This window comes from Vibrio sp. 11-4(1), from assembly GCF_013048625.1.
Classification (GTDB): domain Bacteria; phylum Pseudomonadota; class Gammaproteobacteria; order Enterobacterales; family Vibrionaceae; genus Vibrio; species Vibrio diabolicus.
Genome location: NZ_VHSY01000010.1, coordinates 1 through 57,671 on the forward strand (window position 1 = coordinate 1; position 57,671 = coordinate 57,671).

General features: G+C 45.5%; 50 protein-coding genes and 3 pseudogenes (1 of these 53 running past the window's edge). 36 read left to right on the plus strand and 17 right to left on the minus strand.

Going from position 1 to position 57,671, the window contains the following annotated elements:
- Positions 1-101, plus strand: a pseudogene (locus FKN16_RS19130) (IS110 family transposase); the annotation flags it as partial.
- A 68-nt stretch (positions 102-169) separates the two neighbouring features.
- Here FKN16_RS19130 and FKN16_RS19135 read toward each other — a convergent pair.
- The 4 genes and pseudogenes from FKN16_RS19135 to FKN16_RS19155 all read right to left on the minus strand — a co-directional run.
- Positions 170-439, minus strand: coding sequence for a YkgJ family cysteine cluster protein (locus FKN16_RS19135; protein ID WP_074190171.1), 270 nt, complete (start codon positions 437-439; stop codon positions 170-172).
- 216 nt (positions 440-655) lie between these two features.
- The gene (locus FKN16_RS19140; protein ID WP_131815235.1) at positions 656-1,741 is read right to left on the minus strand and encodes a hypothetical protein; all 1,086 of its coding nucleotides are present in this window, start codon (positions 1,739-1,741) and stop codon (positions 656-658) included.
- Positions 1,742-2,849: 1,108 nt separating this feature from the next.
- Positions 2,850-3,611, minus strand: coding sequence for a nucleotide-binding protein (locus FKN16_RS19150; RefSeq protein ID WP_053047197.1), 762 nt, complete (start codon positions 3,609-3,611; stop codon positions 2,850-2,852).
- 28 nt (positions 3,612-3,639) lie between these two features.
- Positions 3,640-3,748 (minus strand): annotated as a pseudogene (locus FKN16_RS19155) (DUF3265 domain-containing protein); the annotation flags it as partial.
- Between the two features lie 1,395 nt (positions 3,749-5,143).
- Here FKN16_RS19155 and FKN16_RS19160 point away from each other — a divergent pair.
- From FKN16_RS19160 to FKN16_RS19230, 15 genes are all read left to right on the plus strand, one after another.
- Positions 5,144-5,683: a hypothetical protein gene (locus FKN16_RS19160; RefSeq protein ID WP_074190169.1), complete on the plus strand. Its 540-nt coding sequence runs from the start codon at positions 5,144-5,146 to the stop codon at positions 5,681-5,683.
- Between the two features lie 2 nt (positions 5,684-5,685).
- Positions 5,686-6,447: a hypothetical protein gene (locus FKN16_RS19165; protein ID WP_074190168.1), complete on the plus strand. Its 762-nt coding sequence runs from the start codon at positions 5,686-5,688 to the stop codon at positions 6,445-6,447.
- On the plus strand, positions 6,440-7,417 hold the full coding sequence (locus tag FKN16_RS19170) for a hypothetical protein (protein WP_074190167.1): 978 nt from the start codon (positions 6,440-6,442) through the stop codon (positions 7,415-7,417). The genes FKN16_RS19165 and FKN16_RS19170 overlap by 8 nt, the downstream gene beginning before the upstream one ends.
- The gene (locus tag FKN16_RS19175) at positions 7,414-8,184 is read left to right on the plus strand and encodes a hypothetical protein (RefSeq protein WP_033905460.1); all 771 of its coding nucleotides are present in this window, start codon (positions 7,414-7,416) and stop codon (positions 8,182-8,184) included. Before FKN16_RS19170 ends, FKN16_RS19175 begins: the two co-directional genes overlap by 4 nt.
- Before the next feature lie 6 nt (positions 8,185-8,190).
- A complete protein-coding gene (locus FKN16_RS19180) occupies positions 8,191-8,475 on the plus strand; it encodes a PAAR domain-containing protein (protein WP_074190166.1) in 285 nt (94 codons plus the stop codon).
- Positions 8,476-8,484: 9 nt separating this feature from the next.
- The gene (locus tag FKN16_RS19185) at positions 8,485-9,249 is read left to right on the plus strand and encodes a hypothetical protein (RefSeq protein WP_074190165.1); all 765 of its coding nucleotides are present in this window, start codon (positions 8,485-8,487) and stop codon (positions 9,247-9,249) included.
- Positions 9,250-9,462: 213 nt separating this feature from the next.
- Positions 9,463-9,642, plus strand: a complete 180-nt coding sequence (locus FKN16_RS19190; RefSeq protein ID WP_146192901.1) for a hypothetical protein — start codon at positions 9,463-9,465, stop codon at positions 9,640-9,642.
- Between the two features lie 232 nt (positions 9,643-9,874).
- A complete protein-coding gene (locus FKN16_RS19195; RefSeq protein WP_074190163.1) occupies positions 9,875-10,426 on the plus strand; it encodes an N-acetylmuramoyl-L-alanine amidase in 552 nt (183 codons plus the stop codon).
- Positions 10,426-10,776 (plus strand): hypothetical protein, encoded by a 351-nt coding sequence (locus FKN16_RS19200; RefSeq protein WP_054866388.1) that lies wholly within the window; start codon positions 10,426-10,428, stop codon positions 10,774-10,776. The genes FKN16_RS19195 and FKN16_RS19200 overlap by 1 nt, the downstream gene beginning before the upstream one ends.
- 282 nt (positions 10,777-11,058) lie before the next feature.
- Complete coding sequence (locus tag FKN16_RS19205; protein ID WP_074190162.1) at positions 11,059-12,708, plus strand: hypothetical protein; 1,650 nt, start codon at positions 11,059-11,061, stop codon at positions 12,706-12,708.
- A 46-nt stretch (positions 12,709-12,754) separates the two neighbouring features.
- On the plus strand, positions 12,755-13,186 hold the full coding sequence (locus FKN16_RS19210; RefSeq protein ID WP_074190161.1) for a DNA-directed RNA polymerase subunit alpha C-terminal domain-containing protein: 432 nt from the start codon (positions 12,755-12,757) through the stop codon (positions 13,184-13,186).
- Positions 13,179-14,753, plus strand: coding sequence for a hypothetical protein (locus tag FKN16_RS19215; protein WP_074190160.1), 1,575 nt, complete (start codon positions 13,179-13,181; stop codon positions 14,751-14,753). The genes FKN16_RS19210 and FKN16_RS19215 overlap by 8 nt, the downstream gene beginning before the upstream one ends.
- A gap of 21 nt (positions 14,754-14,774) precedes the next feature.
- Positions 14,775-15,443 (plus strand): hypothetical protein, encoded by a 669-nt coding sequence (locus FKN16_RS19220; protein WP_074190159.1) that lies wholly within the window; start codon positions 14,775-14,777, stop codon positions 15,441-15,443.
- A 9-nt stretch (positions 15,444-15,452) separates the two neighbouring features.
- Positions 15,453-16,061: a hypothetical protein gene (locus tag FKN16_RS19225; RefSeq protein ID WP_074190158.1), complete on the plus strand. Its 609-nt coding sequence runs from the start codon at positions 15,453-15,455 to the stop codon at positions 16,059-16,061.
- Between the two features lie 13 nt (positions 16,062-16,074).
- Complete coding sequence (locus FKN16_RS19230) at positions 16,075-16,572, plus strand: hypothetical protein (protein WP_074190157.1); 498 nt, start codon at positions 16,075-16,077, stop codon at positions 16,570-16,572.
- Positions 16,573-16,637: 65 nt separating this feature from the next.
- Here FKN16_RS19230 and FKN16_RS19235 read toward each other — a convergent pair whose 3' ends face one another.
- From FKN16_RS19235 to FKN16_RS24605, 3 genes and pseudogenes are all read right to left on the minus strand, one after another.
- Positions 16,638-17,969, minus strand: coding sequence for a Fic family protein (locus FKN16_RS19235; protein ID WP_074190156.1), 1,332 nt, complete (start codon positions 17,967-17,969; stop codon positions 16,638-16,640).
- A 476-nt stretch (positions 17,970-18,445) separates the two neighbouring features.
- Positions 18,446-19,870, minus strand: coding sequence for a hypothetical protein (locus tag FKN16_RS19240; protein WP_074190155.1), 1,425 nt, complete (start codon positions 19,868-19,870; stop codon positions 18,446-18,448).
- A gap of 91 nt (positions 19,871-19,961) precedes the next feature.
- A pseudogene (locus tag FKN16_RS24605) lies at positions 19,962-20,327 on the minus strand (regulator).
- Positions 20,328-20,643: 316 nt separating this feature from the next.
- Here FKN16_RS24605 and FKN16_RS19245 point away from each other — a divergent pair.
- The gene (locus FKN16_RS19245; protein WP_074190825.1) at positions 20,644-20,853 is read left to right on the plus strand and encodes a hypothetical protein; all 210 of its coding nucleotides are present in this window, start codon (positions 20,644-20,646) and stop codon (positions 20,851-20,853) included.
- A gap of 162 nt (positions 20,854-21,015) precedes the next feature.
- Positions 21,016-21,738, plus strand: coding sequence for an NYN domain-containing protein (locus FKN16_RS19250; RefSeq protein ID WP_025559098.1), 723 nt, complete (start codon positions 21,016-21,018; stop codon positions 21,736-21,738).
- Between the two features lie 174 nt (positions 21,739-21,912).
- Here the strand turns inward: FKN16_RS19250 and FKN16_RS19255 are convergent, their stop codons facing one another.
- The 3 genes from FKN16_RS19255 to FKN16_RS19265 all read right to left on the minus strand — a co-directional run bounded on the left by FKN16_RS19255 (position 21,913) and on the right by FKN16_RS19265 (position 24,317).
- Positions 21,913-22,746, minus strand: coding sequence for a tetratricopeptide repeat protein (locus tag FKN16_RS19255; protein ID WP_074190824.1), 834 nt, complete (start codon positions 22,744-22,746; stop codon positions 21,913-21,915).
- A gap of 384 nt (positions 22,747-23,130) precedes the next feature.
- The gene (locus tag FKN16_RS19260; RefSeq protein ID WP_074190823.1) at positions 23,131-23,397 is read right to left on the minus strand and encodes a hypothetical protein; all 267 of its coding nucleotides are present in this window, start codon (positions 23,395-23,397) and stop codon (positions 23,131-23,133) included.
- Between the two features lie 287 nt (positions 23,398-23,684).
- On the minus strand, positions 23,685-24,317 hold the full coding sequence (locus FKN16_RS19265; protein ID WP_131815241.1) for a hypothetical protein: 633 nt from the start codon (positions 24,315-24,317) through the stop codon (positions 23,685-23,687).
- 490 nt (positions 24,318-24,807) lie between these two features.
- Here FKN16_RS19265 and FKN16_RS24420 point away from each other — a divergent pair, with 490 nt between their 5' ends.
- The 14 genes from FKN16_RS24420 (at position 24,808) to FKN16_RS19335 (ending at position 39,703) form a co-directional block, all read left to right on the plus strand.
- Positions 24,808-25,368, plus strand: coding sequence for a hypothetical protein (locus tag FKN16_RS24420; RefSeq protein WP_074190821.1), 561 nt, complete (start codon positions 24,808-24,810; stop codon positions 25,366-25,368).
- Positions 25,369-25,379: 11 nt separating this feature from the next.
- Positions 25,380-25,895 carry a hypothetical protein gene (locus tag FKN16_RS19275; protein WP_131815240.1) on the plus strand — a complete coding sequence of 172 codons (516 nt, stop codon included), beginning with the start codon at positions 25,380-25,382 and terminating at the stop codon, positions 25,893-25,895.
- Positions 25,895-26,707, plus strand: a complete 813-nt coding sequence (locus FKN16_RS19280; RefSeq protein ID WP_074190819.1) for a hypothetical protein — start codon at positions 25,895-25,897, stop codon at positions 26,705-26,707. Before FKN16_RS19275 ends, FKN16_RS19280 begins: the two co-directional genes overlap by 1 nt.
- Positions 26,708-26,835: 128 nt before the next feature.
- On the plus strand, positions 26,836-29,523 hold the full coding sequence (locus FKN16_RS19285; RefSeq protein WP_074190818.1) for a hypothetical protein: 2,688 nt from the start codon (positions 26,836-26,838) through the stop codon (positions 29,521-29,523).
- A gap of 3 nt (positions 29,524-29,526) precedes the next feature.
- On the plus strand, positions 29,527-29,874 hold the full coding sequence (locus FKN16_RS19290) for a hypothetical protein (protein ID WP_033905435.1): 348 nt from the start codon (positions 29,527-29,529) through the stop codon (positions 29,872-29,874).
- Positions 29,871-31,268, plus strand: a complete 1,398-nt coding sequence (locus FKN16_RS19295) for a hypothetical protein (RefSeq protein WP_074190817.1) — start codon at positions 29,871-29,873, stop codon at positions 31,266-31,268. The genes FKN16_RS19290 and FKN16_RS19295 overlap by 4 nt, the downstream gene beginning before the upstream one ends.
- Positions 31,269-31,424: 156 nt before the next feature.
- Complete coding sequence (locus tag FKN16_RS19300; RefSeq protein WP_074190816.1) at positions 31,425-32,264, plus strand: hypothetical protein; 840 nt, start codon at positions 31,425-31,427, stop codon at positions 32,262-32,264.
- A gap of 56 nt (positions 32,265-32,320) precedes the next feature.
- Positions 32,321-32,782 (plus strand): hypothetical protein, encoded by a 462-nt coding sequence (locus FKN16_RS19305; RefSeq protein ID WP_074190815.1) that lies wholly within the window; start codon positions 32,321-32,323, stop codon positions 32,780-32,782.
- Entirely contained in the window at positions 32,782-34,041 is a 1,260-nt protein-coding gene (locus FKN16_RS19310) for a hypothetical protein (RefSeq protein WP_074190814.1), read from the plus strand. The genes FKN16_RS19305 and FKN16_RS19310 overlap by 1 nt, the downstream gene beginning before the upstream one ends.
- Positions 34,042-34,112: 71 nt before the next feature.
- Complete coding sequence (locus FKN16_RS19315) at positions 34,113-35,231, plus strand: hypothetical protein (RefSeq protein ID WP_053307346.1); 1,119 nt, start codon at positions 34,113-34,115, stop codon at positions 35,229-35,231.
- Positions 35,232-35,325: 94 nt separating this feature from the next.
- Positions 35,326-37,950: a hypothetical protein gene (locus FKN16_RS19320; RefSeq protein ID WP_074190813.1), complete on the plus strand. Its 2,625-nt coding sequence runs from the start codon at positions 35,326-35,328 to the stop codon at positions 37,948-37,950.
- Positions 37,951-38,350: 400 nt separating this feature from the next.
- Entirely contained in the window at positions 38,351-38,674 is a 324-nt protein-coding gene (locus FKN16_RS19325) for a hypothetical protein (RefSeq protein WP_074190812.1), read from the plus strand.
- Entirely contained in the window at positions 38,671-39,084 is a 414-nt protein-coding gene (locus FKN16_RS19330; protein WP_074190811.1) for a hypothetical protein, read from the plus strand. Before FKN16_RS19325 ends, FKN16_RS19330 begins: the two co-directional genes overlap by 4 nt.
- Positions 39,077-39,703 carry a hypothetical protein gene (locus tag FKN16_RS19335; protein ID WP_074190810.1) on the plus strand — a complete coding sequence of 209 codons (627 nt, stop codon included), beginning with the start codon at positions 39,077-39,079 and terminating at the stop codon, positions 39,701-39,703. The genes FKN16_RS19330 and FKN16_RS19335 overlap by 8 nt, the downstream gene beginning before the upstream one ends.
- Before the next feature lie 93 nt (positions 39,704-39,796).
- On the opposite strand, the gene FKN16_RS19340 is transcribed toward FKN16_RS19335, so the two are convergent.
- The gene (locus FKN16_RS19340) at positions 39,797-40,891 is read right to left on the minus strand and encodes an RNA-guided endonuclease TnpB family protein (protein WP_170903388.1); all 1,095 of its coding nucleotides are present in this window, start codon (positions 40,889-40,891) and stop codon (positions 39,797-39,799) included.
- 68 nt (positions 40,892-40,959) lie between these two features.
- The gene (locus FKN16_RS19345) at positions 40,960-41,229 is read right to left on the minus strand and encodes a hypothetical protein (protein WP_074190808.1); all 270 of its coding nucleotides are present in this window, start codon (positions 41,227-41,229) and stop codon (positions 40,960-40,962) included.
- A gap of 467 nt (positions 41,230-41,696) precedes the next feature.
- On the opposite strand from FKN16_RS19345, the gene FKN16_RS19350 reads away from it, so the two are divergent.
- The 4 genes from FKN16_RS19350 to FKN16_RS19365 all read left to right on the plus strand — a co-directional run bounded on the left by FKN16_RS19350 (position 41,697) and on the right by FKN16_RS19365 (position 49,439).
- A complete protein-coding gene (locus FKN16_RS19350) occupies positions 41,697-46,490 on the plus strand; it encodes a hypothetical protein (RefSeq protein ID WP_170903389.1) in 4,794 nt (1,597 codons plus the stop codon).
- Positions 46,491-46,558: 68 nt separating this feature from the next.
- A complete protein-coding gene (locus tag FKN16_RS19355) occupies positions 46,559-47,242 on the plus strand; it encodes a hypothetical protein (protein WP_054577307.1) in 684 nt (227 codons plus the stop codon).
- Positions 47,243-47,566: 324 nt separating this feature from the next.
- Positions 47,567-49,012: a hypothetical protein gene (locus FKN16_RS19360; protein ID WP_170903390.1), complete on the plus strand. Its 1,446-nt coding sequence runs from the start codon at positions 47,567-47,569 to the stop codon at positions 49,010-49,012.
- Between the two features lie 94 nt (positions 49,013-49,106).
- On the plus strand, positions 49,107-49,439 hold the full coding sequence (locus FKN16_RS19365; RefSeq protein ID WP_079878982.1) for a hypothetical protein: 333 nt from the start codon (positions 49,107-49,109) through the stop codon (positions 49,437-49,439).
- A gap of 21 nt (positions 49,440-49,460) precedes the next feature.
- Here FKN16_RS19365 and FKN16_RS19370 read toward each other — a convergent pair whose 3' ends face one another.
- The 5 genes from FKN16_RS19370 to FKN16_RS19390 form a co-directional block, all read right to left on the minus strand.
- The gene (locus FKN16_RS19370) at positions 49,461-50,378 is read right to left on the minus strand and encodes a ParB/RepB/Spo0J family partition protein (protein WP_170903391.1); all 918 of its coding nucleotides are present in this window, start codon (positions 50,376-50,378) and stop codon (positions 49,461-49,463) included.
- On the minus strand, positions 50,375-51,148 hold the full coding sequence (locus FKN16_RS19375) for a ParA family protein (protein WP_017634061.1): 774 nt from the start codon (positions 51,146-51,148) through the stop codon (positions 50,375-50,377). Before FKN16_RS19375 ends, FKN16_RS19370 begins: the two co-directional genes overlap by 4 nt.
- 3 nt (positions 51,149-51,151) lie before the next feature.
- Positions 51,152-51,391: a hypothetical protein gene (locus tag FKN16_RS19380; protein WP_017634062.1), complete on the minus strand. Its 240-nt coding sequence runs from the start codon at positions 51,389-51,391 to the stop codon at positions 51,152-51,154.
- 574 nt (positions 51,392-51,965) lie between these two features.
- Positions 51,966-52,391 (minus strand): hypothetical protein, encoded by a 426-nt coding sequence (locus tag FKN16_RS19385; protein ID WP_104968897.1) that lies wholly within the window; start codon positions 52,389-52,391, stop codon positions 51,966-51,968.
- Between the two features lie 55 nt (positions 52,392-52,446).
- Positions 52,447-57,671: the 3' portion of an SNF2-related protein gene (locus FKN16_RS19390; protein WP_170903392.1), read on the minus strand. It continues 1,495 nt past the right edge of the window; 5,225 of the gene's 6,720 nt are visible here — the last part of the coding sequence; the start codon falls outside the window, past its right edge; it ends in the stop codon at positions 52,447-52,449.

Genomic DNA, 57,671 nt, shown 5'->3' on the forward strand with positions numbered 1-57,671 from the left:
AAAAAGTTGCCATTGTTGCCTGCATGAGAAAGATGGTTGTTATCTTAAATTCAATGCTAAGAGATGGTGTTATGTGGGATACAGATAGCCTCAAAAATTAACTATTGACGCCATAGTCTCTTGTTATGGCTTACAACTCACGAACGAACAGAAACGTTAATCTGTTGTTCTATATGAACTTGACACGTTCGTCTAAGCACTCATTAGAACCCATTTCAAACTCGCGGCATATCCAAGGACGGTTTTCATAAATTGTGCACATTAGAGTGTCTCTGTCTAAAGCGGCACACCAACCATCATTTAATCGCATCATTCGAGCGATGAACTCTTCTGGCACTCCAGTATCCGAGATAATCATAACTTCAAGGCGGCAGCAGCAAGCTTGGCAGTTTGAGCAAGATACATTTGAGGAAGAAGGTGTATTAGTTGGTATAAGCATGAGTAACTACAGTTTAGTCAATTGTGCATGATACCGTAAATTTGATGTGAACAACCTTCATTTCTGAGATTGCGAATCTTGTGAGCCATAACGCCGCATTAAGGTGTGAGCAACGCTACCACGATACTGAACCATACCACCGTAAACACTGAACTCATCGATGGAATGAAAAATGCCAAGCGTTGAGAATCACTCTTAAATGCTTTGTTATGTAAATTACCTAAAGAGTTCATCAATACAAACATTTTTCAGATTAAACATAGCCATATGACCATTTTCTGGCTGTTCGGTAAGTGTATGAATATCGCTGGCATCGAACCGAAAAAACAGATTTCTCTGTTTATCTCCAGAGATAGTAACGTGAAATGACAGAACGAATTGAGTGATGTCAGACTTTGAATTCATTAGAACTTTAGCAAAACTATACCCATACTTCGCAACCTCTTCTTTGAGCTGTTCTGGCGTTGTATTATTAATTTCAACATAGATATTGAAATGCGCTAGGTTTCCTTTGGAAGGGAATAAATATATTTTAAGTTCACCATCGAGAAAACTCGATGGTGTCATTGGATTCAACTCATAGTACCCATGATTTACAAGATATTCTTTGAGGTGCGAACGCTCTGTTTCATAGCTTCTGTCATCCTCTTTCGGCTCATCACTGTCCAGTTTATGCGTTAATTTAAGCTCAGTGTCCGTGAATGAGAAAAACTCGGGAATAAACATTGTAAGCTTAAACAGGGTATAGCAAAGCACAAGTAAACAGGAATAAAACATTGCTACTTCACTGAGTTCTAGGGTCAGCCCATTTTTTGACGAAAGTATGTAAGGATACAAGGCAACAAAGAAAGGTGGCACCAAATGCACTGCATTTCGTAATGCACCTCGATTACTTATATATCGAAAGTAGCGACGAATTGGACCGTACTGTCGAGGTACAAACTTGTGCGAGTTGAGAGTGATTATATACCCATCTTCTCGCGCATAATCGAGTGTATTAACCAGAAAGAAAACGCAAAAGACGAACTGAACAAATGCTGTCACCTGATTGCTGTCAGGTAAATACAGAACCAAAAAAGGAAGTAAAGTAAGATACGCCAACGACAGCAAAACTTGCTTACCAAAATACAAATAAAGCAAGACATACATTCGTCTCGAATACTTGAAGGAGGTAAACCCACTTTGCAAAATGAATAGCATTGCTGCAAAACCAATACCAAGCAAAACTCCTGCTACAGAAACTAACATTGCGTAAAACGACTGTATATTTACAGGTAGAGTTGGCTCTAACAGACTTTCCAAGTTCAAATTACTCCAAATTATTGAGATTTACATAACGCGCAGTTAAGGTGTGAGAGACGCACATGCACCCTAACCTAAAATAAACTCTGATAAATCCGTGCCTATTTGGGCACTAAAACCCCAATGCGTTTCGAATCGCCTTGAACGTCTTGTTATTCCGCAACTAAAGTCGGCTATGTTTACGCCTAATCTTTTGATATGACGAGAAATTTTCGGTATGCAGGCAAAAATCGAAGCCGAAGTATTTGGCAGCTCACTACCTTAAATCGCTTTAGCGTCACTCTTTAATTGCTGCGCCATATTAAGGTGCGCTTAAAGCGCTTTAAGCGCTAGCATGGAAATGACCAATATTCGCCCTTTTCGCCGCTTTTCCACCCTATTACCCCGCCACTTTCACTCTTAGGCTACAATCACGTACATTCAGCCTGAGAGATCCGTTGCGGAAATAACGCCGCATTAAGTGGTGAGCGACGCTAAACACCGGTGCTTCGACAAACCACTTAAAATACAAAAACTGAATTTACACTAAAACCGCCAAGCGTTGCGAATCCGTCTTAAATGCTTTGTTATGCAAATTCAATAAGATAAACAAGAAGTTACACCAAATTTAATTAAGAAAACAATCAAAATATTGGTTAAGTGAACCAAGAATCAGCCAAAGCCTGAACCGTGATAAATAAGCCACCAAAACAAAGTCCACCTTTCAGCAACAAACCAAGCTTTTGAATCAGGAAAACTTAACGAGCGAAACCTTCAGCAAGTACAAAATGCTCGATAACCTTGTCCTTTCCACACTTTGCGCCCGCTGAATTGGCAGCAAGCCAACGCTAAAAATGATTGAGGCAAACCAAGAATCTTGTCTGTTTTACGGTTTAAGTTAACCACGAATTTTAGGGTAAAAATGCTCATTTGCCGACAACACAAAACAAATAGCCGGAGAAATCCCAAAAGATTGAACCCCTAAATTTACCTGAGTTGCATAACGCCCTGTTAAGGTGTGAGCAACGCAATACCGAAGCTCCCGCATACCACGTTAAACACAAAACGCAACGCATAGTGAAAATGCCACGCGTTGCGAATCACTCTTAAACAGTTTGTTATACCCTGCCTAACTCGAAGCATGGGCTACTTTATCTGGATTTAAAACAAAGCCAGACTCTTTTAACCTAGCCGCAAGCCTTGGAACGGTTTCTTTTACATGATTATTAAATGGTATGTATAAAATGCCATCGGCATCTGACGGACGTTCAAGGTGACCTTTAACTAATATTGCTATATTGCGACGGCCAATAGAAGAAATTAACATACCCATTTCCAAAACGACATTTTGCCTTGCCCTTGGTTGAATAGATTCGTCTCCGCTGCTTAAAGCATACCCCATATCATCAGGTGTCATAAGGACAATACCGAAACTAGTAGCAGTTGAGTTTTGACCAATTTTAGCTTCTAGAGATTCAATAATTGTTAGGCCACCACCGCCACTATTTGCAAGAATAAAATGATCTATTCCCAATTTATGTAGAACTAACTCTAGTTGCTCACGAGCCATTTCATCATGGCCATGGACAACAAAAACCTGTTTCGACTGAGAGACGCTTGCAACTAATGTTTCCGTAGACGCATGAACAGGAGCTGTGTCTTGCTGTACTGGAGGAGTGGAACCAGAGTAAGAATTATAATCTTCTTCAAATTTTGCTTTTATTTGGGCTTTGCCTTGAACTTGCATCGTACCCGTTCGGTAGAGGTTGATAACTTCACCTTCTTCCGTTTTTATCTGATGCATGTTTCCCTTATCTTCAGATGACTTAATATTCCGGCCTAGTGCCGCAACAACAGTTTCAAGATCTTGAGGACATCCACTAAATTTCATATTTTCTCCTTATGGGTATAACGCCCAATTAAGGTGTGAGGCACGCAATACCGATGCTACCGCATACCACCTTAAACACTAAAACCGACGCATAGTAAAAATGCCACGCGTGCCGAATCACTCTTAAATTGTTTGTTAGTACGCTGTTCCTAAACCTTTTGATTTGCACCAAGATATTGAAATATAGCACGAAACTATAGGCAAAAACGCTAAAGTAAAACAGACAACTGCAAAACTAGAACTCAACCTCAAAACACAAGTTGGCGATAAGAAAAACACACCAAACTGCCCTATTTCGGCGATTTTCAAATTAGCAAAGGATTCGGTCACCAAACTTTGACAACCACACCAACGTACTGAATTTAAGATTAAAAAACTAAACACACAAAAGAAGCCGCGCCAGAGAAATAGCCAAAAAGTTAGAAACCGTAAACGGTGAAGCCAAAGCGGAAACTCCGCATATAGTGCCACCGGAAAGAACATGAAAGGCGCGCCCGGTCAAGTGCAAAGCTAGGAAACGAAACCAATAAACGCTGAATTTTTAACCTTCGATGCCCATCCCGTACTAACGCCGCGTTAAGTGGTGAACAACGCCAACCAACAAACTTAAACCATTGTACCTTAAACACTAAATTCAACTTGAACTGAAATCGCCAAGCGTTGTGAATCCGCCTTAAACGCCTTGTTAGGCGAAGTTTCCCACCAGGGTTTTAGGTTGTTTGAAAACAGATTACCCGAAACCGAATAAGCAACCAAACACCCACTGACTTTTTGTGATTCAAGAACCATAAAAGCCACTATATTTCAGCCGAAGTTTCGACAACCACGAAATACAGACTTTCAGCGCTCAAGTTGCTTTTGAGGAGGCGAAACGGAAAGATACGAACTTAAAGCGAGAACGAAAACCTCGATTAACTTGCCCTTTCCACACTTTGAGCCAGTGAAATTCACAACCAACCGATTGTAAAAACCAATGAGGCAACCCGCGAGCCTCGACATGTTTTACGGCCAGAGAGGTTCGAGAATTTGAGCCGACAATGTTGAATTGCCGGCATAGAAAAACGAATGCTCAAAGAGAACTAAGAAGATGAGAACAAATAGCTTTCCTGCCCGTCGCCTAACGCTTTTTATAAGGCTTTTAGCCGCCTTTCATACTCCTATCATGCTGACTTTCCAATTACAGTTCAATTGATAATCAATAGGTTAATGAGATGTAATGGGTATTAGATTGCAAAATGAAGCATAATTTTAAAATGCTTACATCGACACACCCTCGGATAACTATAGGTAAGAGAAGCTTTCATCCAAAAGAAGTTAATTAGCTTCAGTGATAACAAACAATGGGGCAGTAATGAGTTAGCCAAATTGTGCCCCCTAATTACCTTGAATTGTACAGATAAACATTACTATAAAGTTCGACAGAGCTAGAATCCAAAGAAACGTTACAAGACAGTGACGTAATCGAGCTTTAACGTTAATATTAGGCCTACTCCAACCCATCCTTAAAGCGCTGCTCCAATCATGGAGTGGTCATGACATTACAGACTAGCCGAAAGCAAGTGCCAGCCAGTGCAAAGCGCCTTAGCAGACTTGCGCCTAACTGGTCATACGCGAACAACATTCTTAACTTTGGTTGCGGTAAATTTCCCGACCTAACAGAAGAATACCTTACTAACTACCACAACCAGATCATGACGGTCACTCACTTTGACCCGAGTTCAAAAGCCAAAGGCGTAGTGAGCAATATTGCCGAAATTGACAGCTCAAAACGCCGTTTTTGCGTCATGTTGTGCGCGAACGTACTTAACATGCGCAAAGACCTCGATGCAGCGGTCGCAGACATGGCCAAGATTGATTTTGATTGCGCGGTCATTCAAATCTATGAGGGCAACCGATCCGGTAAAGGCCGCAAAACGCGAGACGGCTACCAGCGCAATGAGCCAGTATCGGCTTACCTCCCTATCCTAACGAGCAACTTCCACAAGTTCGATGTGACCTTACACCGAAGTGATAAGTGCATCACTATCGTAAAAGGCCGTAAGTATTACGAGCTGGACGATTTGGAGGACTAAGCATGCAACTGGATGAGACGTTCTTTGAAATCCCATGCGATGTAGTGACATTCGATGGCAAGGTGGAACACACCGAGCTAACCGACATCGATCGTGCGGTGGCTGCTTTTTTCCAGAACGTGCTTGATTCCTTAGTTGTGGCTGACACTAAGCGTCGAGAGAACAGTGAGTTTTCTCGCTTTGTTGGCCGTGATAAGTCGAGAAAGATTTATTACGGCAACTTTACCGATCCAGTGTCATTCCTATCTAAGTTGACAGCCAAACTAGGTGACAAGGTGAAAGCAAACCGTAATGAGCTTTTGCCTGTTTGCTATATCACGCGCGATCCGGTGATTGGGTTTGTTGATGGCGCGGAGTACGTCGATATTGCTGACTATGGCGAACTAACCAATGAGCAAGATCAACCTTATGCCGTGGTTAATAAGTCCTTTGTCGCGCTTACCTACCGCATTAATGCCCTAGCTTGGAACCAGTCTACCCTTAGCCGCCTAGCGCTAGGTTTAATGGTTTGGCTACGTCATACCAAGGGCAAGCGTAAGCACGTATTCAGAGCGAAAACCATGCTCGCTGATACTGAAATGGAAATCAGCATCGAGATACGTGGCCGTAAAGATGCGATGACCGAACCCGCCGAAGTAGACCATGAAAATACTCGCCTGTTTGCTTCCTCAATCTCTTTTGAAGTGATTGCAGAGGTTTATGAGGCCGAGTCGATCACTGTCCGTCAGGGCGCGATTGGTATGGGAGGCCGAGTCATTGAGTAATAAAGAATACTTTCTCGCCCAAAAAGTTGTCACCAACGAAAATGACATCCCTATCGAGCACATTCATTCGTTTACCTACATTGAGTGTGCTTCGATGGACGGCAACAAGCTGGTTATGGAAATCATGGATCACGCTGCCGTTTATCGGGATGACTACGGGATTAAGCGCGGTTCAGAGATCGAGGTCACGATGGCCGATGTGAACGAGCGAGGCGATCAGGTTTGGATTGAAAAATTCATTGTGGCCAAGTCCACCAGCGCTGACGGTATGCTTACCGTTCAAGCATTCCAAAAGGATGCGCACCTACTTAAAGAGCCAGTCACAACGCCTCGATTCTTTGTTGAAATGCAGCCTAAAGACATTCTGGCCGAGCTGTTACCCGAGCTAAAAATCGAATGTGACAGCTTTGAGCGTGGCGCTACGTACCATTTAAATGCTGGTGGTACTAAGTCTCGCTTAATTCGAACAATGGCCAGAGATTACGGCTCAGTGGCGTTTATCTGCCGTGGTGTTATACACTTTAAGTCGCTCAAGAACATGGATATGAGCGAGCAATTCAAGCTGGAACAGTCGAATCCAGAGGAAGCAGAGCACAGCATTGCAAACTACTCCATTATCGGAGAGGAAGCCCTGTTTGAGCGCGTTCTTAACCGTAACTATGCCTCTTGGGATACCGTCGAGGGCTTCCAAGGCGGTAAACGTTCGGGCGCTATGGTTATGGTTAGCGTTCCACAAGCCAAGGCGCTGAATAATCAACACATGGCCATCATCCCTATTTTGGATGTGGAACTTACCGGAAATACTGCCTTTACGCCTCTTTCGGTGTGCTCAGTGCTATTCCATAAACGGCTACCCGCTACCGAGCTGGATGAGTCCATGCCAGAGAAACAAATCATGAACCGTGTCGCCCATTGCCAACGTGGGAACCGGTATCAGTGTCGTATCGAGTTGGGAGTACGCAACATATGAGCGATTCGTCAGAGAACAGAACACGCACCAACGTCACTAACCGCTTGTTTGGTAGCTATCAGGCCGAGGTGGTCAATCCTGTCCATCCGAAAGGCTTGTACATGGTATCCGTTCGCTTGCTTGGTTATTGGGATGCAATCCCCGATAAGGATTTACCTTTTGCCGAGTTTCTACTGCCATTAGGTGCAAAACCGAGTGGTGGCCATGCAGTGCCAGTGGAAAAAGGGGATCTGGTTTGGGTGGATTTTCCTCGTAATGGTGATACCCGTTATCCCCGTATTACCGGATCGCTTTACTACGCGCCTAACTATGAGTCGTACCTACCAAGCGAGGTGAACGGAGAAGCCTATCAGCCTAAACGAGCCGAGGGTGAACCCGAGCCACCAGCCTATGACCGCAAAGATGCGCTCTTTGTGCGATTTGGTTTGCGCGAGCTCATCACGCATCAAGGCGGCTACTCAGTAACGCATACCCAAAGCGGCACGGCCATTGAAATCACACCAGATGGCCAATGTGTTATCCACGTCGAGGGCAATGCGTTTCGCAGCTCAACAGGGAACACATTGGAGCAAATCGGAGGCGCACTAACTATCAAAGTGAAAGGCGATGCGAACATCGAAGCGGGTGGTAATGCAACCGTAAAAGCCTCCGGTAAAGCCAACCTAGAGGGCAATGAAGTGACCATTAAAGCGAGTGGTAACGTCAATATCGATGCTGGTGGCCAGTTCGCTGTTAAGGCTGCCGCAGCTCCATTTACATTAGGGTAATGCACTATGCCAGCCGTAGGAATTGTAGGGAGTGTGGATAGTGGTCATGGTGGCTTTAGTCCAGGTGTTTTTGTTTCTGGCCAACCACTACTGACCGTGAATGGAGTCAACGTTTTAGGTACGGGTGATATATCCGTCATGCACGTAAAACCAGATAACCCGCCGCACGTTGGCGTTATTACTGGTAGTTCAAAACTTACTGTTAATCGCGTTCCGGTCGCAGTAGTAGGCGATGCCCTTGGGTGTGGCGCTACGCTGGTGAACGGTAACGACTTAATGACGATTGATTGAGGCAATTTGATGTTAGACACACAAGAGCAAATCGAGCAGTTTCGCCAGTTTTTAGACTTAGGCGGCCTTAAGGAAGCGGAGAACCTTACTCGAGGCAAATCCCTTAAGGTGAAGTGTGAAATCTTGTCAGAGAAGCTATCTGGCTGCGTGAGCGAGGATATTGAGGACTACCAAGGCGCATCGCAGTTAGTGGCAACGCTTAAGGGTTTGAATGGCTCAGTGAGCGCAACGGTGGCCACGTTAACGCAATGGAATGAGCACCTAGTGTTGATCACCGCCCCAACCGATCTCGAACAAGTGTCTATTGGTGTGAACGTCACACACAAGGTAGATGGCACAGAGGACAATGTACCCGCTCCGAGTATCTTGCCAATTACCAGCAAGGAAGAACTGAAAGCGCTTGAGGCAGTGATCAACGGTCTTTCTGGCCATGTTGATGAGGCCGTGTCCTTAATGGCGCAAATCAATGGCGCGTTAACGCCACCAGCGCCACCAACAGGCGATAGTGACTCAGATAGTGGTGCAACCTTGCCGCCGCCAGTCTTACCGCCAGAACTGGCTAACAAGGCCGATGCGCTAAATGAGGTAATAGCTCCCCTTGCTGGTGGCGTGGCCAGCTCAAGCAAGGTGATTGAGGCAATGATCATTGCGTCGAAAGAGGAACGCACCTTAGCGCTGGACTACTTCACTAAAGCGATTTCGTTTACCATTTGTAGCAACCAGACGAAAAAAACGAGTATCAAAGATGCGACAGCGGAGGTATTTAGACTGTAGAATGTTTTTTGTTGCTAATGACTTTCCTATTCGCACTAGAAAAAAGACAAAATGAGTTATTCAGTTTATTTGAACGCATGTCAACTATGCGGATTATTGTCGCTCATCATCGTACTAGCGATTAACCTATTTAGAGCTCGAAACGAGCTTAAAGCCACCAAGGCGCGACTATCCTTTGTGATACGCAAAAGCCTCAGTTTCGAGGGGGAATACATGTACGATGGGTGCCGAATGAACGTGATATTTGATGCGGTGCGATACAGCGGAAATCAGTTTTACTTGATGCGTAAAGATCAGGTGATGGCCAGCTTCCACGTAGAACCCTATCGAGTTAATCCTGTTCTTGATTACTTCAAATCAAACAAGATAGAGCCCGTTCAAAACCGACCATAATCCAAGCAAAGCCAGCGTTCGCGCTGGTTTTTTCTGATTTACAGGCAAAAAAAAGCCGCGAGGTAAGTGTTCGCGGCGCAAGAAGCTATTACAAAGGCTAAAAATGAAGTTTCAACATTAGTTGACACCAGCCGATTGGGATGCCGATCTGGTAAATAAAATACATTTCCTATTCCGAACATAGTCAATACCTAAGTGTATATTAGTTAAACTAAGTTTGGGAATTTATAAAATGAAAAAAGTCTGCATTGTTGTTGGCCACAGCTTTAAAGATGGTGGCGCTTACAATGAAACATTCGGAATGAATGAATATAGCTACAATCATCCCCTAGCCAGCTTATTGGCTGCCGAGCTACATAAGCGAGACATGCTTCCAGTGATCATGTATCGAGACACCTACTCACGGATGATCGGTGATGTGAACGATTCAAGCGCTGACTATGCCATCGAGTTACATTGTAACAGCGTGGCAAATAAGGACGTTCAAGGCTCAGAGACATTGCATTGGCATAAGTCAGCCAAGAGCCAAGCACTCGCTCTGCGCCTACAAAAAGCGGTGGCTGAACTTATCGGACAGCGTAATCGTGGTCTTAAGGCTATCTCGAACACTGGTACTGATACTCGCGGTTGGCGTTTCTTGATGAAAACCAAAATGCCAGCCGTGATTTTGGAGCCGTTCTTTTTGTCTAACGATGAGTCGTTGCAAAAGGGATTAGAACTGCGCGAAAAGCTAGCCGTAGCACTGGCAGAAGCGTTCGCAGAACACATTAAAGAGAGCAATTAATGATGGGACTAGCAAAAGTGTTTACAAGCCGCCTATTTAAGAGCGCCACCAGCGAGAAAGTAGGTGGCATTATCCACGAACTGACCGAGTTTGGTGATCGTGTGTTTACCAGTGACGAAGAACGCAAAGAGTTTGCCTACAAACTGGCAGAGCTTGAAGCGGCCAGCTCTAACACATTGGTACGTACTGGACGCGCCGCTATGATGTGGAGCATTGCGCTGGTGGTCGTTTATCAACTCATTGTTCGTGACTTTTTGGCCGTTTTCTATGGTGTTGAGCTTCCAAGCTTAGAGACTGACACACAAGAGCTGCTAAGCAACGTGTTCGGCTTTTTGGCTGGAACCCTATAACAACTAAAAATTTTTTAAATTTTTTTTAGTTGCCCTTTCCTATCCCCTTTCTCCTCAACAAAAACACACGATCAACGACATAGACCCCCCCTGTCGTTACCATTCCCACAAAAGCGCACAAAAAGAAACAAATACATTATATAACAATAAGTTAAATGCAATTTTACCCCTGTTTTTTTCGCAATAAATCTTAATTACTATCCGGAATTGAGCGAATTTTTACCGCTTTTCTGCGGCTTAACCATTCCGAACATACTCAATTAATAACTAAGGTTTATTTACATGGCAGATAAACGTTCTAACTTCAACAAACGCATTGAGGCGATTCATTTAGGCGCTCAAGCAATGCGTAATCTGTGTATCGAATCCCAATTCGATTCACAAACAGGCATGTTTCTAACTGACGACAATTCTCGTGGCGCGGCTATTTTGTCAGCCATTGCGAATGAGCCTATGTTCGAGTCAGTGTCTCAAGAAACAGCGGTTGGCATCGTATCAGGTATGCAATCTGCGGTACGTGAATACGAAAAGACTTACGGCCACCTACCTAGCGACGAACTAATGGCATCAGCTCACGCAACTATGCGTAACATGATGACATTAGAGGGCGCTAAGCGTGATGGCTCAACAGGCGCAATGATGCTTGAGTCTATCGGTCAGTCTCTATCAACGTCAGAGGGTGTTGAAATCCGCGCGAAAATGGTTGGCCTAGTGCTGCCTGTGCTTTTAGAGACAGCAACACTTGACGCTGTAACGATGATCCCAGCGGGAGCCAACGAAGTTGAGATCTTCAAAGTGTACCGCCGCACTGGCTCAAACTTTGGTGACTTCGCAGCGGGTACTGAAATCGACCAAGCAACGGTTGGCCAATACTCGTCTATGCGTCAGCGTTACAAGTTTGTCGCTGAACAGCAACCAGACGGCACTAAGACAACTCACGTCTTTGACTCTAAGACTGACCTACAACACACCAAGTTTGAAATCCCATTCACGAAGACATCTGTTTCCCTATTTATTAACCATAAACGTGTGGCTCGCGACCTAGACAGCAACGGCAGTCAAATAATGACAGGCACTCACAATGGTATGGTTATTAACTGTCAGATAGACCATGCAAAAGGCAAAGTTACCGTCACTCCAACATCGGCACTTCCAGAAGAAACCGTTCTACACATCGAATTCGAGGTAGACATTGAGAAACGTCCAGATCTGATCCCAACTATCGATCACGACATGGACTCTCGCACGCTACGCCCACGTCAAAACGCAATCGCAGCAGACGCGACGATCCAAGCGATGTTCACAATGCAACGCGAGTTTGGCCAAGATCTGAAATCTCTACAGATGAGCCACATGCGCAACACATTGGCATCGGAAAAAGCGACTCGCCACCTAGTAGATATGGACTTTGCTTGTACGCGCGAAGAAACATTCAATATCTACGTAGCAGCTGGTGAAGATTGGCGTCTACATCGTGAACGTCTAAACGAAGTTCTTCTAAACGTTTCTACGAAGATCCTACAAGCGACTCGCACAACTGGCATGACAGGTATCTTTGCTGGTACTGGCGCGTCAACAATCCTTAAGTCTCTTGGTGCTCCATATTTCGTTGCTCCGGCTAACTACCAACAGAAAAACGCTATCCACTACGCGGGTAAATTGTTCGGTATGTGGAAAGTGTTCGAATGTCCGGTAGTTATCGGTACGAACGACATGCTTTGTTACGGTCGCGGTTCTTCTCACTCAGAAGCGGGTTACGTAGCGGGTGATGCGATCGCAGCAACCATGTACACACATCCAATCGGCAAAGGTCTAGTAGCGTCTAACACGCTATACGAATTGGCCTACGGCGAGATCCATCCATTCGACGGAGAAGACTACTTCTACCGTGTGAGACTTATCGACGAAGCTCCTGTAGCAGAAGCGGCATAAGGCAAGTAAGCGGCAGTCTTACGGGCTGCCGCTCTTGGGGGATTCGATGAAAGAAACGATCGTTTTAATCACCAACCACACACCAAAGGAAATCACGGTGCAGGGTCGCGTTATGCCACCACTGGCCAAAGATTTCCCTCTCTCAGTTTTCAACGTGAACCGCTTCAAACACGAAGTGGAAGCGGCCTATCCAAACGGCCTTGTTTCGGTTCGTCTTGAGCCAACGGTTTTACCAGAAGTTCAAAAACAACCAGACACTGCCACCAGCAACAAAGGCACAGCGCTATCAGAACTTGAGCTAAGCGCGAGCGTTGAAAAAGCACTGACTAACCACGGTGTAGCAACAGTTGAACAACTAACCGAAATGACGAAAGAAAACGTGATTGCGGTGAAAGGTATTGCTCAAGCGGGTTTACAAGAAATTGTCAGCCAGCTTGCAGCACAGAATCTAACGCTGAAAGAGACAGAGAATGAGTAAGATTGAATTTTCAATGGATAACGTCTCACAAGTTGCGGTTGCGCCAATTAACGCTGACTCGACAACTAAGCAAGGCACTGGCTCTAACCAGCTAGTGTTTGGCGGTGTGATTGTGTCTCAAAAGGGTAAGCCGTTCGAAGTTATTCCGGTAACGGCGGCTAACTTCCTAGACAAACTAGGCAAGCCTTACCACTCAAGCCTTGGCAAACTGGCTGACGGCATGCGCGTTCTTGATGAAGCATTGCGCGGCGGTAATGGCTACGTGGTTCGTGTCGTACCAAAAACGGCAACCTATCCAGCTATCAAGCTAACTAAACCAGCAGACGAAGTAACGATCACAAATGAAGCGATCAACTACTCGGCTGACCTGTCACTTGAAGATGGCGAATTTTTAGCGATCGCTATCAAAGACGGTGCTCAATCCGATAACCGCTCTATCACGCTTGCGAAAGCAGACGAAGCGACTTATGGCACTGGCATGTTCACTCTTACCCTAGAGGAAGAACAGGCTGCCGGTGGCTCTGTAGTGCTAGAAGAATGGGTTGTATCCCTAGAGCCTACAGCAGTAGACCAAATGGGTAGCGCTGCGTTTATCGAGACTATTCTTGAAGAACGTTCGCAGTACCTAACTTGTCGCATCGATGCAGAAGTAGCGAAACGCGAAGTTACTGCAATTGCTCAAACCAAATTCACTGGCGCAACCAACGGCAATATTAGCGACATTACGGCTGAAGATTACCAGAAAGCAGTGAAAGCACTACGCACTACCGTTTACAGCTACAACTACGTTTGTGGTTTGGGCTGCTACGAAACAGCGGTAATCACTGACCTAGCGCAAATCTGTAAAGACAAACGCATTTCTGGCTACTTCGATATTGATCCTCGCCTAACGCACGAAGCGGCATTGGAGTTCAAAAAAGGTCTGAACTTCAACAACCATCGCGCTTCATTCGTGCATATCCCTTACCTCGCTAAGTGTCGTTTCTACGGCAACATGGCGGTATGGGGCGGCTCGGGTATCGGCTTTGCAGCTAAAGCGCTTGGTGTTGCTAAAACCTCTCCGGTCGGCGGTTGGCACTACACACCAGCAGGTGTTGAACGTGCTGTTATTCAGCGTACTGGCCTAAAACCAATCCAAGGTTCTGGCGAGCCTAACTACCAAGAAATGTACAAGGCGCGTCTAAACAAGCTAGGCACAGACGAAAGCGGCAACCTGTTCATTGATGACTCCCTAACGTCATCTGCGGCTGAAAACTACCTACGTTTTGAGCAAGTCGTGTCTATTGCTGACGCTATCTCACGCGACTTCTACGCACTAGGTAATCGCCTAAAACACCAACCTGACGGTGCAACGCTTGAGGGTCTAACTGACGGTATGGCCAGCATCCTAGAGGGCTATGAAGCCGTTGGTGCGCTAGTGACACCTCGTAATCCAGATCAAGACGGCGAAAGCGCTTGGACACTGGAAATCAAGCAAGTCGAAATCGACTACTGGAAAGTCACTTGGTCGTTCTGTCCAACTGGCTCCGCACGTCGAATCCTTGGTGAACCTGTACTAATCCGTTAATCAACAAAGAGCAAGAATAGAATGAAATCAATGTTTTCTGAGGGTTCTGTTCTTGCTCGGCCATTTGTGATGCCACAAGTGGCCGAGCAGGAACAAACTGAAACTGCATTTTTTGAGTCTGTAACAGAAGACCAACTTCTTGAGTCAATCAACCGTGCATCAACCATCATGGCTCGCCAAGACGCAGCCGCGGCTTGTGTTCAGTGGGTTAACGGTGGCGACAGCTCAATCGACAACTTAGACGCAATGCTATTTGGCATGGCTGGTGGCGATGACGATACCGAGCTAACCGATGGCCAAGCAGCGCTATACGAATCGCTACAGGAAGCGGCTAGCGAGTTCATTGCTCAAGTTGGCCAGCCAAAAGAGGGCGACATGCGAGAAGCTCTGGAAGATCCAGAAGCAGCAGATCGCATCTTTGAATCCCTAGAGCGTGGCCTAGACAACGTGGACTCAGACGAAGCGATTGCAGAATTCGCCGTTCGTGAATCCATGATGCTTGAAGCGCTTAAGAAAGTGATCCGTGATGGCAAGGTGACTTACATCAAAACTAATCGCCGTAAACGCCGTATGAGTGCAGCACAAAAAGCAGCACTTAAGAAAGCGCGCGCGAAAGCTCACAGCTCAGCAGCTAAAGCAGCTCGAAAAAAGTCTAACCGCATGCGCGATTCTCGCGGTATGGACAAGTAAGGGTAAGCAATGGCTGTAATTGTCGGCGTACCTAATGATGATGGCGTGTCTATCCACAATAAATGCGCCATTACACAAGTCATAGGCGGTCAAGAGGTTACGGTCATTGGTTACATGACTGATGAGTGTCAGCTTGCCTTTAGAGCGATATGGGAAGCGCCGTTTGAGGGCGATTCCGTGGGTAACATCAATGCCCTAGATAAAACGTCCTCAATCGCGCAAACCGTGTCGGATAAGACGAGTAAAACACTATGGAACAGTCAGCAAGTTTGGCAAGGGAACGAGCCGCCAGAGATAACCGTAACGCTTAAATTTGTCGCGTTCACCAATGCCAAATCAGAGGTTAATGATCCCATTAAATACCTGGCTCAGATGATTAGTCCCGAGCTAAAAAATACTGTTCCAGTCAGTTCCGATGACCTTGGTGGCCGTGTTCCAAGTGATGCGAGATTCAAGATTGGCAAAGCGCTCAATCTACCTATGCGTATTAGCGAGGTGAGCTATGACATTAACGCACCTAAGACGCGAGACGGCAATTTCGCTTACAACACGGTAACTATTACCGCCGCTCCTAAGCAAATGATTAATCAGTCACAGATTCCAAACCACTTCCAATAGAATAGGTGTAATTATGGCCGGAGCATTTAACGCAAAAGGCGATATGAATTTCTTAAAACAGAAATTCACTAAGAACGTCCAAGCTGGCGAAAAGATGATGGGTACAGAGTTCGAGATGAAAATCGAAGAATACCCTAATCTTAGCGTTTTGGTGCGTTCTACTCAGTTTCCAGCAATGGGACGTGCAGACGTAGAAGATTTTGGCCAAATGGGCTTGGGCTACATCCAAAATGGTGCGCTTGAGAACAAAGGCGAAATCGCGGTGACATGCGTAGAAACGATCACAGGTACAGTGCTAGAAATGCTACGTGAGATCGTTCGTGAAAAGAAAATGGTCACTGTCGTTATCGAGTCTACGCCTGAATCTACTGAGGGTAAGGGTGCTAAGTCACATCGATTCCGCTTAGAGCACGTAAAAGTGCGCTCAGACGTGATCGACCTATCGACAGAAGATTCAGCAGCACTTGTTAAGCCAGCTATCACACTGCAATACAACTGGGTAGATTTCTAATCGCCAACCAGTCCTATTCTATTCCCCACAAAAAGGCCGCCAATTAGGCGGCTTTTTTGATGCTCTTAAGCTTTGGTCAGTCTCTCTTTCAAGTCGGCTGGTGCAATGTAGGTGTTCTCGTTGCCATCCTTTGATTTGAACAGAAATTTCAGCTCTACCAGCTTCTCAAGATACTTGCGCGCAGAGGTATGAGACACGTCAAAATCAGACTGAATTTCCTTAACTGAAAAGACACGTCCGGCTGTTTCTAACCCCTTGGCCAGAATCACAATGTGCGGCAGTTTCAACACGCCCTTAAGCTTGGAGTCATCTAGCAGCTCGCGCACCTCTCTCGTATCTTCAATCTTAGACTTGATGTACTCGTTAAAGCGCTCAATCGCATTGATGATGACCGTTAGCTGGTAGTCCACAAAGTGCGTTAAGTCATTGTCGTCCGTTTCGGTGTAAACGTAGCTTCTAACGTACTTGGTTGGCGCGCTCTTAAAAGGTGCAGAGACCGAGACGTACTTAAAGTTCTCATAACCATGCTTAAGGATGAACCAGTAGAAAAGCGCCCTAGCCGTTCTTCCGTTTCCGTCCATGAATGGGTGAATGTAGCCAATCATAAAGTGCAGAATACAAGCCTTAACGATTGGATTCATAAAATTGGCGCTGGTGGTATGGTCGGTGTTGGCGAAGTCACATAGTTGCTCGATGAGCTTCAAAACGTGCTCATGTTCTGGCGCTTCGTGAATAATATCGCCAGTGGCCACGTCTCTAACCATGACCGCATCCGTTCTGTATTGGCCAGCAACGTGCTCATTCTCTAGCACGCCATCGGTGGCGATGCCATTAAACCCGCTAATCAATTCTGGTGTGAGCTCTACATCCTTAAGTTCATCGGCCATCATGATCAAACGCCAGTTATTGAAAATCATCCGTTCGGAGTCATCTTTAGGCTCACGCTCCGTTTCAAGCATTTCCTTAGCGACTTTGCGCGTTGTGGCAGCTCCCTCCAATTGGGCGCTGCTAATAGCTTCTTCCATGATCACGCTTTTCACTAGGTGCGCCTTTTTGTCTTGAGCAGATAGCGGCAAATCTTCTAGTTTGAGCTGTTTATCGATGTGGAATAGCTTAGCGTCAAGGCTGGCTGCACTAACCTGGAACGGATTGCCCTTTTCATCAACAAGCGAAATGTCGTTAAGGCCACGTCTAATTTTTAGGGCATGCCAAGCATAGCCCTTTTGGTCGCCTTTAAACTCTTTTGAACGGTACTGGAACGCATCCCAATGCAAGTAGTTACCGCTACTATCAAACCCGTACTTGCTTGGGTCTAACTTGTCGATTAGCTCTACTACTTTAATGAAATCAGTGGGTTTTGCTGGTGGGATGCTAACTCCCGCAATCTTTTTGCTCATTCCGTGAAACTTTTTGCAAATGTTTAATGCATGTAGTATTGCACACAGGCAATGGGAGTCAATCGCTTATCTATCTAAGAATTGCAAGAGGTGTAATGCTTTGCTGAATACTTTCAATAGTACAGTTGCTCCCTTAACTGCCATCCCGATCGATCAATATTTTATGCCAGTGACTAACAACTGTCGGTAGACATTAAAGTTCAAAACATTTCGAATAGTTGGCTTTTCAGTAAGTCACTCTAAAATTCACTTCGTAACACTCATAAGTGCCCCATTATTGGTCGACCTTTTACTCATTCACATCCTTTTCATGGGTTTTTCCCCTACAAAAATTTATCTATTTTTCTAGTGGTGTTCGTTTGTAAATCCCCGTGTTGTATTACGGGGGTAAATTCCCACTCACTACTAACCTTGTGCACTGATACAAAAAAGCCGAACTATCAAAGCTCGGCTTAATACATCTAATCTCATTCAGGCTATTTCGATTCTTTCTTTTCTTTATTCTGAGATACTTGATCAAGCATCTTTTTGATTTCATCAATTTTGACCGAGAATGAACTATTAGCTACTTCATTTGAAGAGTTTGAGTTTGGCGAGCTTTTGTCTAGTAATTTATGTATTAAATTCATTTTTGAATTCACTCGTTGCTCAAAAATCTCATCATCTTTTAGATTTAAGCCGACTCGTTGTCGGTTTATCGTTTCTTTGACTAGGTATGCTGCTGACTGAACTGTTTTTACATCTTCGTTGTTTTGAATTACGTGCTTCATCAGCATGTGAGCAATCGTCGAAAGCATTCCAAGTAAGAAAAGGTTAATCCCTAAAACAGGGAGCCTAGAAACAAGTAGTGGCCATATTTCTTTTAGAGCTAAAGACTGTTTTTCTGTCTCCAAAGCTAACGTCATAGCACCTTCATAAATGGCATCAACAACATGCCAACCAAAAAACGCAACAAACGCTAACAGTAGTAAGTATATCGTTGTCTGAAAAAAAACTGTGCTTTTTAACGTGGTGAAGTCTTCGGAGTAAAGTTGAGCTTTACTTTTGTATTTTTCGATTAGAGCTTTCTGTTCATTTATATCCCCCTCATTTTTTTTGACAGTTTTAGCTAGCTCTTTTAGTTCTAATTCTATGGAGTTCTTTTTGGTATTTAAGCTACCAATGATTTCCTCATTTTGGGAAATTTCTTTATTTGTTTTATTGAGGCGTTCATTGTTGTTTTTAAGAAAGTCTTGAGTATCACTTGCTTGTTTGTTTAATGAGCTTAAACGAATGCCTAACTCCTCTTCTTCAGTCTTTAATTTGCTAATTTTTAACAGTAAATCAGTAGCTTCCTTTTTTTGATACTCGGACTCTTGTTTATAGTTTTCAAACTCAGCTTTATAAGATTTTACAAACTCTTTCCTCTTGCCATCTAATTCAGCTAGTAAATCCTGACCATCAGTCACAGCCTTTATCGCTTCAATTAGACTTTTTCCCCAAATTCTTATACCCGTTATCGATACATCGATATTTTCAGGTCCCATCAATATTACTTCTTCCGCCATTATTGATAGTTCAAATAATACTATCTCTTGACTGCCTTGTTCTATTTCTCTCTTGGTTGGATAATGTATCAGCTCTTCTTTTGTGTTGTGATCTACGGTACATAATCGAATGTCCTTACTATTACCTCGATAAGAGACCTCGATAGATTTAATCCAATAGCTTTCTTTGATTAAAAATAATGTCGGGTCTAAAGTGAATGGCTTCCTAGGCTTCATCCAACCCAAAGTATTTGAATAGAAATTTTCACTCCAAGTTGTTTGAGGCACTACGAACTTACTGCCGAACGCTTCGTGTGTTAAATTATAGAGGTTGATTAATCCATCCTCAGCGCTGAGTTTTTCTTCACCTGACATTGTTTTGTCCCAAAAAAAATAACCTAAAAAAAGGGATTATACATTACAATCCCTTGATTTACTGAGTGAATGATTTATAAATAAGTCTGTTTTAAACTAGTTTCTTCAAAACTCTTGCGTACTTTAGAATTCTTCTTGATACTTCAATATCGCTACTAGCACCAAGCTCGAGTAAAGCAACGCCAACTAATACTTGTTGCGCAGTGACAAGCTGTCCTGTTGGAAGTTCTAGCCGATCATGCCTCATTACGAAGTTTTCCCAATCTTCACAAGAGCTCAATTCCCTACCCTTATTCATCTTCATCAAGCGCTTACACTCTGGAGGAATGGATTTTCCCTTGTCCTATTCTTTGACCGTTCTCACAGTTTTCACACAAAGTTTGGCAGCTTCTTCGACGGTTAAACCACATTCAAATTCACGAAAAATATAGTTTTTAGTCATTTCGTGATACTTCATTGAATTGTCCCTCAAAAGAGAGACATTTTATAGGATACGCATATGCAATCGCATTCAACATAAGCGCCCAAAGTGCGTACTGTACGAAAGCTTATTAACTGGCAATATTTGACTTACAAAGAGTTATTAATGAATTGCTAATCTTCGATTTTTCGTAACGCATTTTTATCCAGAAGTGTGATGACGGATCGTGTAACACAAAAAGGCCCCAAACTTTGTTAGATCTCATTTCTGTTCAATTGTCTCAGCCTTAAATTGACCTTACTTCACCAATGCAACAAGATGCAATAATCTGCACCTATGGAGGAGTGAAAAGATGGGCAATAATTCAAAATCAATAGTTCTAAAGTTGTCACAGCAAATGGGACTTACTGTACTGGAGTTAGAAGACTGTTCACGTTGGTCTATGCTCGATATTCCAATGCATAACGTTGTAGGCAGCACTGCTCTCATCTCAAAAGATGGAAGGCAATACCATGTTCAATTCGACAGCTCTCGCACAAAGTATGCAGTGGATGAGATGTAAGATTCATATTTAGTTTTTATCCAGAGGCGCTTCCGAACGAAAAATGCCCCTTTCCTGTTTAGAGTTGTTACTCTTATCATTTCTGAACAATCCCATTTGAACAAATATTACTAATGCCGATATAGTGCAACTAACTACATAAAGGATGGTCACGCACGGATTATGGGTAACAGAAAAATCGCTGTATTAATTGATTCAGAAAACACTCCGCACTCAAAGCTAAACCTGATTATTGAAGAGCTTTCTAGTTTTGGGCAGATCATCGTGAAACGTGCATATGGTGATTTTTCTGCTGAGCAACTAAAAAATTGGAAGCAGCCTTTAAATGAGTTAGCTATTCAAGCCAAACAGCAATTTGCCTATACATCTGGAAAAAACTCCACAGATTCTTTAATGATTATTGATGCAATGGATCTCTTATACAGTCAACGGTTTGATGCTTTTGCTTTGATATCCAGTGATAGTGACTTTACAAGTCTTGCTACGAGATTAAGAGAGTCAGAGATACACGTTATCGGTGTTGGAAAAGCGATGACTCCGACTTCTTTTAAAAACGCTTGTGACGACTTTGTTGCAATAGAGAACTTAAACGCTGATGTTGATCTTGAGGAGGCACAATCAAGCTCTAATCAAGACGCAGAACGCGAACTATGGCGATTAATGCATCAAGCTTGGCAGAACTATAGAGATGAATCGGGTTGGGCAAAACTAGGTGAAATTGGCAAATATTTGAAAAGATTGAAGCCAGATTTTGACCCTCGAAACTACGGTTTGAAGAAGTTATCTGACTTTTTTGATAAATATCCAACGCGCTATAGAACCCGTAACACTAAACGCTCTGGTATGGAGTTTCAGTTGATAACAAAGGCTAGCAAACAAAAATGATTTGCAGCTTCGCTGACGTTATACGCAATTGGGTAACTCAAAATTGGCCCAAAATGAGTTACAGCTGAATGTAATCAGAGCATATCATATTTATCGCTAAACTTTTGTACCACAAGGAGTTGCTTTGGTTGGCTGTAACCGCCTTATAGGAAGTGCTAGCTCGGCCAACCTCAATCACCAGTAGCAATGTTTATATAGGGACTCGACACATTCCATTGACCTGCGTTGGGCTTCATTAATATCAGATTGGCTTAAGTCATCAAAGATTGTACTTTTCATATTTTGAATATCTTTTCCGTTGTATTGACTTATGTTTAGCCACATATAGCTTGTAATGTCATTTTTAGGTACCATTTTCCCCTGGTAGTAAATAACAGCAAGCTTGTACTGTGCGTCTTGTTGTCCATTTTTTGCAGCCAAGTTAAACCAGTGCAGAGAGTATTTGTCATTTTGTAGGACACCTTCACCTAATTCATACATTTGACCAATGTAGAACTGTGCATCTTTATTACCTTTCTCTGCGGATTGTAAGAACCAATATGCTGATTTTTTGAGGTCTTTGTTTGTGCCATCACCACGGTAGTACATTAAACCCAAATAAAACTGTGATTTGTTCTCGTCATTTTCTGCTGCTAGCTTAAAATACTTAAACGCTTCCTCGTATTGTTGAAGATAGTACAGGTAGGCTCGTCCCGCACTATATTGCGCATCTATAAAACCTTGATTTGCAGACTTAACGTACCAATCCAAAGCTTTTTTGATACTTTTTTCAACACCCAACCCTTTACTATACATCCAACCTATCGAGTATTGAGCTTGAGCATCTCCCTTCTCGGCTAAAGTGAGCCATTCTTGATAAGCAGTCTCATACTTCTTTTGGCTTAGTGCGATATATCCTTTTTCATAGACTTCATCAGGAGTTAGATTTTGTTCATTTTTGATATTGCTAGTGCCACTTGTGCAAGCATTTAAAACGAAAAGAGGAATGAAGATTAAATAGCGAAGCATAATGAAACAACCACATGATGATAATTTGAGCGTAACTATAACAGAGCTCCACCCTAAAAATATGTAGCTAATCAAATAATTAACAAGTACTTTCACCTTTTCATTCAAGTTGATTCATTAGTTGTTTTGAACTGCGTTGACAAAGATACTCCGAATCGAGCTAATAACCTAACGAGGTTATGCCCATAGCCATGCTAGAGGGCTTTAGCTAAAGCATCTATGCCCCGTTTCTTGTTAGTGGAAAGGCTCATTCACAGTCTGTTAATGCTGATTATCGATACATATTCTAATTTCTCTTCCCTTCGCGAGACACAATAAAAGGTCTGCTAACGCAGACCTTTCGTCATGGTGAATAGAACAGGTATTACGTTGAAGCCAGTTAAATCATTTAAGTGGGATATCTTCTTCAACACCACCAGATTCGAACTGAATCTTTGATACACCGAGTTTTTTTGCCTCTTGGATAAATAAATCTAAAGATTCCGTATCAAACTCCCTTTGGTACCCATTATCTTTAATAACTTCGTAAACAACCCAAGAGATCACATGTTTCAATCTTGAATCATCAACATCAAGATTAAAGGAAAATGGTTTTTCATCATTTCCTTTTTCATAGTTAACCTCGATACAAAAATGAGCTTGATGTCCCATCGAAAAAACCTCCTATATAAAACAGGTAGTCATTGTCTCAACGGGATAGCTGGTTTAGCAAAATAAATTTTATCGCATCTAGTTGTTACGTAGCCAAATGTTACTATCTATGTCTGTTTTTTGTGCTATTGAGGTAGTCATTATGCCCATGTATGGTAAATTGGTTATTTTGCTCACAAAATCTGCATTTTTTGACATCAGAAGCCCATGGGAGTGTTTTTAGCCATTGAATTAGTCTACTTCAGCCTAAAATTGAGTTGTAAGTTTAAGACAGAACCAGAGGGGCTTCAGTTAAAATACTTGTCACACCCATTCGGACATATACCTTGAGCTTTACCTTTAATAATTTCAGGCGATTGAGCCAATTTTTCACACTGTTTAGTGTACATATCATAATTTTTACTAAAATCATGAAAGTCCACTTCCACAACATTTTTGCCAGATTGACCATGAAACCTAAAGTACCCTTTATGTGAGTCTTTTAGTACCTCTAGTAGGCTATCTTCATCTTTTTCTGGTACAAATATTGATTTTCGATAAGTCTTGTTCAAACTTTTTTCAACAGAAAATGAATAGCTTTGACCATGCTCATTTTTGAAATCGATAGTGGCACCATTTCCAATACTAAAGAAGAAAGAATCTTGAGCATACAGGCTTACCATGTTGTCAAATTCATCGCACATGAAATCAAGAGAGAATGAAGCAGTTGATTTATCATCTGGTTTTAACCATACAGTAAAAGAGGTTCTAGTGGTCTCATCATCAAAAGAATCATACTCGTAATCAGTTCTGGTAATGAGATTCCATTGTCCTATATTAATGGTTTTGAGTTTCATTCCTCTTTCGGTAGGTAGGGCCTCAGCCTCTAATGGAGTAAGAAGAAAACAAGCCAAAAGGGAGAAGAGGTAGGTATATCTCATTGTCCGCAACCGTAAAAATTAGAAGAATAAGCACATATTAACACTATGATACTGATAATCACGGAGTTAATTATGATTAACCTAACCAATTAATTGCAAAGACGTTAAAAGAACATTTAATTCAGTGGTCGGGGGCAACTAAGCTAATCTCTCTCTTACGATTTGTGAGCGATATTGGTTTTTTCAAGCTACTTTCCGCCGAACATAAATGCTGTATAGCAACGCTTGATCTTTCTCGTTTACGAGCGTAAAAGTGTGGATGGCGATGCTGATAGAAGCAGAGCAGTATTTGGTGACTTGTTATACTTTCCCTTTTCCGAAACGCCCGAATTAGAGCATAAAATCTAACTTACTTTTGTCCAAAAGTGAGTTTCGGTCTTTTTTGTCCATCGACAATAACAAAGTTTAAATCGCTTACCCTATTGGTTTGAGTTAATATTCACCAAGCCTATCCCCTATCTCAAAATGCGCCGCCACTACCGGAGCGGCCATGACACCGATTGAACTACTCGAAGACGTGAAAGCGAGATTCCCTATCTTGCTCCACGACGACGAAAAGGCGCTGTTAAGCCTATTGCGTAAAGCGCTGGCCAAGTACCAAGAGATTGCCGGATTTACCACTAAAACTCGCATCCAACAAAGCGACTTAGCCGATAACAATCAGTTTGAATTACCGTCCGACTTTGCTGCAAGGCTGGTGGTCAAAGATGACCGTGGCCGTTATGTGCGTAGCGAAGTTTGGGGCAACGTTCTTGAACTGAAATTAACGGGCGCAGAAACATTCCCACTGACATTGATGTACATGCAAAACGTACTCAATGAGCCGTTTGATTCGTTCCAGCTTCCAACGCCGTGCATTAGCTTACTTGGTGACTATCTGGAATTGCTGATCACTATCCCGAACGCAGAGCGTCAACGCCGTATTGCCATCGCTGGCAAGTTGGATGTGACCGATATTGCTGCCGAACCTGACCTAGCCGCACGTAAAGCCGAGATTGAAAACTCAATGCGCGCGAACCGTGCCATTGTTCCACCAGTATCGTTGCTCTAAGCGAGGCCGCCATGAATCCATACATGCAGCTCGCCAAACGCGCGACCAATAACTTTATGAATAAACCGTGGCTACAAGGCTGGCAATGGGCGGTAGAAATCGACTCGCCGGACGCGCCAACGGACTTTGATATTTACGTAAAGGATATTGATTTTGGTGCTGGCTCTATCGATGCAGATTCATTCCAAGTCGGTTCGGGCTCGATTGCGCTGCCTACATACAGCAGTGTTGGCGAAATCACGCTAACGGTTCGTGATGACCAAAACCTGACTGTTTCTAAATGGTTTGAAAGCCGAATAAAGAAAGTCAGAAACCAAGACGGCACACTCAACATCCCCAAAGAGTACGTGTTCAAAATCAACATATTCACGCTCAATGAGGACGGCAAAAAGTCACTCTATAAGAGCTATCGAGTCTTTCCTACCAAGATTGGCAACGTGATGTTTTCACGCGAAAACGGCAACCAGATCCAGTCATTCCCGCTCATTCTCCAAAAATTTATGTCTGTAGGTAACAATGTACTGTAATGCACATTCCATCATTTCCACTACCAAGTAACATTTCAGAAGTGATTGAGTTTCGAGTCCCAACCGTGGAAGACGCTCTATTGTTCTGCGACCTCAACGAGTACCAAGAGGAAGCCAACACAACTCGCTATCTGAACCACATGCAAGACACCAGCAAGCGCCCTATGAGTGATAGCGGCCTATGGACTGGTGAAGATCGCCGCGCAGCATTGTGGTGGATTTTTATGTCCACCAGCGAGCTAGGCACTATTCCCTTTAGCTATGAGTGCGAGCACTGCAAAGAAACTCACTATCTCGACCTCAATATGGGCGAGCTAATGGAATCGGCCAAAGCGCTCAATGGATTGCCAAAACAAGAGATCACCTTAAGCGTGAAAGGCAAGTCATACCTAGCGAACGTGAAACCACTAACCGGTTACGAAGCGGAGCAACTTGAGAACATTCGCAATGAGCGCGACCAGTACGAACCGGACAGCGCTGAATGGAAGCAGCAAGCGAATCACATGGCGCTCACTGAGCTGGCCTACTGCCTAACGTTCGAAGATCAACCCAAAGACCAAGACGATGCCCTAGTGTGGAAAATCGACCTATTGAAATCGATGTACCTCAACACGGAATTTCGTGTGGCCTTTGCCAAGGTTGAAAAGTGTCTACGCAATGCGCGTCACGGATTGCTCACCAAGTACGACGAGGGGCGTTACTACCTAGTCGCCACCATTCCGCAGTGCCAGAAAGTTATCGAGCAAGGAGGTGAAGCAACTCGAACGTTGCTCTTACCCTTTCGGAATAACGACTTCATTACAACGTTTTGATTACGTTGGTTGGAACGTACTGATTGAGAACTTAACGATCTACGGTGGCCAGCCTATCGATGCGGTATTCAAAACACCTCAAACGATGGCCATAAGCCTAGATAAAGCGCTCCAAGACAAGGTGAAAAATGGACAGAAACCAACAAGAGGTTGATCTTTCACTGGTTGTTGATGCAGTGAAGCGAGCCAGTGACAAAGAGCTGACCGTGCTATCTGAGATTAGTCGCAAACTCGATGGCAAGACTCTACCAACGAGCCAACAAAAGGCCGTCCTTGCAGTGGATACAAAGGGCATCGAAAAGGCGGTAACTAAGGGCGTTTCCAATGCCTCTCTTAACGTCTCTACCATTCCGAGCGTTAATCCACAAAAAGGATCAAAAAAACAATCAAGCGGCACACCTAAACCAAGTGCAACCAAGACCAAGCGTACAGGTGAAATTGAGTTGTCATTTGCGCCTAAAACACAAGCCAAGCCGGACGCCAAAGCGATCGAGAAAAGCAGCTCTGTAAGTGGCGTAAAGTCGATTGCTGACACGCTGAAAAGCGAGGACGCGCGCGAGCCAGTAAAACAAGCGCCTGTTGTCGTGAATGTAGAAGCGCCAGAATCCAATTCTGAACGTTTGGATACCTCAATCCTTGATGATGTGCCAGAGAAGTTAGAAAAGGCTGTCTCTGACGCACTGGCAGAGTTTGAGGGCTATTGGGAAGACGCTGACGGCAAGCTTCGACGCTCCGATGGTCGCTATGCGAGTAAGCAAGAGCAATCGGCTTACAAGAACGCACAGCAAACCGCATTAGAGCGCCAAATTGAAAAGCAAACCGACACGGAAAAGGAAAGCCAGAACGTTTTTGCCAAGGTGGCCACCAGCCTTAAGCAACTGGCCATCAATAACGTGAAAGAGTTCCTACAGGAAGAAAACGACGCGACCGATGCGGCTGGCGCTGCGGCTGGTGGTTCGTTCTTCTACTCCGCTAAAGAGCTTTATCACTTGGGGCAAGACGCTAAAGAAGCATTGGATGATGTGACTGAAAAAGCCACCTCAACCAAGGACAAGCTAAAAGAATCGAAACTAGGCCGACTCTTTACCCGAGGCAAGCAAGCGCCAGAGGTAGACAGTCATGCCGTCACAGCCATAGAGACAGTTAGCCATGAACAATTATCAGCGACAAAAGATTCGTTCGAGACAAGCCATTCAACGCAAATTACGCCTAGTGATCGACCTAACCGTGATGGTGCCAGGGGTAACGTGCCTGTCAATCTTGTTGGGGGTGATTCTAGCCGGATAAGCACAGCTAGTGAGATCAAAAGCACCAAAGAACAGAGCTACCGAGCAAACATGCTTGAAGTGCTCCATGAATCGAGTGCTGATCGTGAACGCCAATTCGATGATGTACTAGATAAGCTCGATGATCTGATTTCGGCAACCAAAGCAGCGGCGAACGATGGTCAAGGCGGTTTATTTGACTTGGCTGGCGATATGTTTGAACGCCGAAGTGGTCGTAAAGCTGGCGGTAAGCGTGGCCGAGTTAAATCGGTAATGTCGGGGATTGGCAGTAAAGCCTCAAGCGTGGCCAGCAAAGGCGCATCGATGGCGGGTGCCGCTTTTAAGGGCATGTCTAAAGTCGGCTCCGTTGCTGGTAAGGCAATTCCTTTCCTTGCTCCGGCTTTAATGGCCTACGAAGCGTTTAGCGGATTTACAGACCAAGACAAGCAGAAAGAGACGTTCAACCTCAAAGATGGCCAAGAGGCGACAACTGGCCAGAAAAGCTCAATGGCATTGGCGAACGTGCTCGATTTGGGTGGCCTAGTCAGTGGCGGTGCTGGTTTGCTTGGTTCGGCGCTTGGGGCGTTCGGTTTTGATGGCGCTAAGGAAGCATTGACCTTTGATTCTGGTGATATGGCCAAGGGCATTTACAAGCTGTTTAGCGGCGAGATCGAGGGAGAAACAACGGCTAAGAGTTCTAAATTCGAAAGCGAAACTAATCACTCTAAGAGTGAAAGAGCTCAATCAGAGAAAGAAGAACACCTTAAAAGCGCCGAAGCCTACCACACTGCTAAAGCGTCCAATGACAGCCAAACCATGCGCGAACTTGATGCGAAAAACTCAATTCAAGTGACCTCTCAAGAGGTATCGCAAAAGGCCAGCGAGCAAGGGATTAGCTACAAAGAAGCTTACTTAGCTGTAGAAAGAGAAAAACGTATTAGCCAGGACAAACGTGTGCAAGTGGCTAATGAAACGGGCATGGATATGTCCGGTATGGTCGAGCATCCCGAGCTTGGTCAAGTTTACTCGCCAGATAAGAAAGCTGAACAAGTGGCCGTCGTCGATGCGGAGATCAAACGCCGTAAAGAGGCCGAGGCCGTAGCCGCACTAACCAAGGCTGCAAACAACACGCAAACCAACAGCGTGACCACAGCCAGTCATGAATCATCCATCAATACCGAGCTAAGTAACCAGAAAACGGAGTCTCAATCCGTGGTGAAAGTGGACACCGAAAACACCTCGAATAAGACGGTTGCGACTCAATCATCCATCCAACGCAATGAGCGAGTTAGCGAGCTGCAAGCACAGGCAGCAATGAAAGACCTCAAAGAGAGCGGCAAGCCTCAAACCGTGGAACTTAGCAAACATTCACTGGATGCCATTGGGCGCGCGGTTAGCGGCAGTGATAACAACAAACCGACCACTATCTTTGCAGCGCCTAGCGGCAGCTCAAGCAAAGACAAGCCAGCGTCAGCCACTAAGGCTAGCGGCTCTATTCCTCTCAACTTTGATGACCGTTCGTTACAGCGTCAAAGCGCTGATATGGAGTAATAGATGAGCCAAGAAATTGATTACTTACTACGGGTCGATATTGACGGTGTAAAAGTAGCCGATGAGAAACACGCGATCGTTGCGCGCGTCTCTGAATGGCTCGATACACCTCAAGGCCAAGTTTGGGGCGCTCCTAAATGGGGCAACAGATTAGGGGCATACAAGCATGAACCAATAAACGAAACCACAGCAGCAGCTATCGAAAACTCAATCCTATTAACCCTCCCAATTGACGTGAAAGACGCGGTGGTTCAAGGCATTGCCGTAGAGCCAAGCGTGAACGGTATCGATGCCTACAAATTGACGATCGTTGTGAACGGTCAAACGTTGGAGAGAGGTATTACGTTTTGAGCAAGTTAGAAGAAGTCAAAAAGACCTTTAACGAGGCGATTGCTGGTTCAAGCTGGTGGTCGCGTCATATTGGTTCGCAGTTCGTTGACTACCTTTGCTTATTTGTGGCCAAGATTGTTGAACGTATGGCAGCAATCAGTAGCCGTGCATTGCAAGAATCTTATTTGACGCTAGCCACTAAACGCACCTCCATTTTGGCGGGTGCTGAAACTGAGGGCTATGTAGGTCGAAAAGCAGCGCCATCGAAAGGCCGTGCGCTAGTGACCAATACCGGAACAAAGCGCGTAACCTTGCCGAAATACAGCCAATGCGTTGCTGACAATCAATTGCGCTATACGCTAATGGAAGCCATTAATTTGATGCCGCAAGAAAGCGCCGCAGTAGAGGTGCAACAGTTCGAAGTGTCCAAAATGACCTACACGGTCGATGAGGGACAGAACTGGTTGGCCGTGGCGTTCCCTCAAGAGCTGACTAAGCGTATTCATAACATCATCGTGCGCGTGAACGGCGAGCAATGGACGCACGTTTTTAAGTTTCGCAATACGGACGGAAAATCCAAAGCCTACATGGAATATTACAAGCCAACCGACCAGCTAGGCGTTCGCTTTGGTAACAATAATAACGGTCGCGCGCCAGCGACAGGTGATGTAATTGAGTTTGAGCTATGGCTGACTAATGGTGTAACTACCCTACTCGATGCGCAGCCTTTAGAGCTTATCGATATGGGGATTCAAAGCGCCTATAAAGACCAACTCTCAATCAAAACGTCCACCAGCATCATCGGCGGTGCAGAACCAGAAGACATTGAATCAATCCGAAACAACGCCCTTTACTCGCCAATCTATGACGAGCAGATAGCGTGGGACTCGGATTACATGACCTTTGTTAAGCGCAATATTTCTGGTGTTACTTGGTTGTCGATTTGGGGTGAAGCGGAGCAGGAAAAACTCACAGGAACGCCGGACGTTCGCAACATCAATACGATCTTTATTTGTGCTTACTCTGCCGATAAAACCGACGAGATTTTGAATCAGGAAATCCAAGTTCTATTCGCTGGCCGAGAGGGCTATAACGAGCGCTATAAGCTGGTGGAGCGTAAGGACGTGCCATTTACCGTGACGGTCAAAGGTAAGCTTTACCCAAGTTCAAATCCAGAATGGGCGACAAAGGTGCTGGCCGATGCGTTAGATGAGAAATTTGGCAAACAGACAAGTCGTAATGAGCGCATTACCAAAAACCAAATTTGGGATGCCATCCAAGAGCTCAACGTGACTTTGGGTATTAAAGAGTTTGAGGTTGAAGTCGTTGGGATTCTTGACCGCATCCCGATTGATACTTACCACTATTTAGATGTGAATGCGTCAACCATTCAACTGAACTTCGATTACTCATAGAAGTTTTCGCACGGAGCAAGAAAGACACGGATGTTTTCGCATGCGAGAACTTTAAAACACAACATACTATATAGTTTTCGCATGCGAGAACTTTAAGAAGCATCATCCCGTATAGTTTTCGCATGCGAAAACTTTTACACCAATAAGGCGAAAAACATGGCATTTGGAGACTTTAGAAAATGGCTATCTGGCCAGCTAACCAAGGCGCGTCAAAAGGAAACCGCTTGGGTAGATTTAGCAAGCGCGATCGCAGAGTCAATTGAAGCGCACGTAGAGTCATACATTGAAAAGCTTAAAGCGCGTTCTTCACTGTACGAAATGGACAAAGAATCGCTGCTAGAAGACATTAAAGAGCTGCGAAAAATCTTCCCACTAGGCGAAGTGGCCGATGAGGATTTGCCACATGTTGTGATGCAGCGTAAGGACGAAATACACTTTAAAAAGACCATTTACCCACTTATCTCAACGCTCGCGCGTGAATTTAAAGGGCTACGTGTTAAGTGGGAACGAATCTACGCGCCAGTAGATCAAGACCGATTCCCATACGGCACGTTCTTAGTTCCCGAGTCAGAGTTAGAGCTGCAAAACGGATTAAACCCGAGCGACTTTTTCCTGACCAGTCGCGGCGCTATTCGCATCCCTTTGAACGACATTGCAGGTGAGGATGGTATTACCGAGGAAGCCATTCGAGCATTCGAAGCAAAGATTAAGCGAGTGGTGCATCCTCTTATCCCATTACGTATTGTTTTAGATGGCCAATTGTATTCTATTGAATTTGAAGTCATGGATATGGTGGAAATACCTAACTATTCTGACCATGTTACGGTTGGAAAACAGACCACGACCGATATAGAATCAACACCGAGCTATAAACAGGATTTCGTTCAGACTGGAACGACGACACAGGAAGAACGCCCTGTTAGCCCTATGTATGGTACACCTAGAATGGATGCGATCCCCTTAGATGCGATCTCCATTGATAGACGGTACTATTAACCCTATTCCTATTCCCCGTCCCATTAAAGCGCCACGACTTATACGAGGTCGTAAAGGTGCTTACACAAAAAGTAGTCCTATCGCAGTGTGAACTGCTTAACCGTTATTACGACGAACGCGCCTTGTCGTCGTTGCCTACCAATGGTACTGAGCCTTATTTCCAATTTGGCGATCTTGAATGGGGTTTTGACCTTATCCAAGAAATTGAGGGCAAGCCTAGCTGCATGCCTATCCCACTGGATAAGACAACCGTTGAAAACGTGTTTTACCGCTCTAAGGCGAACTACGCCTATGTGAACGGCAATATCGTAATCACGGCAAACTTGCCAGCGGGTACGCTAGCAGAAGATGAACAATACCAGTTCTCATGCGTCGGCGTGAAAGATGCGAGCGGCGGTCTGATTCTAGTGGCTGTCACTCAACCAGTTTGGATCTACTCTGACCGTGGTCTATCGATAGAAATCGTGATTAACACGGCTCGCACGGATAGCGCTCAATTGGCGCAGGTAGGTTCCTAATGAGTCGCCCAAACTTCGAAGAAACGATCATCATCCCGCCACTGCTAACGGACTGGCAAGCGCTACCGCTTATCACCGATACGCAGTACCTAGAACCACTGGCCAGTAACAGCCTAAACCGTAAGTTTTACGGCATCGTTCGCGCTGGTATTTTCCGTGGCTTTGAATGTGCTCCGGCTGGTGGAATGAAACTGCGTGTGAGCAGTGGTGAACAATTTGGCGTGGCGTTGGTTGAGCGCGACGACTATGTGTTAACCGTTCGACAACAGCACGATGTTGATGTGGAGATTCCGGCTGGTGCCACTTCTTATGTGGTGCTCGAAGCGTTCTATAAGTTTGGCGTAAAGACAAAACAAGTCGATTTAGCGTCAGACATTGAAGCGTCCGAAATTAAGGTGCTTCCGCAGGAAGCGGTTGAAGATCATCATTTGATATTGTGTCGCGCTACCGTGCCAGATGGCGTTACCCAACTCAAAAGTGAACACCTTAACTTTGATGATCGTGAACAAGGCGGTTATGACCTACAAGGTCACGTTTCACATCCCGATCCACATAAGCAATATGCGATGCGCGCCGAAGCCAATGCACACTACGCAGACCGTGAAAACCCGCACCATGTAACCAAAGCGCAAGTTGGCCTTAGCTTGGTAAACAACTGGGACGCAACCAGTCAGATAAACGTAGATAACGATCAGCTTTATGCCACTGCGAGAGCCATCAAGTTGGTTCACGACAAAGCTGCTGCTGCATACAACAAGTCGGTTGAACATTGGCCGTACATTGCGTCTGGTGGCGAAACAAAAATCGCATTGCCTTACGAAGTGCCGGAAGTAGATTCATTGTCTATCCAAGGTATCGTGCAGACCAAAGACAGTGCTTGGCAATTCTTGAAAGACACTAATGAGGTTGAAGTAGCCGAACCACTTGAAACGGGTGATGAAGTGGTGATTACTCTAGGTGCCCCATCTCTAAGCTCAAGCTCTATCATTGCCGAGCTTCAAGAGCATATCGATAACCTTGAAGCCATCATAAACAGCGGTATCGCTGGCGCGCCTACGGAAGTATTCCATAGCCACTTCGCTAGTACATCGAATACTTTCACTGTTCCACCAGTCTTTGAAGAACGCGCGATTAAGCTGGTGTTCCTACAAGGTGTGCAGCAATCAAAAGATATTGCTTACACCATCTCACCGGACGGTGATGTTATCCAGTTTGTTGACGAAATTGCAGCAGGAACGGAGATCACCTTGGTCGGCTAATCAGTTTTCAAATTCCCCTAGCCCTATTCCCCATAAATGCCCTTTTTACTAACAACGAAATTGGATTTTTTATGGCTACACAAAACAAATTAACTCGCATCAACCGTCTTGTTTCTGATCTTTCAGCGCAAGACGTTGGTGCATTACCAGCGGGCGCTCGCGCAACAGACTCATCAAAACTAGAGGGGAAAACCAAGGCACAAGTTGTCAGTGAAGCGCGCTCGAATCTTGTCCCAACTTCTCGCACTATCAATAACAAACCACTAACGGGCGATGTGACTCTGACTCACTCAGATGTGGGCGCAGCGCCAGCAAGCCACACGCACGACTACATCCCTAACAACAAGAAAGGCGTTGCAGAGGGTGTGGCTACGCTAGATAGCACTGGTAAGATCCCACAAGGCCAATTGCCAGCTATCGCTATCAAAGAAACGTTCCCTGTTAAGTCAGAAGCGGAAATGCTTGCTCTTACAGCGCAAGAGGGTGATATGGCAATCCGTTCGGATCTGCGTAAATCATTCGTTCTTATGCGCCAACCAGCGAGCACACTAGCGAACTGGCAAGAGCTGTTAACGCCAACAGATGCGGTTTCATCTGTTAACGGCCAGCGCGGTAACGTAGTGCTTGAAGCTACAGACGTAGGTGCTGAACCAGCGTTTAGCAAAAATACAGCATTTAACAAAAACTTCGGCACTAGCGCTGGCACGGTTATGCAGGGTAATGACTCTCGTGTTGTTAATGCAGTGCCAAAGACTCGTACCATCAACGGTCACGCGCTAAGCGCAAACGTCGAGCTAACAGCAGAAGACGTGGGCGCACTAGACGCTGGCGCAACTGCCGTTAACGCAGCGAAGCTTGAGAACACCACTAAATCGCAAATCATTTCACAAGCGCGTAGCGGTCTAGCGGCTAGCGGCGCGTCATACACCAAAGCGGAATCTGACGGTAAATATGCAACCAAAGATAGTCTAGGCGCTTCCATCAAAGACGCGATCCGAACGGTGGATATTACTGTCGAAGCTGCATCAACTACGGTCACTCTGCCAGCGGGTACAGTCTCAGCAATCCTTGTTCTAAGTGTGTGCGGCGTAATGCAGAACGCAGGTGTATGGAGTCTATCTGGTAACACAATCACGTTCGGTGAACAGCTACAAGCTGGCGACATCGTGACGGTTATCGGCTTCAAGTAAACATGACCTTTCCTTTCCTACTTCCCCATTAACGATGTGCTCCGGCGCTTTGTCGGAGTTGCTGGTCAATGAATTGAGAAAGGCATATTTCTGAATGGCATTAAAAAAATTGACTCAAGTTGGTGGTAGTCCAGCTCGAAAATTGCGTGAAGAAATCACGACAAAAGTGGATGAGCACGCTAGCAATAAAACGAACCCGCACGGAGTCACAAAGGCACAAGTAGGCTTAAGCAACGTACCAAACTATCCAGCCACCAGCTCGGTATCAGACACGTCCAACAGTAAACTGGCGACCGCTGGTGCTGTTAAACAGGCATACGACAAAGGCGTTGATGGTTTAAATCGCGGTAACGCAGCTTATGACCGCGCAGAGCAAGCAGAGACAAACGCGAACAAGCACACCGACGAACGTATCAGCACTTTGATTGGTGGTGCGCCAGCAGAAGCGCTAGACACAATCAAAGAGCTAGGTGATGCGTTAATGGATCAAGAAGATGCGGTAGCGGCCATTACAACCAATATCGCTCAACACAAATCCGACACATCAAACCCACACAAGGTGACAAAAGCTCAAGTTGGCTTATCCAACGTGCCTAACTACGCATTCACAGCGGCGATTAATGATGCCAGTGATGTGAAATTTGCGGCAGCAGGTGCCGTTAAGAAAGCGTATGACCTTGCAGCATCGAAAATGACACAAGCGCAAGCCGATGGCCGCTACCTAAAACAGTCTGGTGGTACACTGACTGGTGGCCTAACCATTGATGAGGGCAGTTCCAATGTCTCTCAATTGCATTTAGGCCATGCAGGTAAGCGATTCCATGTAGAAACGAAAACCGATGGCACATTTGACATTGTAGAGAGTGACGTTTCAAGTCGATTGAAGATCCGCAAAGGTGGTGAAACAACGCTATACGGCTCAATGAACGCAACAGAGTCGGTTTCTTCTAACCGTAGTGTTGAAGTGCAAGGTACGCGCTCAGGAAATAGCGTTCCCGCGAGCGAGCAAGTTAAGCTGGATGGCTATGGAGTGATTGGTAATCGCCGTGCTGTTTACTTTACTAACGGCTCTAATTCATCTGATGCTTACGTTCAAATAGGGGTTGGTGGCGCTCACAATGGAGGGGATGCTAAGTTAGACCTGACTCGCTCCAAGCTTCATTCCACCGTCCCTATCGAAGTTCAAGGACAAAAAGTTGTCACAGAGGCATTCAACCGCACAGAGGTTGTGCGCACCTCTTTAGGTAGTGACAACTCTTGGTGTTTGGTTGCCAATGTAACGATGCCTCAATCAAGCTCTACTGCGGTTATTGAGCTCTTTGGTGGTGCTGGCTTTAACGTCAATCTGCATTATCAATCATCACGACATCAAATGATTCTGCGAGCCAGTAATAACAACCCTAAAGGCCTAAATGGCCAAGTGATCACAGACCATCCTAGCGGCTTGCCATTTAGTGAGTTTGGCTGGGTGAATACATCGGGTGACAATTACGCAATCTATGTGAAAACACGTAGTGCCTACAGTACGAACATCCTAATTCGATACATGTGTAGTCACACAATTACGCCTTACGTTAGCAACAAAGGTGCGACTGAGCCATCGGGTATTGTTAAAGGGCGAATGGTCACTAGCTATACGTCTTACAATAAAGACTTAGGGGCAATTAACTCTGTTGACGGAAAGGGTTTAGAACTTGATTACTCTACAAAGAAAACTTGGATTGGTTCTCGTAATTCTTCTTGGTGCCACATCCAAACGGAGGCAACGAGTGGTTTCTATTTCTACAATCCCATCGTAGCTTCTTCGGGTCTAAATATAAATTTGAACCAAACCTTGGATTTTGGTGGTAAGACAGGGGTTAGAGCTACAGATGGTTCTTGGCTTCGCATCAATGACTTAGGAGCATTTAGTGCTGGTGTCTTTTTCGGTAGCTCATTGGTTCGTACTGATGGACAGTTTACTTCTGGTTCTTGGCATTCCAAAGCAAAGGCAGCTCGTGTAGCTCCTAACTTCTATGATGGTACTTGGGGTGGTAACGGTTATGCTGCTTACAGTGTTAATGTGCCAGACAGTGTAGGTGCTCATTGGGCTTTTGCCTCTTACTACGATGGAACTAACATTCGTGCTGGTATTCAGATTCTTACTAACTCTGATGGTCGGATTAGATTATACACTAACCGTAGAAGCAAGTATGTCGAGGTATATAGTGGCAACGTATATGCGGGTGCGCCTCAAAGCTCGGCGGGTCACTCATTAGCGCGCAAGGATTACGTAGACTCTAAAGTTGCTTCTTTGAACCGTAGCGGTGAGTCTGCTATTGGTAGCGGAGGACAGTTAAGGGCGGGAAATATCACAATTGGCTCAACCACATGGGAATACAAGGATTGGATAGGCCATTATCTCGATCCGTTTGATTTGGTTGCATACAATACTCCGGTGTCAGGGTTTGATATTCGTGTTGCAGGTTATTACGACATTCAATGGACTCCGATACGACGACGAAATGCCGTGAATGACTCGATTGTTTACTCAGCCATTACTAAGAACGGCGTTATCATTTCAGAGTCAGAGAGCTTGTCTAACGACTATTGTGCATCCACGATCACTTGTCGATGGGTTGGGAAGCTAAATCGCGGCGATTTAATTCAGTTCCTAGACAGGGGCGCGTCAACGGCGGTTAAGGGTTCGCATTTCTCGATCCGCTACATCAAGCCATAACCATCAATCTAAGGGACACGATGCTGTCCCTTTTTTGCAAAGTTTTCGCATGCGAGAACTTTAAAACATGTCATTCCCTAAAGTTTTCGCATGCGAAAACATGGGCGCATATTGATGCGAAAGCCAATATTTATATAATCTGCCTTGTCAAACATCGATTCGACTCGACTATCCTCGTTGTAAGTTTTGTTTGCGTTGCCGCGCAACAAAACGCTTGGACTTGCCTCTCGCCTACCTTTTGGGTGAGAGGCTTCTTTTTTATATAGGCTCTTGAAATATAAATTTTTTTCCGCAAACCAGCCCTATTTAATACCTATTCAAAAGTAAGTAACGCCCGTCTATTGAGCAAAAGACATAATTCCGAATACACTCGCTAGGTAACATATAAAAGGGGGATTTAATGCCAGTGTCAGTTGTTGGTGAGAGCTTTGCGATTAGCGTACTGGCTCTATCTGTCCTCAGTGGTGTTGGGTCATATCTCCAAGGCATACGCGAGCAACGTTTGGCTGGTGGATTCCTTGATTTTTTAACCGAGCTAACGCTGGCGTTGGTGGTCGGTTTGATAGTCGCTTACTTGTGTGAAAGCGAGGGGGTGGAGGCTGGTTACACCAGCGCGCTTGTCCTCATTGCGTCGAACAACGGAGCAGACTCGATCAACTTTATCCGCAAGCTGACTAGCCAAACGTTAGCGAGATTTTTTAATACCGGAGGGCAAAGCAAATGATGGCATTTGCAGTGATTGGCCTAGCCATTGCTGACCGATTTTTGCTTAAACGAAACGCAGTAAGAATACTGCATGCAAACCAGATGGACGATCCCGATGTGATTCGATTCGTTCTTGGTTATCAATCTCAGCGAGCCATAACGAGTGGGACTTTAACCTATTCGTTGCGCAGTAAGAAACGACCAAAAGCCGTCATTACTCGCACACGTAAGCTCGACTTTTCACACGCCGGAAATAACAGCGAATACCTAACGTTCGACCGCAAATTGCTTGAACGTGAAGCAGGGGAAAAGCTACACGGCGAGTGGATTCTGGACGTGAAGATTGAGCGCTCCTGTTCCCTAATCAATCCGCTATACAAAATCTTCCCTACCTGTACGACATATTCAGAGGAATTTGAAATTGCGTAACAACAGCAAGTTTGCACTAGACCAGTCGCACAACTATGTGGTGGTCGATTTTGACAACGTGACCGAACGCGGCCTTAAGAGTCTGATCACTGCGTTAAAACAAGCGGGTGCGACTGTTACAGACGTAGAAGCCTCGAACAAGAAAACGAGACGAGACGGCGAGACAGTAAAACGCGCCAAACTGTTCTTTGATAATGGCCAGTCCATGACGCTGTTTGTGGGTGATGAGGGTGACATTTTCCAAATGACACTGAACAACACGAAACAGCCTATCCCAAGCGTGAAGAACGAGCGCGAGCTTGCGCGTGAAATGGTTCGCCTAATGGAGCGCAACCAAAGCAAGTTTGACAAGCAAGTGGCTCGCAAAGCGGCACAGGCCGTTAAAGACACCTCAGACATTCAACCAGCCACACGTTCTATTGCTAAGCGATTGGAAGAAGCCAAGGCAGCCGAGCAGGTTGCACAATCCAATTACACCAACGCCCTAGCCGCTCGGGACAGTGTTCGCACGAAGTTGGAAGAAGACCAACGCCGTGTAGCCGATCTTGAAGCTGCATTAGAGCAAGAGAAGCAAGAAACCAAGGAACTTGAAGCGCAATTAGAGGCGGCAAAGTCTTGACATACTCCCCTAGCTAATTCGCTAGGGGATTCTTAGTTCAACACGCTTTCACTAGATAGCCTCTTTTGAGGCTATCCCCGATCCAGTCGCTCCCTAAGCTAACCCCGCCAGTCCAGCGGTTTTTACATTCTTCGCTGCGTTAATATCACGATCATGGTGCGTATTGCATTCTGGACAAGTCCAGTTTCGGATATTAAGCGGCATTGATTCGTGTACGAACCCACAACAGCTACAACGCTTTGAACTAGGGAAGAAGCGATCTATCTCAACGATAGTTCGTCCAGCCCATTCTGCTTTGTATTTGAGTTGGCGAACGAACTCGCCCCAACTCGCATCAGCGATGTGTTTTGCTAGTTTTGGATTGCGGAGCATGTTCTTCACTTGTAGCGATTCAACACAAACAACTTGGTTTTCGTTTATCAGTTTACGAGACAACTTGTGTAAGTTGTCTAATCGACTATCAGCAATTTTTGCGTGTAGACGGGCTACTTTCTGGCGCACCTTGTCGCGGTTCTTACTGCCTTTCTTTTTCTTGGCGAGTTTACGCTGTAGGTATGCCAGTTTGTTTTCGTAGCGCTTTGTGTGGCGAGGATTATCGACTTTCTCACCGCTATCTGTGATGAACAGGTTATTTAAACCCAAATCAATACCGACCGTTTTAGCGGTTACAGGCATTGGTTTAGGCTCAAAACGGCATAGCATAGACACAAAGTATCGGCCTGCGGTGTCTTTTGAGATTGTGACTGTGGTTGGTTCGCTAGGTAGTTCACGACTCCAACGGATATTAAGCGGCTGCTTGGACTTGGCAATAAATAGCTGTCCATCGCGGAACTTAAATGCAGATTTAGTGAACTCAGCAGACTGTTTGTGACGTTTCTTTTTTTCGACAGGGTATTTTGCTCGACCCTCAAAGAAATTCTTAAAAGCAGCTTGCTGATGACGTAGTGATTGTTGCAAAGGCACACAAGAAACATCATTAAGCCAGCTTAACTCCGGATCTTTCTTAAGCTCGGTTAATCGGCTTGATGCTGCGTTGTAGTTCACCTTAATTTTGTCATTACGGTAAGCGTCAGTTCTCCAACGTAGGATTCTGTTGTAAACAGTTCGCACACAACCGAACGTTCTTGCTAGAAGTTCAGCTTGCTCATCAGTTGGATAAAACCGTTGTTTGATTGAGATCTCTTTCATGTCTTACAAACGCTTTTGACTTAACTCATTGAGTTAGCCCCGCAATAAACGGGGCTTTCTCTCCCGATTTAACTTGTCTGGAAGTCCATTTTTTCTAGGGCGCACTCAAAACCCTTAACAAATAAGGTTTGGTAATCTTGGGTAGGGTTATCAGTAAGCGCTCCGCCACAAAGCAGCCAATCTTGAAAATGCTGTTCTGGCGAGTCGTTCCAATCGACAGGTTGTAAGGCGTTGTAGATCTGACAAAGAAGCTCTACAGGCGCGTTTAGATCTTGGGAGAGGTAGTCTTGCGCAGCTTGAAGTGCGGCGCACATGTTGATTGTAGAAGTACCAATCATGATTTTTGTCCTAGTAAGTTGATGTTTAACTCACCAAAACCGAGGTCAATCAGTGGTGGTGAGCTGATTCGAGATTGACCTTACCGCCTACTAGGAAACGGCGCACCGAAGTGCTCCCAAACCAGCCCACCATAATTAGGATGTGCAGATTTTACGCAATAAAAAACCAGCAGGATGCTGGCGACTTGCGCCTAGTAAGTTTCGAGAGGTCAATCTCGACACTGGATTTTGCCAGTGCCCAAATAGATTAACTCCGAAAAAATAGGTTTTGCAAGTCGTTTTTTAAATATAATTTTTTATATGCAATCTGGCAAGCATTAAAAACGTTGGTTTTAATGTTGCGTTCGGAATAGAATCAATAAACTCTTTCCTCATAATTCCCCTAATCACCACAATAGAATTAACTACAAAGGGCAGCGTTCCTCCCCTCCCTCTTTCGGGAGGGGTATCCACGCTGAAACATTTAGATGATGTTTACCAGTCAAAATCAAATCAAGATTGTGGATCGCATCGACCATCTAGCTAAAACGCTAACACCGGAGCAAATCGAAGCGGTACTGCAAGGTGAAAACGCCGACCAAATCCTAGAAGCACTATCGCTTGAGGATTTGGAAAACACTTACCTATACCAGTGCAAACCAGTGCCTCAAATGATGCTAGAGGCGTTCAAATCAAAAGCGTCAAAGCTTGAGTTTCGTGCTCAGCAATTTGGTAAGCACTTGGAACGTAAAACGCCTACGCTATCGGTAGAAGCTGTAGAAGTGGGTAAACCGCGCAAATCTGGTGCGGTCGCTGTTCAAATGGTGAAAATCCCATTCTCGGATGGCCAGAGCATTTCTATTGCGTTCCATGCGCCGGATAACGATCCGCTAAAAATCAATCCAGATGACACGCTAATCGCGTTCCGCTTCCTAATGAACTCGCGCGATATTACTCACGTAGTCGCGCCAAAAGGCAACATGGATTTGTCTCTTAAGGAAGTGACTGACAAGCTAGCGCAATTGCTTGAGAACAACAGCGAGAAATTTGTCGCTGCTAAGGCCAAGAAAGACGCTGACAAGAAAGCATTGGAAGAAGCGCAACAAAAGGCACAAGAACTTGATGAACAAGCTGCGCAACTAGGCGAAGAAGCTACCGACTTGGAACAAAAGCTCGATGAGCTGGCCAAGAAAGAGAAGCGCTTGGAAACTCAGATCGCTACGCAGAACGAAATCCAAGAAGAACTACGCAAACAGCTTGCTGCTATCAAGCCAGCAGCAAATACAGCAACGAAAAATGTAAACGCTGGTGGCAGTTCGTCTCAAGTGATCGAGCAATGGGACGCTTCATGGACTAAGCAAGAGAAGCGCGACTTCATCATTAACCGTGCTTTCAATGGCGATCTTGATGCCTTTGTTAAGCAGCTAAGCCAAGAGTTTAAAGACTCATTAGAGTTTGCAGGTGCAGCAAATCAAAACGTTCCTAGCACTTATTCAGAGTCGTATATCAATGATGTGATTTATGACCTCGATAAAGGTGCTATGACGGTATCAGAGCTTGCCGAGGCTAAAGAATACATCCGTGATTCAATTGAAAACGATTTTCCTCAGTTGTCAGACGAAGAACGGGAACGAAAAGCGAATATCGAGCGCAAAGAATGGCTATTGGCTCTTATTGGTCGCAAGACCATTGCTAAGGGCTGGAAGATGGATAAAGGCGAAGATAGTGAGCCGTTTGTCTACTTCGAATCGCCTGACGCGAACGATGATGATAGCTTTGGCCAGTACATGATCCACGCGCGCGATAACCAAACCTTGGCTGTCACTTACGGCGAGGGTTCACCGCTTGCTGGTGGCGACGATCTACAAGGTTGGGAAGCTGCTAAATCACTTATTCTGGCTGACTACGATCGCGAATCTAAGTTGCTTCAAGATACCGATGACAGCAATGAAGAACCACAACCAATTGAGAACGACGAGCCAAACGCGAACGACCAAGACAAAGACGAAACCACGGATAACCTATTCTGGTATGGCCTACGTCTACGCCCTTATGGCTTGGGTACAACGCCGCCACAACATCAAGTGGTTAAGTACCTCGATCCAGAATCGGCTAAAGAGCAATTCGCTGACGCTGGTAATGGCATTCGCCACGGTGCGATCGCTTATGACCAAAAACTGCCACCAGAGCTAGTAAGCAACTTTGACCTAGAGCCGCTATTTGGCATGGTTGAGGGCGACCTAGAGGAAGCGGAGCGCATCGCAGCCGAAGCGCTAGACCAATGGGTTGAGGACAAAGGCGTTGATGAAATTCCTCAGTCTACGCTCGATACCCTAAAACAAGTGGGCTTCAAAGTAGCGTTCGCTAAGCAGCTACGCCAGCAACCGGAAATGAAGAACCGCAAGGAAAATCCAAAAGCGTACAAGCTATGGAGCGCATCGATTGACCTTGTGACACCGGAAATGATTCAAGAGATTGCCGAAGACCTAATGCTGGTTCAAAGCGATGCTGAATTACAACGCCAAGCAGAACACACGCAAGGCCGCATGCGCTTCCAAGAAACTGCCCTATCTAAACTTAAGGATATGCAGTCAGTGAGCCCAAGCGATCGCAAACGTCTCGTTATGCTGGCTGACCTAACGCTAGGCACTGGCAAAACGCTAAAACGTGGCGAGAAAGTGGATGACCAAGCTAAGCGCATTTCAGAGCAAGCGCACCTAGTGGAATCACTACAAGGTGAAACCCTAGCGTCATTGGAAGCGCAGTTTAAGAACCGTAAAGAGATCACTGATTTCCTAACGGCTCATCGCATCCCATTTAACCGCCGTGCGAAACGTGCTGACCTACTGCAAGCCATCTTGAACTACCGTGACGGATTCTTTAGCGCAACGGCGAAAATGTTCGACCTACGCGCGCTACGTGGCGACCTATACGAGAAGTTTGAGAACGGCGAAGCGTTAGCACTGGATGACGTAGAAAAAGCGTTTAGCGCGACTACGGTTTACCATGAGGGAGACGTAGCTTACACCAAGGCAAAAGGTGAAACCGTCATTCCAGCAATGGCAGACCAAGGCGAGGACTACCAAAAAGTTGAGCGCTTCATTAAGGCGATTGATGACGGTATCTACCCTGACCTATCCGAACTAAGTTCAGATGAGCTCTTTGCTCAGCACTATGCAATGGCAAGTGTTACCAACCAAGACATCCTGGCAATTCATGGTTTTAGATACTTGGATAACGATGAGCAGATCGACAATGAACAGATGGCGCGCGCTATCCATAACTCAGTCATGCCATTGTGGTACACAAAAGCTATCGAAGCGGAATACGAAAGCCGTGGCTTCCCTAGCCTTGCTGCATTGCCTGACTTGAACCATAAAGGTCAATTCAAGGCGACACGCGAGAAACGCTACGCACCAGTTGGCACTATTGGCCAATCTGATTTTAGCGTTATCGATACGTACACAGGCAAGGTGCTAGAAACTGGCCTAGAGGGTGCAGCAGCGCAGCAAAAAGCGACTCAACTAAACGACCAAGCAGTGAAAGAAAGCACTATTGCAATCTTTAACATGCTTAAGGACGGCAAAACGCTTGAGCAAATTGCAGAGACGGAATACAGCGCACCACTAGAGCCTGTCAGTCCGGCCATGTTCACCACAATCAACGGCTTTGAATCATTGTATTCAACGTTAGCCATTAACGGCTCAGGTTCGCTTCACTCGCGCCCAACACTACGCGAGAACGCCGACAAGCTACTGGCTAAGGTGGACGCTGACGGCAAGATTAACGATGTTGCGCTAACCGAAGAACAAGAGAACCAAATGGAAAATACATTTGGCTACAGTTTCTTCTCTGCGAAGTCGAACAAGGGTAAAGAGCTACGCTTTATCGCTAACACCAATTCTCGCAGCTACCTAACGGTTGACGGTGCTAACAAACTGCTTGAGCTATTGGGTGCTAAGAACGCCGTAGAATCTGACACAGCAGATGAAGTGAGCAAGGGTGCATCCGAGGAAGAAAAACAACTTCTCGCACTAGACCCAACTCAATATTCATTTGGCTCAATCTATGAGAGCGAGGGCATTCGAGATACGGGTGAAATCGCTAAGCGAATCCGCGCCTTTATCACTCAGCTTAAGAAAGCTGGCAAGATCAGTAATGACGTTAAAATCTCAGTACGCAAGCCTCGCTACGGCACACTAGACCTAACGCTGACTGACTTGCCAAGAAACGTCATGCTCTACAATCCAGCTTACCTACAGTTCGAGATTGATAACCCTAACTCGCCAGCGCCACACGGTATGAGCCGTTATACCGAAGCAGTAGATCAGCTGATCGAGTTCGTTAACGCTTATGTAGGCCAATACGACTACAACAACAGCGACACGATGACCGATTACCACGATCGCAATTTCTTTGGTGGCCGACTAACCGTGGACTTTGATTTTGGTAAAGAGCGCAAAGTGGTAGAGCTCGCGTCTCTAACTGAAATGCACCAGCAAGGCGAACAGGCAGAGGATGACGTATTAGACGTTACCTCATTCCGTGAAAGCCTAGATGAAGAAGAAGCGAAAGCACTTGAGCAGCTAGAAGCCTTTACCAACCTAGAGCTAAAACTTGGTAAGCAGGAAGTGACTTTCCCAACAGGCCGAGTGAAGTCGATTAATGCGAAAGATGAGGACGGACTCACTTACAGCCTAGACGTTCTATTCGACATTCTAGCGACCGACTTAAGCGAAAAAGCGAAAGCTCAACTTGAGACGATTAAGGACTGGCAATCTGCGGATACCTACTACAACGAAAAAGGCACATTGGTACAACCAAGTGTTGCGGCAGGTATCCACTCAGTAAATGGCTCAGTGCCAGCGAACGTGTACGCTCCGCTAATCGCCCGTTCATGGTTAAATGAAAGCCACGCTGACATTTATCCGATCGCTAAAGATGGCGAGTACAAGTTCGCGCTATACCAAGGCAACGACTTGATCGGTGAATTTGACGATACAGCAGAAATGGAAGCGCTATTAGTGAAAGCGTTCAATCTAAGTAGTGAGGCGCCTCAATCTGAAACAGAGGGCAATAACGAAGAAATGGAACATGTAGAGAAACTAAAGGAAATCCGAGATTTCACTGGTGAACCTACGCCGGAATTGGTTGATGAGTTCCAAACCGCACTAGAACAGGCTTACGCCCACTTCGAAGCTAACGACCAAATAGCAGAGAACGAAGCGTTGATGGATGCCGCTCTAAGCAACATCACAAGCATGATCCAAGCGCAAATTTAATCACAACCAAGGCCGCCACTTCGGCGGCCTAAACCGGAGACAATCAAGTGTTAAGCTTAAGAGAAAAAATGACGCTCAACCGCGACGCTGCGGGTTTATTGAAAGAGCTTAAGAGTGGCCAGCTATCGATTGGTGAACGCATCAAAAAGAACCGTGAGCTGGTGGAAATTCTTAATAAACTGACTGGCGCTAACCAAAAGGTTGAGCAGGAGCCGGTATCAAGTTCGGATGAGCCAATATCGGTAGAAGAATTTTCCAAGTTAGGCCGCTCCGATAAGATTGAAAAGCTCAATGAAGTGCTACTTCTGCCTAACTGGTACGAATACGAAATGGCGTTTTTCCCTAACTACCAAATGGTTGAAAAGGGCGATAACTACGTTGTGTACAAGGATGGCGAAAACTTCCAGTTTGGCTACAAAGGGCATATTGCGCGAGGTTTGGACTACTGGAAAAACGATGCGGGCTCAGCCAAGAAAAATGGTGGTTTTGGTAGCTGGTCGCGCGCTGACCGTAGCAAGGCTATCAAGACCATCACTAAGCACATTGAGCAGAATGAGCGCGACAATGGCGAACGTCCAGTTGAACAAAGCGAACTGGTTGCGAGATTCCTTGCAGGGGAGTTTAATACAGCCAAGCCATCGTTGTTTGTTGATGTAATGCGAGACGTTCACTCAGAGGGCTTGGAGCTAGATAGCATCAAGCAAAAAGCGATTGAATGGTTCGAGCACAATCCTGACAAACTGGCCGCTTAAGTTTTCGCATGCGAGAACTTTTTTGCATGGAGCGCGAAAGACACGGATGTTTTCGCATGCGAGAGCTTTAAAACATGACATTCTATATATTTTTCGCATGCGAGAACTTTAAAGAATCTCGTTCGATATAGTTTTCGCATGCGAAAACTTTTCAGAGAACTTGAGAAAAAACAATGAATGTTTTCACTAAAATCCGAGCAGACTTTTACTACAAGCAATCTTTAAACCTTGCACTAGCAGCCAGCGAACGTCAAAACTACGCCAAGGCGCTTTTCGCATTGCTTAAGAGCCTTTAATCCGTTTCCCTGTCCCAAAAGTTTTCGCATGCGAAAACTCGCCACTCCAACCGGAGCGGTCAAATTGAACCAACTCACATCAATTAGCGCCGAAATCAAAGAGGCGAAAAACATCAATGACCTAGCCGAGATTGTTCAACTGTACGCAACAGACAATCCAAAACCCAAGCTAGGACGCACCAGCTACGTTGTGACAGCAAAAGGCGACGAAGTGGAAACAGGCTTTAAAGTCGTGGAAGCCAGCGACCTTATTCCATCGAACGACTTAGACGGTCGAATCAATCCGAACTTCCCGCAAGAACTGCAACCGCGCGACCGTACTCGCGTATCCTCAAAATTGCAGATCTCAAAGATGGCCAACGATTTGCGTCCACAACAATTAACCGATTCTGGACTATCTAGCCACGGCGCACCGATTGTCGGTGCAGACAATGTGGTGGAGTCGGGGAACGGTCGAACCATCGCTATCATCAAGGCGTATCGAGAGGGTAAGGCTGATAAGTACCGCCAGTTCCTAATCGACAATGCGGAGCGCTTCGACCTATCACCGGAGAAAGTTGAGAGCATGCGCGAGCCAGTGTTGGTTCGAGAACGTGTTACCCAAGTTAACCGTGCTAAGTTTGCCCGAGATTCCAACCTCTCTGACTTGCAACAAATGAGCGCAGCCGAGACAGCTTGGGTTGACGCAGAGCGCATCGATGACCGCATGATTGCTCTATTCCAACCGAGCGAAACAGGCAACCTTTTGGCCAAGTCTAACCAAGGATTTATAAACAGTTTCTTAACTGAAATTGGGGATAACTCAACCGCCGGACTACTTACTGAAGATGGCCGACCAACCAAGCAACTGATTGAGCACATACAAAATGCCGTGTTTGCCAAGGCGTACAAAAACGAGAAGTTGGTGAAGCTGGTAGCCGAGGAAGCCGATCCCGAAATTCGCAACATTTTGAGCGCGCTAAACGGCGCAGCAAGCGCGTTTGTTGAGATGCAATACCTTAGCGGAGAGGTGCATAAAAACACGTCTGGAACGCTGGCAGAAGCCGTGGAAATTAACGCCTCACAACCTGACCTCGCTAAGTCAGCACTTGACTCACTGGTGCAAGCAACCGAGCTAGTAAGACAGGCCAAAGATTCCGGTCAACACATCGATGAGCTATTGGCTCAGTCCGGTTTGTTTGGCGACAACGATCCCGAGGCCGAAGCGCTGGCGAGATTCATTGCTGCTAACAACCGAAGCGCAAAACGCATGACACTGGCATTTAAGGCAATGGCCGAGGCAATCAATAGTGAATTGCTTCACCAAGGCCAAGCGCTCGGGGATATGTTTGGCGGCGGTGGTGCATCGCTTATTGATATTCTTGGGCGTGTAAATCAAGAGCTGGAAAACGAGGGGGTACAAACAGGCTTTATGTTCGAGTCTAGTGTGCAACTGGACGAACTTGCAAACGCTTCGAGGCATGCTATAAAATAGTTCTTGGCATATATTGCCTATACAACCTTTATAGACACACAAAAACGCCAGATTTAATTGTCAAATCTGGCGTTTTTGCATTTGGGAGTAGGGGATGTTTACTATCAGGCATCGTTATCACTACGGGCTAATCGACATAAACGAAGACGGCGTTGCCGATGGCCATTCAGTCGCAGGGAATGAGATCCCCGCTTTAAGGAAAGATGGCGAGTATATCTACAGACCATTTAAAGGGGCGCTAGATAATATCTATCTACTGCATGTCCAAAAGGTAAAGCTGGTGAATATCGTCGCTTATTGCGATGACGAACTAGGGCTATTTGGCTGGCAAGACGTGCCGCTCGATCACTATGTGGTTGGTGTCTACCGTGACGGCGGGTATTACGTCCTAACGAAAAACGGGCAGCTAATTAGCCACCCGCTTTAAAAGTTTTCGCATGCGAGAACTTTACACACGATACCCAACTAATTGAGCTTCACCAACTGGCACTTGCTCAAGTTCGCCATCATCAAACAGTACCGTTAGCTTGTCGCTATGCTTACCAGATGCGAACACCAAACCATGACGGTCATTAACCATGACACAAATACTGGTAGGCTTTTGGTTTGCCGTAGGCTTTTTGCTTACTGGTGTCTTATCGGTCTTTTCTGCTTTCTCTGGTTTGCTAGGTTGAGGTGCAACTTCCACCTTGCTATCTAGCTCGCCAGTGCGCAGTTTTACACAATCTTGGCGTGTTAGCTTCTCGCAGCTTTCCAGCGCTTCACGAACGCGCTCAGAGTTATCGACGGTTGCTTTGCGTAGTTCGTTGATGGACTCTACATCACCAATAATCCCTTTTTGGAATGCTTCCAAAACAAAGTCAGGGGCTTTAAGCACATTTAGGTATTTCGAAATGTAGCCGTCTGATTTGCCAAGGCGCTTAGCCAAGCCACGGTTATCCAGATTGTGCTTTTTCTTTGCTTGGTCAAACGCCTTACCTAATTCGATTGGCGTTAAATCTTCTCGCTGAATGTTTTCAATGAGCTGACCAAAAATATCGCCCTTTTCACGGACAATACATTCAACGTGAGTTAGCTTATCGCTCAACATAGTGGCGCGCCAACGGCGTTCACCCTCTTGGATTTTGTATCCCTTGCCATCAAACGGGTAAACAACGACAGGTTGAATTTGGCCGTTTTCTTCTAGGCTTTCGCACAACTCAAGTAGTGATTCATCATTAAATTCTTCACGAACTTGCTCGACTGAATACAAAGAGTCTTTAGGGATAGCCAACACTTTCGCTGCATCGCGGATTTCTACCTCTGATTCATCCAAGAGATTATCTAGGTCGCTAAGCTTGATTCGATCTCTTAAACTTTTGGTCATGCTGTCACCTCTACCATGCGCTTGCAAAGTTCCTCACAAACCGCTGTAAAGCCGAATTTCTCAGCCGCTTTAGGGTTGGTTTCAATCAGTGCTTTGCCTTGGTTTAGAGCTTCACTTACGCGCGTTGTTTTAATCAGTTTGTTTTCAAAAACTAGGTTGCCGTACTCTTTACGAAGTTCCGCTTCCTGTTCGCGCTGGTCGTTTGTAATGTTGGCTTCGATAAGGTTTAGGACAATGCCTAATACTTCCAAGTCAGGGTTCATTCGACGGATTTGGCGCGAGGTCTTAACCAGCTCATTAACGCCTTTGATCGACATTTTTTGTGCTTGGCTAATGATAAGTAGCTTACTGGCCACAAGTAGCGCTGCATGCTGTAGCGCGTTCGCCGCTGGTGGACAGTCGATAAAGATATAGTCGTAGTCGTCTTTGATAAGGTCGATAGACTCAGCCACGTTTAAGATTTGTGATTGAGTAATGTTACCCATGCGCTTATCGCCGCCAATAACGTGTACGTTTTCGCTGACTTCGAAAGGTTTAGCCTTTACTGGATTTTCAAAAAGGTTGTAAGCGTTGTGTAGGCAGCTCGCAGATGTGTACTCTGGATTCTCGACCATTTCCGGTGCGATTGAGCCGCCTAAGTTGTTTTGTGGGTCAAAGTCCAGGAATAGACATTTGTTGCCTTGACTAGCGATGCTAATGCCAAAGTTGTAAGTACAAGTTGTTTTACCAACGCCGCCTTTTTGGTTGGCAATCGCCATGATAATGCTCATTAATTAATTTCCTTTGCTGGTGGAATTTGTTTGCTGTTTTGGTTTGCTCAGTGCTACCTCAAGATCCTCGATATAGCACTGAACTACGTAATCAGTTGTACCGCCGCCGTGCATTGCTTTGTAAATAGCAGTGTGGCAAGGGCTTACACCCTTAACGCCATCAATGAGCTGCTTGGCTTTTCTGGTACTTCCTGCCTTTTGGACTAATTGATTTAATCTTTCGCATCGTTCCTTGGATGCCATATCAATGCCTCTCGATTGTTGTCACTGGCAACAGGCACACACTATACGTTGCCAGTAGCAACAGCACAAGAAAAAAAAGTAACAAACAGAACCGATTGCACAAGTTTTCGCATGCGAGAACATTAGATAAATTGTGAGATTGATTCCATGTGTTTTCGCATGCGAAAACTTTTTGACAATTCTATTACTTAACTAGGTTACAAAGAGCAGCGTCAACAGGCATAAGAAGGGAAAAGCACCTAGTTGCATAATTCATTGTTTTTAATAAAAAAATATTGAAAAACCCGTTGAATATGAAAATTATTTCATATAAATTAAATTACAGATAGGCGGCAACAAAACTATTAGGGGTAGGATTGATTGCATCAAAGCTTATCTGTTCAACGTGCAATCCCCGCCATTTGTTCAGTGGCGGGGTTTATTTTTTCTATCTCAAAAGTTTTCGCATGCGAGAACTTTAAAACATCCCATTCCGTATAGTTTTCGCATGCGAGAACTTCTTACCAAATTCCATGCAAAAAAATACCCGCCAAAAATGACGGGCATATGAGAAAAAGTTTTCGCATGCGAAAACTTAACGCATCGATTTGCTGTTAACACTCCACGCTTCGAGATTTACGTCCTCGATAGAATATTCAAATTCTTCATCATCGACGTAGTAGGTATGTAGGTTTGCTTGCCAGTAGCCTTTATCAACTTGCTCTTGCTGGTACGCCCACGCAGCACACAACAAAATCGCAGAGTCTTCGAAATTGAAGTGTTGCTCTGTGATCACTTCTGAATCGCTGCCAAGGTCATAACCATGCTTGGCCATGAGCGATTTAACCGCCCACCAATAAGCGCCATAGTGACGGTACATGAGCGGATTGGCTTTAAGTGTTTTGTAAATGCCATCTACTTGAGCTTGGATAAATGCTTCTTTGCTTTGCGCTGTTTCTAGCGCCTCATCGAGTAAGGGCTGTAGATCTTCAACGGTAGGCAATTTCACTTGGGTAATCATTTTTGTCTCCAAAAAGTTTTCGCATGCGAAAACTTATCGCATGCGAAAATTTGAGTTAGGCAGCTTCGGCCATTGTGTTGTGAATGGTTAATAGCGATTTCGCTAGCAATTCCAAATCCGCTTTAGCAGAGATAAACCACCAGCCGCCATTAAATTCACTGCTTGCGTTTGATGCGAAGTCAGCGCCGTACTCGGCCTTAGCTTCCTTGTCACCAGCGAACATCACTTTAAGCGAACCTTTAAGGCCATTGTTGTCCATCAAACCAATGCGCTCGTATGGCTCTACAACAATCTCTTTTCGGTTGCGACCGCACTTAGGCTTCCAGCTAATTGGTGAAGTCACCATTTTAACGTCGATGCCAATGCCTGACATTAGTTCGCTAAACTTCTCGATGCTCTCTACGTTAATGGCAGAGATATTATCGATTTTCACTTTCTGCGTTTCGGTCACTTTAACCTCGGCCTTTTCCGGCTTATCCGCATTTAGGTACTTCTCGATAAATTCCTCACGCTGTGCGCTGCGATAAGTGAATAGCGAACCATACGCACCTTTCATGCGATTCAATGACCAGTCATCCGAGAAGATTAGGCCATCACCGGATAGGAACTCACGTTCGCCAATAGCGTGTAGGTCAGCGCATACCTTAAGCATGGTTTCTTGTGAGTTTTCGCCGTAAATCGCATCGACCTTTTTCAGCAAGTGAGTATCGGTCGTTGGCTTGTATTGCGTCATCCAGCACGCGATCTGTGATAGACGTTTTGCACGGTCAGGGTCGTTGGCCACCAGCTTAGTGAAGTCAGCGAATAGCTTATCTTCCAACTCTGTGCGGTATTCGCTCGAACGTTCGGTCAGAATATCGGTGTAACGAGTGTACTCACGAGCCGATAGGCGGCGCGCTTCGTGTGCGTTGGTGTAACCTGTCCATTTCAAATTGCTTAGATGGTTATCTAGCTCTTTGAGGAACGTGATAGACGTTTTGTAAATCGTCTCCGCTTTGAGTAGTGCCTCTTGATAAAGCTCAGGGTATTTTTCCTCGAATGCTTTGATCTCAAGTGTCACCAGTTCAACGACTTCCTGTTCGCTCACTTGGTTGCCGTTTTCCATCGCCTGTTTGTCCCAATCGCTACCGATAAAGAAACTTAGAATGTCGTGTTCCAACATCACGCGACCTTTATCTTCCAATTGCTTGGTCACTTGGTCGAGTAGGGCTTTCGCGGTCGCTTTATCGCTCGCATCTGGATAAATCAGCGTTTGGTCTGGTTCAACATCCAATCCCCACGGAGTAGAGAATGAGCCGTCAGCATTACGCACCAAACAACGGCGGCTATTACCGTAGGCTTTCATTTTCTTCTCTGCGACCAGTTCAAAGAACGTCTCACGGTCAAACGTATGAGCGACTTCACTTAGTGGTACACCTTGGAGCGCTTTTGCTTCTAGTGCTGCTCTATCCTGATTCACTGGCGCAATTTCAATGATGCGCTCAACAGGTAGATCGACATAGTTGCGTGACGCTGGTTCGCCGTCCATTTCAGTAATAAAGCCGTCCACCGTGCCAGATTTACGGTCGAAGTTGGTGATCATGATTGTTGCTTTTGAGTCGTACTCGGCGCTCCAAGAACGGCTCTTAACTTCGGCTTTGTAGGTGTAGCCATTACGAACAATCACACCGTTGCGAACAATGTATAACTCTGGATGAGTTAGGAAGTCAGGGTAATCCTTTAACACACCGTCATTGATGGCCAGCTCCATTGCTGGTTTCAATTTCTTGATGGTATCGCTCGCTTTGTCGCGGTTTTTGATCGCTGCCTCATAGGTTTTGATTTGGCTTTCTAGCGCAAACAGTCTGCCTTTGGTGCGTTGGTAGTTTTTGTGCTGCCAACTGCCGCGCTTCTCGCCCTCTGCACGTAGGCGATCTTCTTCCACCTCTTTGCGTAGTGGCTCTAACTTCTCGCGTAGTTCGGCCAGCTCGCCCTCAACCGCACTCACATCCAAAGCAAGCATTTGGGTGGCTTTGATGTACTTGCTAACGTTAATACTTGCTAGTCGGCGTTCCTCTAATTTGCGCTTGCGCTCAGCTTGACGCTTAGCCGCTTCGATACGGGCTTTCGCTTCTTCTGGATTTGCTGCCAGCATGATTGCAGTTTCGTCGGCTGCGTCTGCATCGGCGTTCGCAATGTACTTTTCATCACCTTTGAACATTGTCTCAATCCAAGTGGCTTTGCGTTGGATTGTGGCCAAGCGGAAATCATCGAATGAGCCTTTCGACGTGTAGTAGTGAACGTTCACGCTGTTTTGTTTAGAGCCAACACGCGCGCCACGGCCATTACGCTGTGTGATACTCATTGGAGTCCAAGGTAGCGTTAAGTGGTGAATATCGGTTGTGCCATGATGCAAGTTGATGCCGACTTCGCCTTTTTTATTGAGGATCATGAATTTGTATTTCGAGGTGTTGTAAGCATTGGCCATTGCTTCCAAACCCGCTTCCTCATCGTCCTCAGTCGCTTTAGAGCCTTTCTTACCCGCAACGGTATCGCTGTTCAAAATACCGATTTCAGACAGCTTACAACCAACAAAATCCGCAATGATTCGCGCGACTTTCTTGTGCTGTGTTTTTTCTTCGGTAAAGACAAGCTGCTTACCGCCAGCCAGATAAATCTCGCGCGCGTTTTCAAGGAACTTGGCGTACTTAGGGGAGACAGGGTGCGTAAATTTCAACTTGGCCTTGTCACAAATGTTTGTGAATCGGTCATCAAGTTGCTGGTGGAGCTGAACCACGCAGTGATCGCCCTCGACCTTAACGCTCTTATCAACCTTAACTTGGATTTTGCTTAGCTTAACCGTGCCGTCTGGTGCCACATCCTCAAAAGCGACCGTGACGGTATTTGGTAGCTTAGATACTGCCGCCTCTACCTCTTTCTTGCTGTCCTTGGCGAATCGGTAGGTAACACGCTCATAGTACAAATCAAGGTCTGTACTTACCTTGTCCATTTTACGGATTAGGCCGAAAACCGTGTCGTTAGGGTATTGCTCGACAATCTCTTGGTTTTCGTCTTTGTCTGGATTACTGATTGCGTCAGCGCGCTGGCGTAGTTCCTCATATAGCGCTTCCTGTTCGCTATTCATTTGGACAACGCTTTGCTGGCTAATCAGGTCAGGAATGTGAACGTTGGCACCAACGGATTTAGCATCCTCGATCGTCATGTAGCGGTTAACGATGTTTCGAAGTGCGTCTAGGTTTTGGAATCCGAGTAGGGCTTCACGCTGTTCAACTTCGCCCGAAATCTTAGTAACCAGCGCTTCGCCAGTCTTACCAAACATGCGGATAAAGTCGTCGCTGTCAAAAATCCCCATCTTGGCAAACGTGTCTGCCGGAATGATGTGGGACAGCATATTGAACATATCAACAGGGCTGTTTACGGTTGGCGTAGCTGTTAGGAAGTAAACGCCTCGACCGTCATTGCGAGCCTTAATGACGTTGTTCTTAAGCTGCATATCGATAGCGCGATCGGCTTGCGCTTGGCTAGGCAAGAATGCCAGATTGTTTCGGTATGAGCCGCCCTTGTACGAGTTACGGAAATCATGCGCCTCATCGACCATAACCGAATCGAATAGCAAGTCCTCAAAGTACGGTAGTTCTTCGTTTTTGGCCGTACCATCGTCAGCATATTTCGCTTCAAAGCGCGCGTTCTTCGCTTGCTCTGTGTGGCTTTCCGCTTCCTTAACTAGCTTGCTTGAACCAGCAATCAAACCAGCATCGCGCATTTCAAGCACGTTGGCCGAAATCGTGTCCGGCTTCAATGGAATGCGGTTGTACACGTCTTTTGTCATTACCACGATGCGAGCGGTTGACTGTGTAAGCTGGTGGAGCTGTTCTGCTACGCGCTTGCCGTTTGTGTCTACGGTCAGTTTGGCGCGCAAGATAGGATCGCCTTTCTTGTCTAACTTCGGTTCGCCCGTTTCATCTAATACCGGTTCCCGAATGATTTTTCCGTCATCGTCTTTGTGAACTTCAAGGCCGATAAATACCTTGTCAGATAGATTGCTTTCACCAAAGAACAGGTCGGACTCATAGAACCAGTTCTCTAACACGGATTTAGGAACAACGATGGCCACACGGTTAGCGCGTTTGGTTTCTAGGTTGTGCTGCACGAGGCCAAGGCCAGTGAGCGTTTTACCCAAGCCAGTACCAAAGGCAATAATGCCGTTACCGTCTGCACTGTGACGGCGAATCGTTGAGTTTTGGTAAGGTAGGAACTCAATCGCACCAGATACGCCATTTAGCGTTAGTGGTGAGTCATCAAACTCCGGCTTAATCCAACCGTTAAACGTATTGTTGTAAACCTGTTCCAAGTATTCTGAATGGTCAGATGATGCAATCCATGTAGAAAACTCATCATCGAGGCGGCGCATTTGTTCACGGATAAGTGATTTATCTTCGTTCTTACTACCGCCACGAACCGCACCATAGTTGATGTACGATTCAATTTGACGCTCAAATCGCTCATCGCTGTTCGCTGCTTTACCTTTCACGCCATTACGAGTTAGGCCATCAATCCATTCGCCATCACGCCAACGGTAGCCAGTAAGGTATTGGCCGGATTCGCTTTGTACGAAATCCTCAAAGCCGTCCTTATCCTCGGTAAAGTCGCCCAAGATAAATTCCGTGTAGCCACGGTCATGCAGGAACTCAAGCATGATGTTTTTAGGAATCCACTTATCGGTAAGCTTCATCTTCACATCGGCAATCGAGAGCTTGTTTCGCTTAGATTCGATGGCTTGAATTTGGCGCATGATGTTAGCTTTCACGGTATCGCTGGTGGTCGATACTAATTGTGCGGTCAGCTGATCCATGCGCTTACCGACTAGGCCAGTCGTCGCTTTATGGAATGCCGTCACCGTGCCGTCAGGGTTTACGGCTACCTCATCCATGTTCGCTAGATAATCAAGCAACTGCTCATCGCTCATCGCATCGATACCGCTTGCGGTGTAATACTTGCGAACGTCATCCAGTGTCAGTGTGGTTATGCCTAGTTCACGGTCGCATAGATGGAACACGTCACCAATGCGAGACGAACTGTATTGAACGGTCAGCTCACGCTTAAGGTCGCCTTTGAGTAGGTCAGATAGTTTGCCCTTAGAATCGATCGATGAGTGGTAGTAATTCCATGCAGAGACGTACTTCTCGCTTAAGTTGCTTAGCGCTTTCTTCGATACCTTAGAACCGCCCATTAATGTGTTCAGCTCTAACACTTCGCCGCTTAACTTCACGCGATATTGTT

Coding starts and splice junctions, on each gene's coding strand:
- FKN16_RS19135 (WP_074190171.1), bottom strand. CDS start 439: ATGCTTATACCAACTAATACACCTTCTTCCTCAAATGTATCTTGCTCA.
- FKN16_RS19150 (WP_053047197.1), bottom strand. CDS start 3,611: ATGAAATTTAGTGGATGTCCTCAAGATCTTGAAACTGTTGTTGCGGCA.
- FKN16_RS19160 (WP_074190169.1), top strand. CDS start 5,144: ATGACATTACAGACTAGCCGAAAGCAAGTGCCAGCCAGTGCAAAGCGC.
- FKN16_RS19165 (WP_074190168.1), top strand. CDS start 5,686: ATGCAACTGGATGAGACGTTCTTTGAAATCCCATGCGATGTAGTGACA.
- FKN16_RS19175 (WP_033905460.1), top strand. CDS start 7,414: ATGAGCGATTCGTCAGAGAACAGAACACGCACCAACGTCACTAACCGC.
- FKN16_RS19180 (WP_074190166.1), top strand. CDS start 8,191: ATGCCAGCCGTAGGAATTGTAGGGAGTGTGGATAGTGGTCATGGTGGC.
- FKN16_RS19185 (WP_074190165.1), top strand. CDS start 8,485: ATGTTAGACACACAAGAGCAAATCGAGCAGTTTCGCCAGTTTTTAGAC.
- FKN16_RS19190 (WP_146192901.1), top strand. CDS start 9,463: ATGTACGATGGGTGCCGAATGAACGTGATATTTGATGCGGTGCGATAC.
- FKN16_RS19195 (WP_074190163.1), top strand. CDS start 9,875: ATGAAAAAAGTCTGCATTGTTGTTGGCCACAGCTTTAAAGATGGTGGC.
- FKN16_RS19200 (WP_054866388.1), top strand. CDS start 10,426: ATGATGGGACTAGCAAAAGTGTTTACAAGCCGCCTATTTAAGAGCGCC.
- FKN16_RS19205 (WP_074190162.1), top strand. CDS start 11,059: ATGGCAGATAAACGTTCTAACTTCAACAAACGCATTGAGGCGATTCAT.
- FKN16_RS19210 (WP_074190161.1), top strand. CDS start 12,755: ATGAAAGAAACGATCGTTTTAATCACCAACCACACACCAAAGGAAATC.
- FKN16_RS19215 (WP_074190160.1), top strand. CDS start 13,179: ATGAGTAAGATTGAATTTTCAATGGATAACGTCTCACAAGTTGCGGTT.
- FKN16_RS19220 (WP_074190159.1), top strand. CDS start 14,775: ATGAAATCAATGTTTTCTGAGGGTTCTGTTCTTGCTCGGCCATTTGTG.
- FKN16_RS19225 (WP_074190158.1), top strand. CDS start 15,453: ATGGCTGTAATTGTCGGCGTACCTAATGATGATGGCGTGTCTATCCAC.
- FKN16_RS19230 (WP_074190157.1), top strand. CDS start 16,075: ATGGCCGGAGCATTTAACGCAAAAGGCGATATGAATTTCTTAAAACAG.
- FKN16_RS19235 (WP_074190156.1), bottom strand. CDS start 17,969: ATGAGCAAAAAGATTGCGGGAGTTAGCATCCCACCAGCAAAACCCACT.
- FKN16_RS19240 (WP_074190155.1), bottom strand. CDS start 19,870: ATGTCAGGTGAAGAAAAACTCAGCGCTGAGGATGGATTAATCAACCTC.
- FKN16_RS19245 (WP_074190825.1), top strand. CDS start 20,644: ATGGGCAATAATTCAAAATCAATAGTTCTAAAGTTGTCACAGCAAATG.
- FKN16_RS19250 (WP_025559098.1), top strand. CDS start 21,016: ATGGGTAACAGAAAAATCGCTGTATTAATTGATTCAGAAAACACTCCG.
- FKN16_RS19255 (WP_074190824.1), bottom strand. CDS start 22,746: ATGCTTCGCTATTTAATCTTCATTCCTCTTTTCGTTTTAAATGCTTGC.
- FKN16_RS19260 (WP_074190823.1), bottom strand. CDS start 23,397: ATGGGACATCAAGCTCATTTTTGTATCGAGGTTAACTATGAAAAAGGA.
- FKN16_RS19265 (WP_131815241.1), bottom strand. CDS start 24,317: ATGAGATATACCTACCTCTTCTCCCTTTTGGCTTGTTTTCTTCTTACT.
- FKN16_RS24420 (WP_074190821.1), top strand. CDS start 24,808: ATGACACCGATTGAACTACTCGAAGACGTGAAAGCGAGATTCCCTATC.
- FKN16_RS19275 (WP_131815240.1), top strand. CDS start 25,380: ATGAATCCATACATGCAGCTCGCCAAACGCGCGACCAATAACTTTATG.
- FKN16_RS19280 (WP_074190819.1), top strand. CDS start 25,895: ATGCACATTCCATCATTTCCACTACCAAGTAACATTTCAGAAGTGATT.
- FKN16_RS19285 (WP_074190818.1), top strand. CDS start 26,836: ATGGACAGAAACCAACAAGAGGTTGATCTTTCACTGGTTGTTGATGCA.
- FKN16_RS19290 (WP_033905435.1), top strand. CDS start 29,527: ATGAGCCAAGAAATTGATTACTTACTACGGGTCGATATTGACGGTGTA.
- FKN16_RS19300 (WP_074190816.1), top strand. CDS start 31,425: ATGGCATTTGGAGACTTTAGAAAATGGCTATCTGGCCAGCTAACCAAG.
- FKN16_RS19310 (WP_074190814.1), top strand. CDS start 32,782: ATGAGTCGCCCAAACTTCGAAGAAACGATCATCATCCCGCCACTGCTA.
- FKN16_RS19315 (WP_053307346.1), top strand. CDS start 34,113: ATGGCTACACAAAACAAATTAACTCGCATCAACCGTCTTGTTTCTGAT.
- FKN16_RS19320 (WP_074190813.1), top strand. CDS start 35,326: ATGGCATTAAAAAAATTGACTCAAGTTGGTGGTAGTCCAGCTCGAAAA.
- FKN16_RS19325 (WP_074190812.1), top strand. CDS start 38,351: ATGCCAGTGTCAGTTGTTGGTGAGAGCTTTGCGATTAGCGTACTGGCT.
- FKN16_RS19330 (WP_074190811.1), top strand. CDS start 38,671: ATGATGGCATTTGCAGTGATTGGCCTAGCCATTGCTGACCGATTTTTG.
- FKN16_RS19340 (WP_170903388.1), bottom strand. CDS start 40,891: ATGAAAGAGATCTCAATCAAACAACGGTTTTATCCAACTGATGAGCAA.
- FKN16_RS19345 (WP_074190808.1), bottom strand. CDS start 41,229: ATGATTGGTACTTCTACAATCAACATGTGCGCCGCACTTCAAGCTGCG.
- FKN16_RS19350 (WP_170903389.1), top strand. CDS start 41,697: ATGATGTTTACCAGTCAAAATCAAATCAAGATTGTGGATCGCATCGAC.
- FKN16_RS19355 (WP_054577307.1), top strand. CDS start 46,559: ATGACGCTCAACCGCGACGCTGCGGGTTTATTGAAAGAGCTTAAGAGT.
- FKN16_RS19360 (WP_170903390.1), top strand. CDS start 47,567: ATGCGAAAACTCGCCACTCCAACCGGAGCGGTCAAATTGAACCAACTC.
- FKN16_RS19365 (WP_079878982.1), top strand. CDS start 49,107: ATGTTTACTATCAGGCATCGTTATCACTACGGGCTAATCGACATAAAC.
- FKN16_RS19370 (WP_170903391.1), bottom strand. CDS start 50,378: ATGACCAAAAGTTTAAGAGATCGAATCAAGCTTAGCGACCTAGATAAT.
- FKN16_RS19375 (WP_017634061.1), bottom strand. CDS start 51,148: ATGAGCATTATCATGGCGATTGCCAACCAAAAAGGCGGCGTTGGTAAA.
- FKN16_RS19380 (WP_017634062.1), bottom strand. CDS start 51,391: ATGGCATCCAAGGAACGATGCGAAAGATTAAATCAATTAGTCCAAAAG.
- FKN16_RS19385 (WP_104968897.1), bottom strand. CDS start 52,391: ATGATTACCCAAGTGAAATTGCCTACCGTTGAAGATCTACAGCCCTTA.